Source organism: Paraburkholderia sp. BR10872 (genome assembly GCF_040965835.1).
Lineage (GTDB): Bacteria > Pseudomonadota > Gammaproteobacteria > Burkholderiales > Burkholderiaceae > Paraburkholderia > Paraburkholderia nodosa_A.
On sequence record NZ_JBFRCN010000045.1, the window covers coordinates 1 to 57,230 of the forward strand.

Annotated in this window: 47 protein-coding genes and 1 pseudogene (1 of these 48 running past the window's edge); 26 read left to right on the forward strand and 22 right to left on the reverse strand. The window is 64.9% G+C overall.

Annotated features, from left to right (window positions below):
- The 4 genes from AB4Y43_RS28890 to AB4Y43_RS28905 all read right to left on the reverse strand — a co-directional run.
- The coding region (locus AB4Y43_RS28890) for an Hsp70 family protein (RefSeq protein WP_368729363.1) at positions 1-763 on the reverse strand (763 nt) is incomplete at its 3' end.
- The gene (locus AB4Y43_RS28895; RefSeq protein WP_368602124.1) at positions 760-1,350 is read right to left on the reverse strand and encodes a DUF2760 domain-containing protein; all 591 of its coding nucleotides are present in this window, start codon (positions 1,348-1,350) and stop codon (positions 760-762) included. The genes AB4Y43_RS28895 and AB4Y43_RS28890, both read right to left, overlap by 4 nt.
- Before the next feature lie 388 nt (positions 1,351-1,738).
- The gene (locus AB4Y43_RS28900; protein ID WP_368602123.1) at positions 1,739-2,248 is read right to left on the reverse strand and encodes a DUF1269 domain-containing protein; all 510 of its coding nucleotides are present in this window, start codon (positions 2,246-2,248) and stop codon (positions 1,739-1,741) included.
- Between the two features lie 150 nt (positions 2,249-2,398).
- Positions 2,399-4,324 (reverse strand): potassium transporter Kup, encoded by a 1,926-nt coding sequence (locus AB4Y43_RS28905; RefSeq protein ID WP_069266766.1) that lies wholly within the window; start codon positions 4,322-4,324, stop codon positions 2,399-2,401.
- A gap of 259 nt (positions 4,325-4,583) precedes the next feature.
- On the opposite strand from AB4Y43_RS28905, the gene AB4Y43_RS28910 reads away from it, so the two are divergent.
- The 4 genes from AB4Y43_RS28910 to AB4Y43_RS28925 all read left to right on the forward strand — a co-directional run bounded on the left by AB4Y43_RS28910 (position 4,584) and on the right by AB4Y43_RS28925 (position 10,006).
- Positions 4,584-5,693, forward strand: a complete 1,110-nt coding sequence (locus AB4Y43_RS28910; RefSeq protein WP_368729364.1) for a purine nucleoside permease — start codon at positions 4,584-4,586, stop codon at positions 5,691-5,693.
- A gap of 376 nt (positions 5,694-6,069) precedes the next feature.
- Positions 6,070-7,374, forward strand: a complete 1,305-nt coding sequence (locus AB4Y43_RS28915) for an NAD(P)/FAD-dependent oxidoreductase (protein WP_368729365.1) — start codon at positions 6,070-6,072, stop codon at positions 7,372-7,374.
- A gap of 313 nt (positions 7,375-7,687) precedes the next feature.
- Positions 7,688-8,857 (forward strand): diguanylate cyclase, encoded by a 1,170-nt coding sequence (locus AB4Y43_RS28920; RefSeq protein WP_368729385.1) that lies wholly within the window; start codon positions 7,688-7,690, stop codon positions 8,855-8,857.
- A 117-nt stretch (positions 8,858-8,974) separates the two neighbouring features.
- A complete protein-coding gene (locus AB4Y43_RS28925) occupies positions 8,975-10,006 on the forward strand; it encodes an SGNH/GDSL hydrolase family protein (RefSeq protein ID WP_342947201.1) in 1,032 nt (343 codons plus the stop codon).
- A gap of 55 nt (positions 10,007-10,061) precedes the next feature.
- On the opposite strand, the pseudogene AB4Y43_RS28930 reads toward AB4Y43_RS28925, so the two are convergent.
- Positions 10,062-10,169, reverse strand: a pseudogene (locus AB4Y43_RS28930) (GntR family transcriptional regulator); the annotation flags it as partial.
- A 156-nt stretch (positions 10,170-10,325) separates the two neighbouring features.
- Between AB4Y43_RS28930 and AB4Y43_RS28935 the strand changes: the two are divergent.
- Complete coding sequence (locus AB4Y43_RS28935; protein WP_069266771.1) at positions 10,326-10,988, forward strand: gamma-glutamylcyclotransferase; 663 nt, start codon at positions 10,326-10,328, stop codon at positions 10,986-10,988.
- Here the strand turns inward: AB4Y43_RS28935 and AB4Y43_RS28940 are convergent.
- Positions 10,985-11,635: a LysE/ArgO family amino acid transporter gene (locus AB4Y43_RS28940; RefSeq protein WP_368729366.1), complete on the reverse strand. Its 651-nt coding sequence runs from the start codon at positions 11,633-11,635 to the stop codon at positions 10,985-10,987. The two genes, AB4Y43_RS28935 and AB4Y43_RS28940, sit on opposite strands and share 4 nt — an antisense overlap.
- Positions 11,636-11,750: 115 nt before the next feature.
- On the opposite strand from AB4Y43_RS28940, the gene AB4Y43_RS28945 reads away from it, so the two are divergent.
- Positions 11,751-12,218: an Lrp/AsnC family transcriptional regulator gene (locus tag AB4Y43_RS28945; protein WP_368729386.1), complete on the forward strand. Its 468-nt coding sequence runs from the start codon at positions 11,751-11,753 to the stop codon at positions 12,216-12,218.
- Between the two features lie 18 nt (positions 12,219-12,236).
- Here the strand turns inward: AB4Y43_RS28945 and AB4Y43_RS28950 are convergent, their stop codons facing one another.
- Complete coding sequence (locus AB4Y43_RS28950; RefSeq protein WP_368729367.1) at positions 12,237-13,538, reverse strand: aspartate aminotransferase family protein; 1,302 nt, start codon at positions 13,536-13,538, stop codon at positions 12,237-12,239.
- An 86-nt stretch (positions 13,539-13,624) separates the two neighbouring features.
- Here AB4Y43_RS28950 and AB4Y43_RS28955 point away from each other — a divergent pair, with 86 nt between their 5' ends.
- Both AB4Y43_RS28955 and AB4Y43_RS28960 read left to right on the forward strand, forming a co-directional pair.
- On the forward strand, positions 13,625-14,533 hold the full coding sequence (locus AB4Y43_RS28955) for a LysR family transcriptional regulator (protein ID WP_368729368.1): 909 nt from the start codon (positions 13,625-13,627) through the stop codon (positions 14,531-14,533).
- Positions 14,534-14,615: 82 nt separating this feature from the next.
- Positions 14,616-14,990 carry a hypothetical protein gene (locus tag AB4Y43_RS28960; protein WP_368729369.1) on the forward strand — a complete coding sequence of 125 codons (375 nt, stop codon included), beginning with the start codon at positions 14,616-14,618 and terminating at the stop codon, positions 14,988-14,990.
- Between the two features lie 10 nt (positions 14,991-15,000).
- Here AB4Y43_RS28960 and AB4Y43_RS28965 read toward each other — a convergent pair whose 3' ends face one another.
- From AB4Y43_RS28965 to AB4Y43_RS28975, 3 genes are all read right to left on the reverse strand, one after another.
- Complete coding sequence (locus AB4Y43_RS28965) at positions 15,001-15,345, reverse strand: hypothetical protein (protein ID WP_069266775.1); 345 nt, start codon at positions 15,343-15,345, stop codon at positions 15,001-15,003.
- A 161-nt stretch (positions 15,346-15,506) separates the two neighbouring features.
- Positions 15,507-16,766 (reverse strand): MFS transporter, encoded by a 1,260-nt coding sequence (locus AB4Y43_RS28970; protein WP_368729387.1) that lies wholly within the window; start codon positions 16,764-16,766, stop codon positions 15,507-15,509.
- 88 nt (positions 16,767-16,854) lie between these two features.
- Positions 16,855-17,901: an ABC transporter substrate-binding protein gene (locus tag AB4Y43_RS28975; protein WP_368729388.1), complete on the reverse strand. Its 1,047-nt coding sequence runs from the start codon at positions 17,899-17,901 to the stop codon at positions 16,855-16,857.
- A 159-nt stretch (positions 17,902-18,060) separates the two neighbouring features.
- Between AB4Y43_RS28975 and AB4Y43_RS28980 the strand changes: the two genes are divergently transcribed.
- Both AB4Y43_RS28980 and AB4Y43_RS28985 read left to right on the forward strand, forming a co-directional pair.
- A complete protein-coding gene (locus tag AB4Y43_RS28980) occupies positions 18,061-18,726 on the forward strand; it encodes a response regulator transcription factor (RefSeq protein ID WP_368729370.1) in 666 nt (221 codons plus the stop codon).
- A complete protein-coding gene (locus tag AB4Y43_RS28985; protein ID WP_368729371.1) occupies positions 18,713-20,140 on the forward strand; it encodes a sensor histidine kinase in 1,428 nt (475 codons plus the stop codon). Before AB4Y43_RS28980 ends, AB4Y43_RS28985 begins: the two co-directional genes overlap by 14 nt.
- A gap of 49 nt (positions 20,141-20,189) precedes the next feature.
- Here the strand turns inward: AB4Y43_RS28985 and AB4Y43_RS28990 are convergent, their stop codons facing one another.
- Positions 20,190-21,380: a sugar transporter gene (locus AB4Y43_RS28990; RefSeq protein ID WP_368602111.1), complete on the reverse strand. Its 1,191-nt coding sequence runs from the start codon at positions 21,378-21,380 to the stop codon at positions 20,190-20,192.
- Between the two features lie 396 nt (positions 21,381-21,776).
- Here AB4Y43_RS28990 and AB4Y43_RS28995 point away from each other — a divergent pair, with 396 nt between their 5' ends.
- Positions 21,777-22,601: an alpha/beta hydrolase gene (locus tag AB4Y43_RS28995; RefSeq protein ID WP_342947196.1), complete on the forward strand. Its 825-nt coding sequence runs from the start codon at positions 21,777-21,779 to the stop codon at positions 22,599-22,601.
- A gap of 24 nt (positions 22,602-22,625) precedes the next feature.
- Here the strand turns inward: AB4Y43_RS28995 and AB4Y43_RS29000 are convergent, their stop codons facing one another.
- Entirely contained in the window at positions 22,626-22,874 is a 249-nt protein-coding gene (locus tag AB4Y43_RS29000; RefSeq protein WP_368602110.1) for a hypothetical protein, read from the reverse strand.
- 61 nt (positions 22,875-22,935) lie between these two features.
- Complete coding sequence (locus AB4Y43_RS29005; protein ID WP_069266783.1) at positions 22,936-23,352, reverse strand: MarR family winged helix-turn-helix transcriptional regulator; 417 nt, start codon at positions 23,350-23,352, stop codon at positions 22,936-22,938.
- Between the two features lie 432 nt (positions 23,353-23,784).
- Between AB4Y43_RS29005 and AB4Y43_RS29010 the strand changes: the two genes are divergently transcribed.
- Entirely contained in the window at positions 23,785-26,028 is a 2,244-nt protein-coding gene (locus AB4Y43_RS29010) for an NADP-dependent isocitrate dehydrogenase (RefSeq protein ID WP_368729372.1), read from the forward strand.
- A 117-nt stretch (positions 26,029-26,145) separates the two neighbouring features.
- Here AB4Y43_RS29010 and AB4Y43_RS29015 read toward each other — a convergent pair whose 3' ends face one another.
- Entirely contained in the window at positions 26,146-27,201 is a 1,056-nt protein-coding gene (locus tag AB4Y43_RS29015; protein WP_368729373.1) for a VirK/YbjX family protein, read from the reverse strand.
- 487 nt (positions 27,202-27,688) lie between these two features.
- A complete protein-coding gene (ilvD, locus tag AB4Y43_RS29020; RefSeq protein WP_342950045.1) occupies positions 27,689-29,548 on the reverse strand; it encodes a dihydroxy-acid dehydratase in 1,860 nt (619 codons plus the stop codon).
- 284 nt (positions 29,549-29,832) lie between these two features.
- On the opposite strand from ilvD, the gene AB4Y43_RS29025 reads away from it, so the two are divergent.
- Positions 29,833-31,221 (forward strand): alkaline phosphatase family protein, encoded by a 1,389-nt coding sequence (locus AB4Y43_RS29025; RefSeq protein ID WP_368729374.1) that lies wholly within the window; start codon positions 29,833-29,835, stop codon positions 31,219-31,221.
- A 248-nt stretch (positions 31,222-31,469) separates the two neighbouring features.
- Here the strand turns inward: AB4Y43_RS29025 and AB4Y43_RS29030 are convergent, their stop codons facing one another.
- The 3 genes from AB4Y43_RS29030 to nirB all read right to left on the reverse strand — a co-directional run bounded on the left by AB4Y43_RS29030 (position 31,470) and on the right by nirB (position 38,725).
- Entirely contained in the window at positions 31,470-35,666 is a 4,197-nt protein-coding gene (locus tag AB4Y43_RS29030) for a molybdopterin-dependent oxidoreductase (protein ID WP_368729375.1), read from the reverse strand.
- A gap of 90 nt (positions 35,667-35,756) precedes the next feature.
- Entirely contained in the window at positions 35,757-36,104 is a 348-nt protein-coding gene (gene nirD / locus AB4Y43_RS29035) for a nitrite reductase small subunit NirD (RefSeq protein ID WP_069266789.1), read from the reverse strand.
- Positions 36,105-36,133: 29 nt separating this feature from the next.
- A complete protein-coding gene (gene nirB / locus AB4Y43_RS29040; RefSeq protein ID WP_368729389.1) occupies positions 36,134-38,725 on the reverse strand; it encodes a nitrite reductase large subunit NirB in 2,592 nt (863 codons plus the stop codon).
- Positions 38,726-39,337: 612 nt separating this feature from the next.
- Between nirB and cobA the strand changes: the two genes are divergently transcribed.
- Positions 39,338-40,132 carry a uroporphyrinogen-III C-methyltransferase gene (gene cobA, locus AB4Y43_RS29045; RefSeq protein ID WP_368729390.1) on the forward strand — a complete coding sequence of 265 codons (795 nt, stop codon included), beginning with the start codon at positions 39,338-39,340 and terminating at the stop codon, positions 40,130-40,132.
- A gap of 56 nt (positions 40,133-40,188) precedes the next feature.
- On the opposite strand, the gene AB4Y43_RS29050 is transcribed toward cobA, so the two are convergent.
- Together AB4Y43_RS29050 and AB4Y43_RS29055 are read right to left on the reverse strand one after the other, a co-directional pair.
- Positions 40,189-41,583 (reverse strand): MFS transporter, encoded by a 1,395-nt coding sequence (locus tag AB4Y43_RS29050; RefSeq protein ID WP_368729376.1) that lies wholly within the window; start codon positions 41,581-41,583, stop codon positions 40,189-40,191.
- A 23-nt stretch (positions 41,584-41,606) separates the two neighbouring features.
- Positions 41,607-42,341: a type IV pili methyl-accepting chemotaxis transducer N-terminal domain-containing protein gene (locus AB4Y43_RS29055; RefSeq protein WP_368729377.1), complete on the reverse strand. Its 735-nt coding sequence runs from the start codon at positions 42,339-42,341 to the stop codon at positions 41,607-41,609.
- 496 nt (positions 42,342-42,837) lie between these two features.
- On the opposite strand from AB4Y43_RS29055, the gene AB4Y43_RS29060 reads away from it, so the two are divergent.
- The 7 genes from AB4Y43_RS29060 to AB4Y43_RS29090 all read left to right on the forward strand — a co-directional run bounded on the left by AB4Y43_RS29060 (position 42,838) and on the right by AB4Y43_RS29090 (position 49,627).
- A complete protein-coding gene (locus tag AB4Y43_RS29060) occupies positions 42,838-43,206 on the forward strand; it encodes a hypothetical protein (RefSeq protein ID WP_368729378.1) in 369 nt (122 codons plus the stop codon).
- 339 nt (positions 43,207-43,545) lie between these two features.
- Positions 43,546-44,652: an AI-2E family transporter gene (locus AB4Y43_RS29065; RefSeq protein ID WP_342950051.1), complete on the forward strand. Its 1,107-nt coding sequence runs from the start codon at positions 43,546-43,548 to the stop codon at positions 44,650-44,652.
- A gap of 76 nt (positions 44,653-44,728) precedes the next feature.
- Positions 44,729-46,246 carry a TolC family protein gene (locus AB4Y43_RS29070; protein ID WP_342950133.1) on the forward strand — a complete coding sequence of 506 codons (1,518 nt, stop codon included), beginning with the start codon at positions 44,729-44,731 and terminating at the stop codon, positions 46,244-46,246.
- Entirely contained in the window at positions 46,243-47,361 is a 1,119-nt protein-coding gene (locus AB4Y43_RS29075; protein ID WP_368729379.1) for an HlyD family secretion protein, read from the forward strand. Before AB4Y43_RS29070 ends, AB4Y43_RS29075 begins: the two co-directional genes overlap by 4 nt.
- A 9-nt stretch (positions 47,362-47,370) precedes the next feature.
- Positions 47,371-48,417 (forward strand): DUF2955 domain-containing protein, encoded by a 1,047-nt coding sequence (locus tag AB4Y43_RS29080; RefSeq protein ID WP_342950053.1) that lies wholly within the window; start codon positions 47,371-47,373, stop codon positions 48,415-48,417.
- Positions 48,414-48,572 carry a hypothetical protein gene (locus AB4Y43_RS29085; protein WP_342950054.1) on the forward strand — a complete coding sequence of 53 codons (159 nt, stop codon included), beginning with the start codon at positions 48,414-48,416 and terminating at the stop codon, positions 48,570-48,572. The genes AB4Y43_RS29080 and AB4Y43_RS29085 overlap by 4 nt, the downstream gene beginning before the upstream one ends.
- Before the next feature lie 122 nt (positions 48,573-48,694).
- Positions 48,695-49,627, forward strand: coding sequence for a hypothetical protein (locus AB4Y43_RS29090; RefSeq protein ID WP_083245448.1), 933 nt, complete (start codon positions 48,695-48,697; stop codon positions 49,625-49,627).
- A 260-nt stretch (positions 49,628-49,887) separates the two neighbouring features.
- Here the strand turns inward: AB4Y43_RS29090 and AB4Y43_RS29095 are convergent, their stop codons facing one another.
- Positions 49,888-50,664, reverse strand: a complete 777-nt coding sequence (locus tag AB4Y43_RS29095) for an NAD(P)H-dependent oxidoreductase (protein WP_342950055.1) — start codon at positions 50,662-50,664, stop codon at positions 49,888-49,890.
- Between the two features lie 84 nt (positions 50,665-50,748).
- Between AB4Y43_RS29095 and AB4Y43_RS29100 the strand changes: the two genes are divergently transcribed.
- From AB4Y43_RS29100 to AB4Y43_RS29110, 3 genes are all read left to right on the forward strand, one after another.
- Positions 50,749-51,645 carry a LysR family transcriptional regulator gene (locus tag AB4Y43_RS29100; RefSeq protein WP_342950056.1) on the forward strand — a complete coding sequence of 299 codons (897 nt, stop codon included), beginning with the start codon at positions 50,749-50,751 and terminating at the stop codon, positions 51,643-51,645.
- A 613-nt stretch (positions 51,646-52,258) separates the two neighbouring features.
- Positions 52,259-52,876, forward strand: a complete 618-nt coding sequence (locus tag AB4Y43_RS29105) for a LysE family translocator (RefSeq protein ID WP_342950057.1) — start codon at positions 52,259-52,261, stop codon at positions 52,874-52,876.
- A gap of 256 nt (positions 52,877-53,132) precedes the next feature.
- Complete coding sequence (locus tag AB4Y43_RS29110; protein ID WP_342950134.1) at positions 53,133-53,990, forward strand: MBL fold metallo-hydrolase; 858 nt, start codon at positions 53,133-53,135, stop codon at positions 53,988-53,990.
- A 211-nt stretch (positions 53,991-54,201) separates the two neighbouring features.
- Here AB4Y43_RS29110 and AB4Y43_RS29115 read toward each other — a convergent pair whose 3' ends face one another.
- Positions 54,202-55,107 carry a LysR family transcriptional regulator gene (locus tag AB4Y43_RS29115; protein ID WP_368729380.1) on the reverse strand — a complete coding sequence of 302 codons (906 nt, stop codon included), beginning with the start codon at positions 55,105-55,107 and terminating at the stop codon, positions 54,202-54,204.
- Between the two features lie 92 nt (positions 55,108-55,199).
- Between AB4Y43_RS29115 and AB4Y43_RS29120 the strand changes: the two genes are divergently transcribed.
- Together AB4Y43_RS29120 and AB4Y43_RS29125 are read left to right on the forward strand one after the other, a co-directional pair.
- The gene (locus tag AB4Y43_RS29120) at positions 55,200-56,561 is read left to right on the forward strand and encodes a carboxymuconolactone decarboxylase family protein (protein WP_368729381.1); all 1,362 of its coding nucleotides are present in this window, start codon (positions 55,200-55,202) and stop codon (positions 56,559-56,561) included.
- Between the two features lie 288 nt (positions 56,562-56,849).
- Positions 56,850-57,230 carry the 5' portion of a hypothetical protein gene (locus tag AB4Y43_RS29125; RefSeq protein ID WP_368729382.1) on the forward strand. 12 nt of this gene lie beyond the right edge of the window, so only the first 381 of its 393 coding nucleotides appear in the window; its start codon is at positions 56,850-56,852; the stop codon falls past the right edge of the window.

Genomic DNA, 57,230 nt, shown 5'->3' on the forward strand with positions numbered 1-57,230 from the left:
GAATGTGCTCGCCCACGGCCACGCGGTGCAGTTCGAGATTGCCTTCGCGCTCGACCACGGCGATCAGCGAAAGGTCAGTCGTGCCGCCGCCCACGTCCACGACGAGGATGATGTCGCCGACCTTTACTTCCTTGCGCCATGCGCCGCCGCTTTTCTGGATCCAGCTATAGAGCGCCGCCTGGGGCTCTTCCAGCAGCGTCATGTTGGCGTAGCCCGCCGCTTGCGCCGCCTCGGCCGTCAGCTCGCGCGCGGCAGGGTCGAACGAGGCGGGAATCGTGACAGTGATCTCCTGCTCGCCGAACGGCGCCTCCGGATGTGCGTGATCCCAGGCCTCGCGCAGGTGCGTGAGATAGCGCACCGAGCTTTCGAGCGGCGACACGCGCGTGACTTCGGGCGGCGCGTCGTTGGGCAGAATGGCCGCGCGGCGATCCACGCCGGGGTGGCACAACCAGCTCTTCGCGCTCGAGACGAGGCGGATCGGCGTGCCCGCGCCACGGCTGCGCGCGAGCTCGCCAACGGCGTACTCGCGCGTAGTGGTCCACGGCAGCGTGAGGTCGCCCGGCGTCAGCTCGCCCGCATGCGGCAAGTAGAGAAACGAAGGCAGCAGGTCGGGCGATTCCAGCGTGCCCGGCGCCGTCAGCTGGGTCACGTTCAGCACGCCCTGCTGGGTCTTTTCGCCATCGCTGGCGCTGAGGTCGACGTAGGACAGCGCGCAATGCGTTGTGCCCAGGTCGACGCCAATCGAATAACGCGGATCGCTCACAGCTCCACCTCCGCCGGCGCGATGATGCGCGCGTCATGCGTCTTGACGAGTTGCGGCAGCTTGACCTCCTCGACGCGCCAGCCGCGATGCGTGAGGCTGCCGCTGAACGGCGCCTCCCCCACCACGTTACCGGTGAGCCGCACGGCGGCGGCGTCGAAGCCGGCCGGCAGCGTCACGCGCGAGCCTTCGGACTCGCTGCGCACCGGGCGGATCGAAAAGTGGTCGCGCAGCGTGGCGCGGCAGCCTTCGTGGACGATGCGGGCGGCGGCGCCGATATCCGCATCGGCATAACCGGCAATGTCTTCCTCGACGAAATCGACGAAGCGCGCGTTGCGCTGGAGCAGGCCGAGCAACTGGAGCGCGGCGTCGGGCGTAGCTTCCTTGATGACGGTGGGTGCAGGTGCGGGCGCGGGGGCCGGCTTCGCGACCGGAGCCGCGGCAGGCGCAGGCGCAGCGGCGGCGGCCGCGAACCCGCCTTCGCGCAGACGGCGCACGTTGGCGGCGAGCTCGCCGTCGCCAAGGATCGCGAAGAACGATCCCAGCGCGACCGAAAGGCGGCCGAAGAAAGACAGATTCGATTCGGGCATGTAGACGACTCCAATATCGCTTGAGGGCTCGCAGACAAGGCGAGCCGACCTGCCGGGCTCGCAACGAGGCCCGATCGATGCCTGGAAGGAGGCGGCCGGCAGGGGAAACTCGAGCCCGGCTCGGGCTCAAAACCCGTATTTTGCCTTGTCGCGGGCGTAAGCCGGTCAAAATGCGGATTTGGCGAGGGAATGGCGGGCCCGGCGGCGGGCGCCGGGCGGGCGGCGTCGCGCGGGCGGCGCGGCTCAATCTGGGCGGTCCGAGGTAGAGAGCTGCGGACCTAAAAAGGCGCGACAAGGCAGATGAAATGGGGCGCGATTGGACGACAAGCGGCGGGCAAGCGCCCAGGCCTACCCCGTTGCCGTGATTCGCACTCGAGCCCCGGCGCTTTCAGGGGAAGATGGGCGTCGTCGCTTCCGCGCCTTCCACATCGGCGCGCGGAACGTGCTGCGCGATGTTCGCCTCGATCTCCGCTTCGCGTGAGCCGGGCACATCGGCCATGACCAGCAGTTGGCCGTCCTCGATCGGCCCATTAAAACGCGCGAGCCGGGTATTCGGTTCGTCCACGCCGATCATGCCGGCCACCCACGCGCCGAATATCATGCCCGCGAGGGTCAGCGCGACGACGACCCCGCCCGTGATATCGAAATTCGCGGGCGGAAACATCAGCGCAACGAGACCGACGATGGCGCCGGTCGCCGCGCCGAACATCACGCCGCGCTCCAGCGCATGCACGACGTCGCTGCGCTGCAGCAGCGAGGCCTCGGGCAAGCGCTCGAGCCCCACACTATGATTGGCGAGCACATGGATATGACGCCACGTGATGCGCGCGCGCAGCAGATCGTCGACGATCGCCTGCGCCGTGGTGGTGTCGGGAGCGAGGAAATAGAGGCGTCTCATGATGGCCCTCCTTCGGTCATGCGGCGAGCCGCTTGCAACCGGCTCGCTGCCACATGACCACGATGCGATTCCGATCATCCTACGCCTGAGTTTCCGTCAGCGCGACAGCCTGCCACGCGTTTGCGCCACAGCCCAGGCGCGTCGAGCCGCCTAGATCTCGACGCGTGCACCGACCTCGATCACACGATTGGCTGGAAGCTTGAAGAACGCGGCGATATTCCCGACGTTGTGCAGCATCACCGCGAAAAGGCGCTCACGCCAGAGCGACATGCCATGGCCGCGCTTCGGCACCACCACGGCGCGGCTGAGGAACCACGACGTCTCGTCGAGATCGAACGTCAAATCCGCGGACTTGTAGGCGGCGAGCGTGCATGGCAGGTCCACCTCGTCCTTGAATCCGTAATTGATGACGACGCAGTAGCAACCCGGGCATAGCAGTTCGACCATCACGCGCTCGCTCTCGGCCACCCATGGCACGTCCTTCGTTTTCACGCTCAGGAATACTACGCGTTCGTGCAACACCCGGTTGTGCCGCAAGTTGTTGACGAGCGCGTGCGGTACCGCGTCGGCGTTCGGCGTGAGGAAGATCGCCGTGCCGCCTACGCGCACCGGCGAACTCTCGAGCAGCGTCGCGAGATAAGGCTTGAGGGGCTTCTTGCCGGCGCGCACGCGCGCCTCGGCCGCCATCATTTCCCAGCCCTTGCCCCAGGTCGCCATGACCGTGAACATCAGTGCGCCGATCACGAGCGGGAACCAGCCGCCGTCCACGATCTTGAGCAGGTTGGCCGAGAAGAACATGGCGTCGATCACGAAGAAGAACGCCGTGGCGAACACGCACAGCAGCCAGTTGTAGTGCCACGCGTAACGCACGACGAAGAACGTGAGGAATGTCGTGATAAGCATGGTGCCTGTCACGGCGATGCCGTAAGCGGAGCCGAGCGCCGTCGACGAACGGAAGCCCACCACCGCCGCGACCACGGCGACGAGCAGGATCCAGTTGATGCCGGGCACGTAGATCTGCCCGATTTCGCGCTCCGAGGTGTGCACGATATTCATGCGCGGCAGGAAGGAGAGTTGCATGGCCTGCATCGCCATGGAATACGTGCCCGAAATCACGGCCTGCGAAGCGATGACGGTGGCGACGGTCGCAAGCACGATCATCGGCACGATCGACCATTGCGGGAAAAGCCGGTAGAACGGGTTTTGCACGGCGCCTGGGTTGGCCAGCAGCAGCGCGCCCTGCCCGAGGTAATTGAGCGCGAGCGCGGGAAACACCAGGCCGAACCACGTGAGGCGAATAGGCTGCTTGCCGAAGTGGCCCATGTCGGCATAGAGCGCTTCGGCGCCCGTGAGCGAGAGCACGACCGCGCCTAGCGCGACGAAGGCGAGCCAGCGGTGATGCAGGCAAAACGCGATGCCCTCGCGCGGATCGAGCGCGAACAGCACGGCCGGCGCGGAGGCGATGTTGGCCACACCCGCCGCAGCGATCACGATGAACCACAGCACCATCACCGGACCGAACACGGCGCCGATGCCACCCGTGCCGTGCTTTTGCGTGACGAACAGCACGATGATCGCCGTAAGCGTCACCGGAATCACGTAGGTCTTGAGCCCGGGTTCGGCCACTTCGAGGCCTTCTACGGCGCTCAGCACCGAGATGGCCGGCGTGATCACGCTGTCACCGAAGAAGAGCGCCGCGCCCATCACGCCGATCACGAGCAGCGTGGCACGCAGATGCGGCCGTGACGCCACCGAGGAAGCCGCGAGTGCGAGCAGCGCCATGATGCCGCCCTCGCCGTGATTGTTCGCGCGCAGGATGAGCGCGACGTACTTGAGCGAAACGACGATCATGAGCGACCAGAAAATCAGCGAGACGATACCTACGATGTTGAAAGCATTGACGGCAAGGCCGTTGCCGGGATCGAACACGGTGGCGAGCGTGTAGAGCGGGCTCGTGCCGATGTCGCCGTAGACCACGCCGAGCGCGGCCAGCGCGAGCGCGGGAAGCGCCGGACGATGCGGGCCGGAGTCGCCAAGGTGCCCGTGCGCCGCGGATGCGGATGCGGATTGTCCCATGTCTCCCTCCTGATGCTGCCGCATGCGGGCCGGGGCCGCGCGGCCTTGTCGCTTCGTGTTGGCGAGGCTGCCTCGTCGGGCGCGTTAGTCGAAGTATAGGAACTTGGCGCGAAAATGCGCTTTGCGTGGCGCACAAGGGCAACAGCGCCCTGCGAGGCGCCGCGTCTTCGCAAAACTGTCATAGTCGAGCGTATTTTCCTGAACATTCGCCCGATCAATCGCGCCGCCTGTTACGCGTATAAAGAAAAGGAGTTGCGCAATGCGAACCCGCCTCACGTTCCTCTGCGCCGCGCTGGCGCTCGCTGCCTGTGCATCGCAGCCACGTCCAGGGCAACAGAACACCGGAACGCTTTCTGCGCAACCCGCGGCCTTCGCACAAGCGGGCGCCGCCGCACACGGACGCCCGGTGAAAGTCATGATCGTGACGATGTTCGCACCCGAAGCGAAGACATGGCTCGAGCGCCTCGGTCCCTGGGAGTCCGTGACAATCGCGGGCCTCTCGCCCGACTATCCCGCTGTGCAATGCAACGCCGACGATGTCTGCGTGATGACGACCGGCATGGGCCATGCGAATGCCGCCGCTTCGATGATGGCCCTCGCCTTCGCGCCGCAGTTCGACCTGCGCAAGACCTACTTTCTCGTCGCGGGCATTGCGGGTGTGAACCCCGGGCACGGCACGATCGGCTCGGCGGCCTGGTCGGACTGGCTCGTCGATTTCGGCCTGCAGTGGGAGATCGACGGCGACGGCCGCCCGCGCGGCTGGCGCACCGGCTATCTCGGCATCAATACGAAAGGCCCTGACGACAAGCCCGCGCTCGATTACCGCACCGAAGTGTTCCACTTGAATCCGAGGCTCACCTCGGCCGCCTGGGCGATCTCGCGCGACGTGACGCTCGCCGATAGCGCGCAGGCCCAGGCCGCGCGCGCGAAATATGCTTACGCTCCCGCGAACCGGCCGCCTACGGTGATCCGCTGCGATTCGGTCGCCGACGATACCTGGTGGTCAGGCAAGGCGCTCGGCGCGAGGGCGAGCGAATTCACGCGCCAGTTGACGGGTGGCCAAGGCGTGTACTGCATGACGCAGCAGGAGGACAACGCCACGTTCGAAGCACTGAGCCGCGCGGCGCATGCGCAACGCGTGGACCTCGATCGCGTGGCCGTGCTGCGCGCGGGCTCGGACTTCGATCGTCCGTATGCAGGAGAATCGAACGCGGCGAATCTGCTTAACTATGCGAGCCAGGGCGGCTTCGCCATCGCGTTGGAAAATCTCTATCGCGCGGGACATCCTCTCGTGCAGACCATCGTCGCGCACTGGAGCGCATGGCAGGATGGCATTCCTGCAAATACGTCCGCAGCGCCGCCGCGCTAGCCACAACCACGCGCTGCCCCGCTTTGCCTCGTTACACCGAAGCATCCTTGTGAGGAATACAGACGATCAATGCGTGCCGCTATCCGGCATGCATCGCCAATTCGCAAAGCAATTACAGCGCACGATCGTTCATACGCATTGCGCATCGGAATGCGGGATTTCCGCTACTGAAATCCTCCTTTGACCGGATAGCTTTATCGCGGCATCTATGCCAGATTAGGTTTCACTCCTTTCGAGCGCAGCGCAGGGGTCGCAAAGCGATGCGCCATGATTCCACGGGGGACAGCATGCACGGTTACCTCCCTCACCTTCATGCCGCCACGCACATCATGTTTGCGAGCGTACACGCGTGTGTGCCTTCGCGAGCGCGCGCGTCATGAATGCCGCCAGCATCGTCGTGCTTGGCGCGGGGCCAGCGGGCGCAGCCGTTGCGCGTGCGCTCGCGGGGCTCGATTATCGCGTGGAGGTGGTAAGCGACTGGCGCCGCTTCGACGCGGCCGAAGCCTTGTCGGCACGTGCAATCGAAGCGCTGCGCCGTGCGGGCCTGCATCGCGCAGCCAGTTGCGGCGAAGGACCGTGCGTGCGCACCACGCTCTGGAACGGCGCGTTGCAAACGCTCGACGCAGAATTTCTCGTGGACCGGCGCGTGTTCGATGCGGCCCTGCGCGAGGACCTGTGCAGCGCGGGCGTGGACATGATCGAGGCGAATGTGCGCTCTCTGCATTCCTCATCGGCGGGTCACGATCTCATGATCGAAACCGCCGACGGACCGCTCACGCTACGCGCGGACTTTCTGGTCGAAGCGCGCGGGCGCCTCGCGCCGCTGTTGCGCGACGCCACGCGCGGCCCGCAAACCGTGAGCCTGCTGAACGTATGGAAGGGCCGCGGGGGCGCATCAGCCACTGCGGTGGAAAGCCTGCCTGGCGGATGGGCATGGATGGCGCGTCTGGGCGACGGCCGCTGCTACTGGCAATTGACGCTGGACGTCACGAACCCCGAACTGCCGCAGCGCGATGAACTGCTCACGTTTTGCGAGCGCATGCGGCATTCGCCGCTTGCCAGCGACTTCTTCGCGGGCGACGCCGCGACCGACGCGCGCCTCTACGCGCGCAGCAGCACTGCCACGCTGTGCGGCCGTACTGGCGGGCACAACTGGCTGCGCGTGGGCGATGCAGCCATGGCCGTCGATCCGCTCGCGGGCAACGGCGTGTTCCAGTCGCTGACCTCCGCGTTGCAGGCGCCCGCGGTGATCCATACGCTACTCGCACGGCCCGAGCGTGCGCCGCTCGCGCTGCGCTTTCATCAGCAGCGCATCGAGCAGTTGTTCATGCGCTTCGCGCGCACCGGGCGCGATGTCTACGCGCTCGAACAGCGGTGGACTACGCAGCCATTCTGGCAAACGCGTGGGGCATGGCCTGACGACCGTCCCGCGCATGTGAGCGCGGATTTCAACGAGTTGAATGTGGGGCGTGCGCCCGTGATTGATGGCGGCATGATTGCCGAAGCGGATGTGGTCGCTAGTCCGGACCAGCCGCTTGGAATATGGCATCTTTGCGATGCTGCGCTGGCGCCGGTGGTTGAGGCGTTGCGGCGGGAGCCCGCTGAGCAGGTGCTCAAGTCGCTCGATGCCGATCAGGCAAGGATGATTCGGCATTGGCTTGCCATGCAGGATTATCCTTAGCCTTGTTGGTTTTTTCGCCTTTTTCTGTTTTGGCCTTTCCTTGTTTTCACGTCGGTATGCCGCGAACACAAGAAAAGGCCAAAGCACTCACAGCACAACAAAAAACTCGATCGCACTCCTGCGCAAGTCACACGCGCGCTCGACCCGTTCGGGCTCGATACAGAACGCATCGAGGCGGGGCGCGACGCGTGAAGCCGCTGGGGCACGCCAGGGGCACGTAACGGACAATCAGGGACCGGGCATCGCACTATTAAGTTTCGGCGTAAAATGCGCGTTCGCCGCGATGTACCGGTGTAGAAGCCTCACGCCAGCGATGCACGTCGATCTACTTACCATCTACTTCCTCCTGATCGGGACCCTGCTAGCCAGTTCCCTGATGACGCTCTGGGAGCATCGTACGCATCCCGCGCGCAGCAAGGCATTGCGGGTCCTGGCCGGGGGCTACGCGACCCTCGCAGCCGGCTGCGCCGCGGTGCTCGTGCGCGCCAATTTGCCAGGGGTTTGGGGCGCCGCTCTGAGCAACCTCGTCATGATGGCCGGCTATCTGCTGGTCCTGCATGGCGTCGCGACGCTGAACGGGCGGCACTACCGGGCGGCCTCGTTCGCCCTGCTCGCGTTGATCGCACTGACATGGGCCACATGGGGCGCACGGCATCCGCAGGCCATGTGGTACTACGCGAGCGCGTTTCCCATTGCACTGGTGAGCGCCATGACCTCGCGCGAGCTGCTGCGCGGCGACGGCATGAAAGGGGGCCAATCGCGCCACGTCGCGACGTTCGTCACCGGAGTCCACGCACTCTTTTACCTGTTCAGGACGTTTGTCCTGCCGTTGCTGGGCAGCCGCTATGGGGACGGCTTCGTCGCGCTCGTCAGCAAGATCACGATGTATGAAGGCGTGCTCTATTCGATCATTCTGCCCATGGCCCTGATCAAGCTGGTACGCGAAGAAACGCATGGGCAGTTGTTGCGCGAGTCTCAAACGGACTACCTGACCCGCCTTGGCAACCGCCGCTGCTTCTTCGAAGAAGGCGAGCGCGTGATGAACGAGATCGGGACGCGTCAGCCCGGGGCGCGTCAGCCGGTTTCGCTGCTTGCCTTCGATCTCGACCACTTCAAGACCATCAACGATCGCTACGGCCACAAGACTGGCGACGAAGTCCTCAAGACGTTCGCGGACATTGCCCGCAGCGCCGTGGGACCCGAGGCGATCCTCGCGCGCATAGGCGGTGAAGAGTTCGCCGCCCTGCTGCCAGGCCATGACCGCGTGCGCGCCAAAGCGGTGGGCGAAGCGATCGCCAGGCGTTTCGCTCAAACACCCATGAACAAGGTCGATGGCATCGCCATACGCGCCACGGTGAGCATCGGCCTGGCGCAACATGGTCAGGAAGCGTCCACGCTCTCCGAGCTGCTGGCTGCCGCCGACGCCGCGCTCTACAGCGCGAAGGCGCTGGGCGGCAACCGGGTCGAAATGCTGGTTCTGTAACGCCTAACACGCCTTCCAGTCAGCTATTTGTAGGCTGCGCGCATTGTTTTTGCTAGCCCTCTTAGGCCCGCCCTATCCGGTCGCGGGTGCAATCGCGTCAAGCGGTAAGGGGGCACAATGGCAACGATCGATACACGGATCCGGGTGGCAATTTCCGCCGGACTGATTTACCTGCTCGCGGCTTGCGGCGGCGGAGGAGGCGGAGGAGGCGGTGGCGGCTCGAACCCCGGCACGAGCACGCCGGCTGGCGGCGTCAAGCTGCAAGTCGTCTCGTTCGGCGACAGTCTTTCCGACGTCGGGACCTACGCGCCGCTTGCGAGCGCCGCAGGCGGCGGGCGGTTCACGACCAACCCCGGTCAGGTCTGGTCCCAGGACGTCGCGCAATATTATGGGGACACCCTGAACGCCGCATACACGGTCGGCCTCGATCACAAGCTGAGCGCGCAAGGCGGCTTCGGCTACGCAGAGGGCGGCTCGACGGTCGCCACGCCCGCGAACCAGTACGACTTCCTCTCGGACGTGATCGGCAACATCGAAATGCCGGTCAATCAGCAGGTGTCGAGCTATATCTCCGCTCACGGCACCTTCAACTCCGGTCAGCTCGTGCTGGTCTGGGCAGGCGCGAACGACGTGCTGCGCGCCGGCAACCCGCCGACAGCCAATACCGTCGTGCAGACTGCCGCCACGACGCTCGCACAAGTCGTCGGGCAGATCGTGCAGGCCGGCGCCACACATGTCGTGGTGATCAACGTGCCGAACGTCGGCCTCTCGCCCAAGGGCATCACCTCGGCCGACGGCGGCGCGAACCTGACCCAGCTATCGCAGCTCTTCAACTCGACATTGAACGGCGCGTTGCAGACGGATGGCCTGCAAGGCAAGGTCATCGAAATCGATTCCTACACCTGGATCACGCAGCTCGTCGCGAACTTCCAGACGAACGGGTTTACCGTGTCCAACACGGCCCAGGCGTGCGACCCTTCGAAAACGCCGGACAACACCTCGCTGCTCTGCTCGCCCGTCACCTACGTCTCGGCCCATGCGGACCAAACCTATATGTTCGCCGACGACCTTCACCCGACCACGCACACGCATTCGCTGTTCGCGCAGTACGTCGAGCAGCAGATCGCGGCGAGCGGTCTGGGGCATTGAGCGCTGGATTCAAGCGACCGCGCCGGGCATGAGCGCGGCCGCTTGCGTAGTCCCGTAGCAGCACGCCTTCGGGGCGGCGGCTCAATACCGTATCGAGCAGGCGCTCTTCGTTCGACGCGCTATAGTCGCTCAACGCGAGCAGCACTTCATAACCCGCACGCGCCTGGCGGCGCGATCCTGGGGGAAGTGCGGAGGGGACAAGAGCGCCCCGCCCCGATTGTCGCCCTCAGTTGAACGCAGCATCGCGCTCCAGCCACTTTATCCCCACCCGCGCCGACCGCATACTTGGTCACGTAGCCTCCACCGACCCGTCAACGCCATGCTAAACAGGGACGCCATTCGCTCCGGCGCGTTTCTCGAGAGTTTCAGCCATCTCCCGCCGGAAATTCTCTGGACGCAAGCCCAGATCGCCCAGTCGCTCGCCGAAACGATGGCGAAGCGCCCCGCCGGCGAAGAGGTCTGGGTGTTCGGCTACGGTTCGCTCATGTGGAATCCGCTCTCGCACTTCGACCGGCGCGCGCACGCCACGCTGCACGGCTGGCGCAGGAGCTTTTGCATCCGCCTGTTCGGCGGGCGCGGCACGCCGCAGTGCCCCGGCCGCATGCTCGCGCTGGAGCGCGGCGGCCATACGCAAGGCGTGGTGCTGCGGCTCGATGCGGCCACGCTCGACGAAGAGTTGCACATCCTCTGGACCCGCGAGATGCTGACGGGCGCCTACACGCCCGCCTGGACCTCGGTAACGCTCACGACGGGCGAGACGCGGCACGCCCTCGCCTTCGTGGCGAACACCTGCCCGCGACAATACGAGGCTGATTCGAGCCCCGCGACTGCCGCGCGTGCGATAGCCCAAGCGCATGGGCCGCTCGGCAGCAACGCGGAATATGTGTTCCGGCTCAGGCAGGCGCTCGCGGACTGCGCAATGACGGACGCCTACATCGAGGAAGTGGCGCAAGCCCTCGAACGTTTCGAAACGACGTCTTAAGCGAGCCGCGCGAGACCGGTCACCATCTGAACCACGCCAAACGCGGCAATCGCCACGGCGGAAAAAAGGGAGATGCCCCGCGTGAACGCGAGCGGCAGCTTCGTACGCAACGCGGACGTCACGCCGCTCAGGAACAGCCACCACACGGCCGAGCCCGCGAACACGCCCGTCACCATAGTCGCCATCAGCGCCATCGAAAACCCTCCCGGCGCCCCCTGCTCGCCTGGCATGGGCGGTAATGGCCCGAGCGAGGCAAACGCGGCAATGAACGAAAAAATGGTCAGAGGGTTCGAGAGCGTCAGTGCAAACGTCGTGAGGAAATCCCGCGCGAGAGGGCTGCGCTGCGTCTCCTGTACGGCGGCCGGCGCGGTCGACGACGCGCGTGCGATGGTCCACGCCATCCACACCAGAAATGCCCCGCCCGCCGCCTTCAAGACCACCGTCAGCATCGGCAGCGCCGTGACGATACCGGCCACGCCGAGCGCGCCGAGCAAGCCATAAAACGCATCGGCGCACGCAGCGCCAATGCCGGTTGCGAAGCCGGAGTAAAAACCGCGGCTCAGGCTGCGCTGGATGCACAGCATGCCGATGGCCCCGACCGGTGCGGCGATGCAAAACCCCATCGCCACGGCTTTGACGAACAACATGTCTCCTCTCTCCGCAATGCGTGTTCTATAGGGGACTATCGTAGACCGCGAAGAGTATCCGCAGAAGCCGGGATTTAAGGGAAAATCGGCCTTTCACCTTAAACATTTCGCCATGATGGACGATCTGGACTGGAAAGTACTGGCGCTGCTGCAGGAAAACGGCCGCATGACCTACACCGAGCTTGCGCGCCAGGTGCATCTCTCGGTGCCTGCGGTCACGGAGCGCGTGAGACGTCTCGAAGAGGCCGGCGTGATCGAAGGCTACACGGCGCGCGTGAATCCGGCCGTCGCCGGCTATCCGATCTCGGCCCTGATCGGCATCACGGTGCCCCAATCCGCGAAAGCGAAGTTTCTCAAGCTGCTCGGCACGATTGCCGAGGTGCTCGAATGCCATCACGTGACCGGTGCGGACTCCTATGTCATTCGCCTCGTCGCGACGAGCGTGGCCGACCTGGAGCGCCTGATCCAGCGCATCAATCTCTACGGCGAGACGCGCACGTCCATCGTCATGTCCACGCCGCTCGTCGCACGTGCGCTCGCGAAGCCTCAAGTGAGCACGGCCGGGTCGCGCGGCAAGGCCTAGCCGCGACGACCCTGGTCCTCAGAGGGAGCGCTCGATCGCCTGCCCCAGCAACTCCACGCCGAGATCGATCTCCTGCTCGCTCACGGTCAGCGGCGGTGCAATGCGAAACACGCCGCCCATGCCCGGCAACTGCACGATGTTCATGCTGAGCCCGAGCTTCATGCACTCGCGCGTGATTTTCGCGCCAAGGCCGTCGGCGGGCTCCTTCGTGCGGCGGTCCTTGACGATCTCGAGGCCGAGCAGCAGCCCGCGCCCCCGAATGTCGCCGATGCATTCGAAGCGCTCCATCAGATCCAGCAGCCCGCGCCTCAAACGCCCGCCCATGATATTTGCGCGCGCAACGAGTCCGTCGCGCGCCACGACGTCCAGCACCCGCAGGCCGACCGCAGCAGGAAGCGGATCGGACACATGCGTCGTGTAGAACAGGAAGCCCCGTTCGTGCGCGGCTTCCTCGATCTGCGCGGACGTGACCACGGCCGCGAGCGGCAATCCGGCGCCGAGTGTTTTCGATAGCGTGAGAATGTCGGGCGTCACGCCGTCGTGCTCGCACGCGAACATCGTGCCGGTGCGCCCGACGCCCGTTTGCGCCTCGTCCAGAATCAGCAGCATGCCGCGCTCTTCGCATTTGCGCTTGAGTGCGGCCATATAGCCGGGCGGCAGTTCGATGATGCCGCCCGAACTCAGGATCGGCTCCGCGATGAAGGCCGCGAGATTGCCGCTCGACTGGCGGTCGATGAGATCGAACGCGTAGTCGAGTTCCGCGAGGCAATCGTATTGCCCGTTGCGCTCGAAGCGCGGCCGGTACGTGAACGGCGCGGGAATCGCATAGGAGCCCACCGCTGCGGGGCCGACGCCCTTGCGCCCTGCGCTATAGGTGGCCGAAGCCGCGCCGCCCGTCATGCCGTGCCACGACTGCGCAAAGCCCACGATTTCGAATTTGCCCGTGACGAGCTTCGCCATGCGGATGGCGGCCTCGTTCGACTCCGCGCCGGTGCTCAGCAGCAGCGCCCGGTCGAGCCCGTCGGGCGTGACGTCGGCGAGACGCGTGGCCAGTTCGACCACGGGCCGCGAGAGCATGCCGCTGAACAGGTGGTCCAGCTTGCCCGCGTATTCGTTGACGACCGAGACGATTTCCGGGTGGCTGTGACCGAGCACCGCGCTCATCTGTCCCGAAGTGAAGTCGAGAATCGGCCGGTCGTCCGCGTCGTAGACGAAGCTGCCCTGGGCGCGCTCGATGATCATCGGCTCGAACGTGCCGCCATAGCGGATCAGATGCTGTCTCGCGTTGCGCCAAAACTGTTCGTCGTCGTTCCTGGACACGGGCTTCTCCTCGTCGGGTAGCGGGTTTTGCGGGTTTTCCTTGCAGTCTAGGCGGCGCTCTGGTTTTATAGAATCGAATAGTTCTTATGCAAGCTAGAAGAGAGGCTAATATCGTGAGCCGACCGCTGGAAATCGATCTGCTGCGTTCGTTCGCGGTTATCGCCGAGGTGCGCTCGATAAGCCGCGCGGCCGAACGCGTGGGCCGCACCCAGTCGGCGCTGAGTCAGCAGATCAAGCGGCTCGAGGAGATCGTCGATCAGCCGTTGTTTCAGCGCACCGGCCGCGGCGTTGCGCTGACGAGCCCCGGCGAGCGCCTGCTGGTGCACGCCCAGCGCATTCTGCGCCTGCACGACGAGGCCATGGCCGACCTGTGCGGCACGGGCTTGTCGGGCACCCTGCGCTTCGGCTGCCCGGACGACTATGCGGCCGTATTTCTGCCCTCCTTGCTGCGCCGGTTTTCGGGCCAGCATCCGAATGCGCTCGTGGAAGTCGTATGCGTTCCCACGCCGCGCCTTCTCGAACAGCTCGACAAGCGTGCGGTCGATCTCGCCCTGGTATCGCTGCCTTTGACCGCCATCGGGTCCGCCAACGCAAGCGGCCCGCACGACGAGATCATTCGCCGCGAGCAGCTGGTCTGGATCGGCTCGCCCGGACTCGATTCCGCCCATGTCGATCCGCTGCCGCTCGCGCTCTCCGATCCGGACACCCTCGATCACATCGCAGCCTGTGAAGCGTTGGAGAGGATGGGCCGCGCCTACCGCGTCGCGTATGCGAGCAGCAGCCTCGCCGGTCTCACCGCGCTCGTGCGTTCGGGCCAGGCCTTCGCCGTCATGACACAAACGGCCGTTCCGGCGGATCTGGCGATTCTCAATGGCGATCCCGCGCTGCCGCCCTTGCCGGCCGTGGGCATTACGATCAAGTTCGGACGCAAGCGGCCGTCGCTCCTCACGGCGGCGTTCGCCGAGCACATTCGGCTCACGCTGCCGCTGTTGTGAGCGCACCGCCGCGAGGCACCGCCGCCCCACGCCGCCCCTTCGTTATGCGAACATCGCAGCTTCGCTCGCGGACGCCATCCCCATGTGGAAAATCCGGAAAACACTCGCCACGCTGCTGGGCATCGCACTCGCCGCGGGGAGCGCCGCCGCACAACCGGCGCAGAAGCCGCCGGGGCCGGTCATGATGGTCCATTTCGACTACTACCCGAAAGACCGCCCGCAGATTCATGCGCTCGAACAACGGCTGGCCGGCGCCATCAAGCGCGCCGATGCCGGCGAACTCGGCGAAACCGAAATTCACATCGACGGCAACGACGGCTATCTCTACATGTATGGGCCCGACCCGGACCGGCTGTATCGCGTCACGAGCCCGATTCTGAAGTCATCCAGATTGACCGCGCACTCCGAAGTCACGAAGTGGTACGGGGCTCGCAGGGAAACGTTCGTGATTCGCTGAGGCGCGGGCCTCAAAGCTTGGGATGACATTCGAAGCGGATGACGGAGGCCTGCTGCTGCAGCGCCTCGATGCCTTCGGTGTGCTCCATGCCGAGACTCGTCTGCATGCCGCGGCTCTCGCAGTAGTCGTTCGCTTCGCTCACCGCGCGCTTGTGGGCGCGGGCCCACGCGAGTCGGCCGCCCGTTGCGGACGCCGAAACGACGAACGTGCCCGACTTGTCCGCCGTGGTGACGTCGCTGGCCGACGCGCAACCCGCCAGCACCGTGCACGCGGCGACCAGCGATACGGCGACCCTGGGCCAGGACCGGCTTGCCACGTCCGCAAGTCTGGCCGTCCCCTTGAAAATCTGCTGCATGAATCCCTCTCATGATCGAGCGTCGCAATACGCTCACATATGACAGTGGATTTTAGGGTCGCCCTATCGAAAGTCTATGCTCATAGATTGAATTCACTGTTACCGCGAGAAATACAATCGCGATCCCTTTCCGGCCCGATGAACGCGACGAGCGGCCCGGGTCAAGCCGGCACGCCCTCGATGGCGCGCCCTGAACGTCCCCACGCCACCACGACGCCCAGACCGAGCACGGCGAGGCACACGATCGGCACGATCATCGGCCCGAACGCGGTACCGGTGAGCTTGCCCGCGAGCGGCATGAGGTTCTGGCCGAAGAAGCCGCCGAGATTGCCGATCGAGTTGATCGCCGCCACGCTCGCCGCAGCCCGCGCGCCGGTGAAGTAGCGCGGCGGCATCGACCAGAAGCACGGATACAGCAGCGGAATGCACGCGCCGCCGAACACGAGCGCGATGAAGCGCAGCGGTGTGGAAGGCAGCAGGAGACTCAGCAGGAAACCCAGCGTGCCTAGCGCCGCGACGATCGCCATCGCGCGCAGAATGCTTTTCGCGCGGCGCAGCTTCGACGGCAGCCACAGCAGCAGCAGCACTGCCAGCGCCCACGGCAGCATGCTCAACAGCCCGTTCACGCTGCTCGACACGCCAAACGACTTCACGAGCGTGGGCAGCCAGTAGGTCACGCCGTAGAGCGACGTCGACATCAGCATATAGGTCGCAGCGAACAGCATCACGCGCGGATCGAGCAGCGCCTTCCAGGGCTGCGAGTGTTCGGCGTGCTCGGGCTTCTCCCGCTCGTGCGCGGCCGCCACGATCTGCTTTTCGCGATCGTGCAGAAAGCGCGCTTCCTGGTACGACGCCGGCAGCAGCCTGAACACGGCGATGCCGACCAGCACGGCGGGCAGGCCCGTGGCGATGAACACCCACTGCCAGCCGGCGAGGCCCCATACGCCATTGAGACTCAGCAGCCAGCCGCCCACGAGCGAGCCCAGCATATTGGCGAGCGCGCTGCCCAGCGTGAAGATGCCGAGCACACGCGCACGATAGCTTTGCGGAAACCACAGCGTGAGGTAGTAGATCACGCCGGGATAGAAGCCGGCTTCGGCGACGCCCAGCGCGAGGCGCAGGCCGCAGAACACCTGCATCGAGGTGGTGAAGCCCATCAGCACCGTGATCACGCCCCAGGTGAGCATGATGCGCGCGAGCCACACGCGCGCGCCGAAGCGGTGCAGCGCGAGCGTGCTGGGCACTTCGAACAGCAGATAGCCGATAAAGAACAGCGACGACGCAAGGCCGAACGCCGTTTCGGTCATGTTGAGGCTGTGCACCATCTGAAGCTTAGCGAAGCCGACGTTTTGGCGGTCGATGAACGAAATCAGAAACATCACGACGAGGATCGGCATGAGGCGGCGCGCGATCTTCGACATGACATCCCGCTCTCCGACGGATGGTTGATCGACGGTTGAGTCTGTATTCACTCTGTTCTCCTACGTTTATTTGTGTCTATGCGTATGTCTAGGACGGACGGAAATCCCCGAGCATCGCCACGAACATGTCGTTCCATGTGCGCGGCTTCGCCTTGATCGTGCCCACCATGTACAGAAAATCGACGTACTCCATCAACTGCTCGGGCCAGACCGAAAAGCGCGACTCCGGCGCGCAGAGCGTCTGCACCACGTGCTCGCGCGACGCGCCGAAGCCCGACGAATCGACATAGATCTGCGCCGCGGCCGCCTTGTCCTGCGCAATCATCCGGTTCGCCTCGTCGAGCGCGTGAAGGAACGCCTTTGCCAGCGCAGGCTCGGTATCGACGAGGCGCTTGGGCGCGAACACCACGTCGAGCGTGAGCGGCCCGAGCACGTCGACCGAATTGACCACGCGGTGGATGCCAGGCTGCTGCAATTCGAGCGTCGAAAATGGCGGCGACGCGAAATGCGCGGTGATGCCGCCCTCGCGCCGGATCAGCGACTGCATGGCCTGCGGATGCGGCAAGCCGACGGTGATCGAATCGAGCTGCGCGAAGTGCTGCGGCCCCAGCAGCTTGCTCGCCACCATTTGCAGCACCACGGCCGAAAGCGAGGTGCGAATACCGGGCACCGCAATGCGGTCGGCGGCCGTGAAGTCGCGCAGCGTCGCAATTTGCGGCCGGTTCGTGTTGAGCGAGAGCGCCGTGGCCGAAAGGCCGCTGATGCCGATCACCTCGACGTTCGGTATGCCGCGCGCCCGCGCCCACAGTTCGATGAAGCCGGGCGCGCCCACGGCGGCGAAGTCGAGCGTGCCGGCCATCATGGCGTCGTCGACCGAATTGCCGCCGTCGAGCCTCACCCACTCCACGCTCACGTCCGCGAGCCCCTGGCGGCCCGCATGGCGCTCGAACAGGCGCGCCTTTTCCATCACGAGCAGCGGCAGATACAGCAGGCCATAGCCCTTGGAAATGCGCACCGTGCGCGGTGTGGCCCGGACCCAGGCAGGCGCGAGCCCCGCGGCAACGGCAGCCGCGCCAAGCCCGGCCGCAACGATCGCGCGCCGACGCGGTGAAGGCCGCGGCGACTTCACGCGCATCTTGCCGTCTCCGTTGGTTCGTGTCGTAATCACGTCGCGCTATCTTCCATGGTTCGCGAGATTACCGGGCGAGTCTGAGAAAATGCTGAGAAACACACAGAGTAGACCTCGGGGAAAACCCGCAATCGCACCCATGAAGATTTCGGCAGGAACGGCATCATGCGCATTCTGGTGGTAGAGGACGACGCGGAAATCGGCGCGGCGGTCCGCAGCCGCCTCACGCGCCTCGGTCACGCGGTGGACCTCGAAGCGAACGGCGCGACGGCGAACAGCCTGCTCGGCGTGGAGCGTTTCGATCTGGTCGTGCTCGACGTGATGCTTCCCGCCATGGACGGCTTCGAGATTCTGCGCCATCTGCGTGCGTCGGGCTCGACCACGCCGGTGCTGCTGCTCACCGCACGCTCGGCCATCGACGACCGCGTGAGCGGCCTCGGCCTCGGCGCCGACGACTACCTCGTCAAACCGTTCGACTACCGCGAACTCGAAGCGCGCGTGCAGGCGCTCCTGCGCCGCAACAGCGGGCACGCGAACGATGTGGTGAAGCTGGGCGGGCTCGCCATCGACCGCAGCAGCCGGCTTGTCGAACTCGACGGCAAACCGCTTTCGCTTTCGCGCCAGGAGTTCGCGCTGCTCGAAATCCTCGCCAGCCGTCCGCAACGCATCTTCCCGAAAGAAGAACTGCTGAATCAGTTGTTCAGCTACGGCAATGAGCCGAGCGCGAACGCCGTCGAACAATACGTCACGCGCGTGCGCAAGAAGCTGCAGGGCAGTTCGGTCGAAATCCGCACGGCGCGCGGCATGGGATATCAAATTGCCGCGCTTTGACTGGTTCCCGAAAACGCTGCTCGGGCGCACGCTGCTCTTCATCGCGCTCGTCGTGGCGTCGGGCGCTGCGGCGCTCGCGGGCATCGCGCGCTATTACGCGGGCGTCGCATCCGAGCGCGCCTACGATCAACTGCTTGCAGGCGCAACCATCCAGGTCGCCGAAAACCTCTACGTGCAGGGCGGCGTGCTCGCGCTCAATCCGCCGGTGGCCGCGCTCTCCACGCTCTCGCGCTATGACGTCGTCTACTACAAAGTGGTCGACGCGCGCGGCCTCGTCGTCGCGGGCTATGGCGATCTTCCCGGTCCGGCCGATACGAAGAGCGCGATGAACGCGCACCAGGGTCCGACATTCGCGAACGCCCGCTACCAGGGAGAGCGCGTGCGCACGGCGACCATCGGGCGCTACATGCCGGACGCGCGGCCGCCCGGCTGGGCCCTCGTCACGGTCGCGCAGACCACCCATGCCCGCCAGCAACTCACGAACGACATGAGCCTCAAGGTCTGGACGCTCATTTTGCTGATGAGCGTGCTCGCCATCGGCGCGAGCGGCCTTGCGATCCGGCGCGGCTTGCGTCCGCTTGCGCAGATCGAGCAGATCATCGCCGCGCGCGACCCGGCCGACCTGCGGCCCGTAGCGCACGACACGCCGAGCGAAATCAACGCGCTGATCGGCGCCATCAACGGGCTAATCGGCCGCCTCGCGGAACGCATGACGGCCATGCAGCGCTTTATCGCCGACGCCGCGCACCAGATGCGCACGCCGATCGCGCGGCTCGACGCGCAGATCGAATTGCTCAGCACCGAGTCCGATCCCGCGCGCCATGCCGCGCGGCTCGAAGCGTTGCGCGCTACCTGCTCGGACGTGGGCCGGCTCACCGGCCAGTTGCTCAATCACGCGATGGTGATTCATCGCACGGAAGTGGTCCCGTTGCAGCGCCTGGACCTCGCGAAGCTTGCCAGAGAAGTGTTGGGCCGCACCATTCCGCTCGCCGACGAACGCGACGTGAAAGTGGCATTCGAAAGCAGCGCGCCGCAGGTCTGGATCGCGGGCGACCCCGTGAGCCTGCAGGAAGCGCTGTCGAACGTGCTGCACAACGCGCTGCTGCACGGCAACGCGGACGATATCGTCGTCACCGTGAGCACCTCGCCGGAGGCCGTCACGCTAACCGTGACCGACAACGGTCAAGGCATCGCACGCGAACACTGGGACGCCGCGTTGCGTCCGTTCGAGCGCATCGGCCAGGAAGGCGCGGAGCGCACGACGGGCTCGGGCCTCGGGCTCGCCATCGTGCAGGCGGTGATGAAGGCGCACGGCGGCCGCGTGAACTTTGCGTTTCCCGCCGGCGGCGGCTTTGCCGTGGAGCTGACGTTTCCTCCCGTAGAAGGCGAGACGCCGGCTGTGACGCCGCTGTGACCGCCTCGCGAAAGCGTTGGCGCGCGAGTTCGTCGCCGCACGCGGTGTATCAGTGCGCGGATGGATGCGCCCGCGCATACATGCGCAATGCGAACCAGCATACTCCAGCCCCAAGACCACCCACCACGCCGCCGAAACTGCCGAGCCACGACACGCCGAAGCCATTGGCAATATGGTTGCCGAGCAGCGCGCCCGCGCCGATTCCCACGTTATAGAGGCCGGAATAGATCGAGACCGCGAGGTCCGCGGCCTCGGGCGCGAGCTTGAGCACCCATGCCTGCATGGCAAGGCCGAAGGAAACGATCGCGCCGCCCCACACCAGCGTGTGAACGGACAACGTGATGATGCTCAGCACGGCGGGAAACTGCACGAGCAGGCACGCACACACGGCGATCACAGCCACCTGGAGGAACTGAGCCGGATCGCGCGGATAAAGCCGGTTAAAGAAAATGGCCGCGGGAATACCGGCACTGCCGAACAGAATCAGGATATAGGTGATGCGTTGACTGCTTTCGTGGCCCACGGAGTGAATGAAGGGCTCGATATACGTGTACGACGTGAAGTGCGCGGTCACGACGAGTATCGTGAGCAGATAGAGCGAGGCCAGCATCGGCTTTCTGAACAGCACGGGCACGCTGCTGAACGAGCCCGTTTGCTGGCTCGGCAGCAAGGGCAGCATCACGCGCAGCATGAGTAGCGCTAACGCCGCCGCGCCCGCAATGACGAAGAAGGTTTGCCGCCAGCCGAGCGTCTCGCCGATCACGCGCCCAAGCGGAATGCCCGCCACCATGGCGATCGAGGTTCCCATGCCGAGCATGGCGAGCGCCCTGCTCTTGTTGCCGGGCGGCGCGAGCCTCACCACCAGCGAGACGGAAATCGACCAGAAGATGGCGTGTGCAAAGGCAATGCCGATTCGGCCCACCATCAGCACCGTGAAGTTCCACGCTACGCCGGTCACGATGTGGCTGACGACGAAGAGCGCGAATACCCAGGTCAGCAGCTTGCGGCGTTCGACGTTGCGTGTCAGCAGCATCAAGGGCAGCGACGCCACGGCCACCGTCCACGCGTAGATCGTCAGCATGAGGCCGACGTCGGTCGGCTTCATGTGCAGGCTGTCCCCAATGGCGCTGAGCAACGCAACCGGCACGAATTCGGTCGTGTTGAAAATGAAGGCCGAAAGCGCCAGGACGAGCACGCCCCACCAGGATTGGCCGGAAGCGACCGGTTCAGGCGTCGACATACGAGTCAGGCGAGAGTCGATAAAGGGCGATTATCGCGTATCGCCGTTCGACGCAGTTTCAAACGGTGCAGCGCGTCGGTTCGGTGGACGACGGAAGAAGACTAGACCAGACTGGCCAACCCGCCAGGAAGCCCGATTGCCGCGCCAACGACACGCATGTGAAAGTTGCCGGCACGAGCGAGGCGCGCGCAACTTCACGTCATCGCGCATAGGTTCTCTCTATACTGGCCCACGTGTCCTCCCTGCCTCGTTGCGTGACGCGCAGGCACCGGCACGTTCCACCCGCATTGCCCATCCCTGGACGCCGCCACGAACCGCCGCGCGAAGCGCGACCGCGCGCCAATGCGTCGGCGTCTGCCTGCTTTGTGATGCTGTAAAAGAAACTGGAGAGTTTCCATGAGCACCTTCACCACCCGCGATGGCACGTCGATCTATTACAAGGATTGGGGCAGCGGCAAGCCCGTCGTGTTCTCCCACGGCTGGCCGCTTACCGCCGACGCCTGGGACGCTCAAATGCTCTTTCTGGTGCAAAACGGCTTTCGCACGATCGCGCATGACCGCCGCGGCCACGGCCGCTCCGATCAGCCCGCCAAGGGCAACGACATGGACACCTGGGCCGACGATCTGGCCGACCTGCTCGACAAGCTCGATGTGCAGGACGCCACGCTCGTTGGCCATTCCACGGGCGGCGGCGAAGTCGCGCGCTACATCGGCCGCCACGGCACGAAGCGCGTCTCGGGCGCGGTGCTGATCGGCGCGGTGCCGCCCATCATGATCAAGAGCGAGAAGAATCCGGGCGGTCTGCCCAAGGATGTGTTCGACGGCATCCGCAAGGGCGTGATCGACGACCGCTCACAGTTCTTCAAGGACCTGGCCGTGCCGTTCTACGGCTACAACCGCAGCGGCGCGAAGGTCTCGCAGGGCGTGATCGACTCGTTCTGGCAGCAGGGCATGTGGGGCGGCATCCTCGCGCTGCATGACTGCGTGCATGAGTTCTCCGAGGTCGACTACACGGAAGATCTCAAGAAGATCGATGTGCCCACGCTGATCCTGCACGGCGACGACGACCAGATCGTGCCGATAGACGACGCGGGCAAGCTCTCCGCGAAGATCGTCAAGGACGCGACGCTCAAGATTTACCCGGGCGGCCCGCACGGCATGTGTACGACGATGGCCGGGCAGGTCAACGCCGACCTGCTCGCGTTCCTGAACCGCAAGTAACGTCGCGGCGCGCGGCGTGCCCGTTCAACGCGAGCACGCCGTGATTGCCTCGACGTATTGCGCCTGCCACGCCGGGTCTTGCGCGAACGCCGCGAGATCCGCGTGCAGATCGTTGGCGTAGGCCGTTATGCACGCGCGGTTGTTCGCCTCCACGGCGCGCGGCATCGCGAGAATCGCGGCCACCACGCCACCCACTGCCAGCGCGGCGATCGTCACGCCGATTGCCCAACGCCAGGCTTCTTCCCCTGTCCCTTTTAGCGCCGCTTCGCTCATCGCTCTTCTCCTTATTGATTAGCAAGACAATCATTCGAGGTTTAAAAAAGGCGCGAACGCATTACGCAAGTCCCTTGCGTATCTTGCGCATGCCGGCGACCGTGGACTCGAAGAGGTCCGGGCCGACTTGCGCACGCAGGCGCCGCGCCACGTCGGCGCTCGCGCCGTTGATCGGGCCGTCGAGCGCCGTGCCGCCCGCCGTGGGAAAGAGTCCCCATTCGCGGCCATCGGCCTCGCCCTGGCGGCGCTCGAGCAAGTCCTTCTCGCACAGGTTGTCGACGAGGCGAGTCGCAGTGGGCCGCGCGATGCCGAGCGTTTGTGCGACATCGCTCGCGAGGCACCCGGGCTTCGCCAGCACGACGCGCAGCACGAAGCCTTGCGCGGGCGTGAGGCCGAACGGCGCATAAGCGGCACTCCACTCGCGCTCGACCAACCGCGCGAGCGCCGACGAATTGAAGTAAAGGCAGTGATCGAACATGGCAGCAATGAAACCACGAATTGATTAGCAAGGCAACCGTTTTCAGAGACTTCGGCGAGGCCCGCAGGACAAAATTCTTATATAAGACTCCCCGATTCACTTCTCTTTTCACAAGGGTCTTTACCAGCTTGACAGTCAATCAAGGGTACGATCCACAAAACCGGAGAGCCATCTCCGAATCGTCGGTCTCACCCGCAAAGCCTTATAGAACGGGGCGCCGGCGCGGAAACGTTTTCGGCGCAGGGCCGGCCGATCAAGGCAAACGCGCCGACTTTCTGGTCAATTAACATTGCGCAAGCGCTTTCCACGATATGAAATATAGGCACGCCAGGTCCCCAGCCCGCTGCAAATTGAGGCAAAATCCAGGTGTTTCGCCGACTGCGCGCAGCCGGTGGTGTTATCACCCCGTTTTTGAACCCCGCCAAGAAGCCGATGAGTACCCAGCAACCCACCATCATCTATACCCTGACCGATGAAGCGCCGCTGCTCGCCACCAGCGCGTTTCTGCCGATCATCCGCACCTTCGCTGCGCCGGCCGGCGTGAACGTCGAGACCAGCGATATCTCCGTTGCGGGCCGTATCCTCGGCGAGTTCCCGGAATTCCTCACGGAAGAACAGCGCGTGCCGGACAATCTGGCCGAACTGGGCCGTCTCACGCAGTTGCCGGAAACGAACATCATCAAGCTGCCGAACATCAGCGCATCGGTGCCGCAGCTCGTCGCCGCGATCAAGGAACTCCAGGGCAAGGGCTACAAGGTCCCCGACTTCCCCGAAGATCCGAAGACCGACGAAGAAAAGGCTATCCAGAAGCGCTATTCGAAGTGCCTCGGCTCGGCTGTGAACCCGGTGCTGCGCGAAGGCAACTCGGACCGCCGCGCACCGCTCGCGGTCAAGAACTACGCGAAGAAGCACCCGCACAGCATGGGCGAGTGGAGCATGGCTTCGCGCACCCACGTCGCGCACATGAAGCACGGCGACTTCTACCACGGCGAAAAGTCGATCACGAACGACAAGGACCGCGAAGTCCGCATGGAGCTCGTGACGAAGGCCGGCGAAACCATCGTGCTCAAGCCGAAGGTCAAGCTGCAAGCCGGCGAAATCGTCGACAGCATGTTCATGAGCAAGAAGCACCTGCTGGCCTTCTACGAAGACCAGATGGAAGACGCGCGCAAGACCGGCGTCATGCTCTCGCTGCACGTGAAGGCGACCATGATGAAGGTTTCGCACCCCATCGTGTTCGGCCACGCCGTGCGCGTGTTCTACAAGGACGCGTTCGCCAAGCACGCCAAGCTCTTCGAAGAACTCGGCGTGAACGTGAACAACGGCCTCGTCGATCTCTACACGAAGATCGAAAAGCTGCCGGAATCGCAGCGCGAAGAAGTCATCCGCGACATGCACGCATGCCACGAGCACCGTCCGGCGCTCGCCATGGTCGACTCGGCCAAGGGCATCTCGAACCTGCACGCACCGAACGACGTGATCGTCGACGCTTCGATGCCCGCGATGATCCGCGCAGGCGGCAAGATGTGGGGCGCCGACGGCCGCCCGGCCGACACGAAGTGTCTGATTCCGGAAAGCACGTTCGCGCGCATCTACCAGGAAATCATCAACTTCTGCAAGACCAACGGCGCATTCGACCCGCGCACGATGGGCACGGTGCCGAACGTCGGCCTGATGGCGCAGAAGGCTGAAGAGTACGGTTCGCACGACAAGACGTTCGAAATCCCGCAGGACGGCACGGCGCGCATCGTCGACAACGCCACGGGCGAAGTGCTCGAAGCGCTCACGCAGCCCGTCGAGCAAGGCGACATCTGGCGTATGTGCCTCGTGAAGGACGAGCCGATCCGCGACTGGGTCAAGCTTGCCGTCACGCGCGCAAAGAACTCGAACACGCCGGCCGTGTTCTGGCTCGACCCGTACCGTCCGCACGAAAACGAAGTGATCAAGAAGGTCGAAACGTACCTGAAGGATTACGATCTGACCGGCCTCGACATCCAGATCATGTCGCAAGTCCGCGCGATGCGTTACACGCTCGAGCGCGTGATCCGCGGCCTGGACACGATCTCGGTCACGGGCAACATCCTGCGCGACTACCTCACCGACCTGTTCCCGATCATGGAACTGGGCACCTCGGCGAAGATGCTCTCGATCGTTCCGCTGATGGCGGGCGGCGGCATGTACGAAACGGGCGCCGGCGGCTCGGCTCCGAAGCACGTGCAGCAGCTGGTTCAGGAAGACCACCTGCGCTGGGACTCGCTCGGCGAATTCCTCGCGCTGGCCGTTTCGCTGGAAGACCTCGGCATCAAGACGAACAACGCGCGCGCCAAGCTGCTCGCGAAGACGCTCGACGCCGCCACCGGCAAGCTGCTCGACAACAACAAGGGCCCGTCGCCGAAGACCGGCGAGCTGGACAACCGCGGCAGCCAGTTCTATCTCTCGATGTACTGGGCGCAAGAGCTGGCCGCACAGAAGGATGACGCGGAACTCGCGGCACACTTCGCGCCGCTGGCGAAGGCATTGGCCGAGAACGAGCGGAAGATCGTGGGCGAGCTGGCCGCGGTTCAGGGCAAGCCGGTCGATATCGGCGGCTACTACAAGCCTGACTTCGCGAAGCTCGCTGAAGTCATGCGCCCGAGCGCGACGTTCAACGCCGTACTCGCAGCCGCTGCGAAGTAAGGGATGGACCCCGCCCCCCGTGCATTGCGCGGGGGACGTGCCACCAAACGAATCGAGCCTCCCACACTACTGTGGGAGGCTCGATTTTATTTGCCCGGTTGATTGTGACGGCCGATATCAGGCGGCGAGTTTCTGCTCGACTGGCCGATCGTCCCGTGTCGGATCGCTCTCTTCGAGAGCAGGGCCCGGCTCCAGGTCGCAACGATCGGTTGCCAGAGCCACAGCAAGATCCAGCAGTTGCTTGTTCGAATCTGGATGACCCAGATGCGGCGGCATGACCTCTTCAATCAGGCCAGCATCCATCGCCCGAGGGATCTGCGCGAGTAAATCTGCAATCAGCGTCTGTCGCCTGCGGAATGCAGCACGCCGGTTCGACGGAACCTCGCTGACGTCGCGGTGATGCAGGCGAAGCGGCAGTACATACCGCCCATTGCGTTCGACGCCACCCAATTCCTGCCAGAAGCCATCATAGTCCGCGTGTATCTGAGCCCGCCTGGAGTCGGTAACGTGCGTCTTCTTCGTCACGCCAGTCAGCACGTCCACCCCTGCCATCCTGGACAATTCGCAGACAGCCTCCATGACAGCAGCCTTGGGCCGCAATCCATGGCATTCGCGCGTGGCCTCGCGCACCCGCTCCCTGGCCGCGCCGGAAGGTCCTTGCAGGCCGCCGATAAGCGCCCCGATTTTCCCCGCTTCGGCGTGCCACTCGAAACTGATTGTCGCCCACGCAAGATCGACGCGATCGACCACGTCGCGCCAGGCGACGCTCAGCAACCCTTCGCGCCAACAACGTACCGGCTCGCTCACGACGATGGCGTACCTTCCGCTCGACGCCAAGGTCACGTCTTCCGAATTCAGGTAGAGGCTGCGCACCAGATCGTCGCCGAAGCGTTCCCGTACGACCCGAAAATGTCCGCACAGTAGCTCGGCACGCGCGCAAGCACGCATGTCCGCCTGGACGAAGCGGCGAAAGGGGCGTTCAAGATAGCGGCGATTACGGACGACAATCTCGGCAAGCAGGGAGTTTGCCGCCAGCGCACTCAACCAGACGCGAGCTGCAAACGGATGAAGCAGTGCGTACATGAGCACGCGCCCCTTCCGGAACAGGGCATCGGGACGTCTCCCAGGAATAGCCCTGGACAAGAGTTGGAAAAACTCGGGAATCGGTGTCATTGACCGCGATCCGTTTTCGTGAATGGCTCAAACGCGGAGGCAACCGATGCAGCCGTGACGGCGATGCGATTTGCGCCCGATGATGATCCGAATGCTGGAGGGTGGAATGTGCTGCGCAGATACATCGCAGTCCTTAAAAAAATTGCCTCACTCACCGATCTTCGATACACGGGACGTCACGGAACAGTAACAGTCATTCGACGACCGGTCCGAACGCTCTTGCGAGGATTCGGCCAGCCGTCGAGGTCATGAAACATATCACAGTATTACGAAGCGTTACAGAATTTTTCAAACGAGGGCACGATCGGTAAGTTTTCCGTAAACGTTATGAAAACTTCAGACAAACGTACGGTCCAGTCCCGGGCTTGACCGAACCTCGGCGCCCTGGCCCTTTCCCGCGAATCCGTGATGCGCCAGCCAAAAAAAACCGCTCCGGGGAGCGGCTTTACTGATCTGCCGATCGACGGGCGCGAAGCCCGTTGCAATCTCAATCATCCAGCAGCGAAAGATCGCGCACGGCGCCCTTGTCTGCCGACATCACGAGCTTGGCGTAGGCCTTCAGCGCCGCCGACACCTTGCGCGGACGCGCCTTCGCCGGCTTCCAGCCCTTGGCGTTCTGCTCTTCGCGGCGGCGCGCGAGTTCGTCGTCCGAGACCAGCACGTTGATCGTGCGGTTCGGAATGTCGATGCGGATCTTGTCGCCGTCGCGCACGAGGCCGATCGCGCCGCCTGCCGCCGCTTCCGGCGAGCAATGGCCGATCGAGAGGCCCGAAGTGCCGCCCGAGAAGCGGCCGTCGGTCAGCAGTGCGCACGCCTTGCCGAGGCCCTTCGACTTGATGTAGCTCGTCGGGTAGAGCATTTCCTGCATGCCGGGGCCGCCCTTCGGCCCTTCATAGCGCACGATCACCACGTCGCCGGCCTTGACCTTGTCGGCGAGGATGTTTTCCACCGCTTCGTCCTGCGATTCGGTCACGTGAGCCGTGCCTTCGAACACGAGGATGCTGTCGTCCACGCCCGCGGTCTTCACCACGCAGCCGTCGAGCGCGATGTTGCCGGTCAGCACGGCGAGGCCGCCTTCCTTCGAGAACGCGTGCTCGTACGAGCGGATGCAGCCTTCGGCGCGGTCCGAGTCGAGGCTCGGCCAGCGCGTGTTCTGGCTGAATGCGACCTGCGACGGAACGCCGGCCGGGCCAGCCATGTAGAACGTCTTGACCGCCTCGTCCTGGGTGCGCGTGATATCCCATTGCGCGAGCGCGTCGCCGAGCGTCGGCGTGTGCACGGTCGGCACGTCGGTGTGCAGCTTGCCGGCGCGCTCGAGTTCGCCCAGGATCGCCATGATGCCGCCGGCGCGGTGCACGTCTTCGATGTGGTACTTATTCGTGTTCGGCGCGACCTTGCACAGCTGCGGCACGACGCGCGAAAGGCGGTCGATGTCGGCCATGCCGAAATCGATGCCCGCTTCCTGCGCAATGGCCAGCAAGTGGAGGATGGTGTTGGTCGAGCCGCCCATGGCGATGTCGAGCGTCATGGCGTTTTCGAACGCCTTGAAGCCCACCGAGCGCGGCAGCACGCGCTCGTCTTCCTGCTCGTAGTACTGGCGCGCGAGTTCGACGATGCGGCGGCCGGCGCGCTTGAAGAGCTGTTCGCGGTCCGCGTGCGTGGCGACCACGGTGCCGTTGCCCGGCAGCGAGAGGCCCAGCGCCTCGGTCAGGCAGTTCATCGAGTTGGCCGTGAACATGCCCGAGCACGAACCGCAGGTCGGGCAGGCGGAGCGCTCGACTTCGGCCACTTCGGCGTCGGAGTATTTGGTGTCGGCCGCGATCACCATGGCGTCGATCAGGTCGAGCTTCTTGACTTCGATGGCCTTCGTGACCGGGTTCGCGAGGCGCGTCTTGCCCGCTTCCATCGGACCGCCCGAGACGAAGATCACGGGGATGTTCAGGCGCATGGCGGCCATGAGCATGCCGGGGGTGATCTTGTCGCAGTTCGAGATGCAGACCATGGCGTCGGCGCAGTGCGCGTTGACCATGTATTCGACCGAATCCGCGATGATGTCGCGGCTCGGCAGCGAATACAGCATGCCGTCGTGGCCCATGGCGATACCGTCATCGACGGCGATCGTGTTGAATTCCTTGGCCACGCCGCCCGCGGCTTCGATTTCGCGCGCAACGAGCTGGCCGAGGTCTTTCAGGTGCACGTGGCCGGGAACGAACTGGGTGAACGAGTTGACGACCGCGATGATCGGCTTGGCGAAGTCCTCGTCTTTCATGCCGGTGGCGCGCCAGAGGGAGCGCGCACCTGCCATGTTGCGGCCGGCGGTGGAGGTTTTGGAACGGTATGCGGGCATTGTGGCTGTAGAAGAAAAATCGCAGAAAGAAAGCGGGCCACGGGATTGAGGGCCCCACGCACGCCCTTGCGAACAACCTCTTGAGCTGCGCTCTGGGCAGAACTGGTCATTATCCCACAGGGATGGGCGCCCCGCTGGATCGGCCGGCGGCGGTCGCGGGGTGCAGCCGGTACGCCCGAAGGCACCCCCGAGGCGTCGGCCGTTTTCTCAGGGTTGCCGAACCTTGCCGAATCCACCCGCCTGCACCACTATTCTTCGTCAAACCCGCGTGACGGAGAGAGCCCATGTCCCTGCAGAACATCAAGCACGTCGTTGTCGTGATGTTCGAGAACCGATCGTTCGACACAATGCTTGGCGGCTTGTACACGAACGGCAGCAGCCCCACCCATTTCCTGCCCGCGGCCAGCGCGGAACGGCCATTCGATGGGCTCACGATGGGCCTGAGCAACCCGACGAAGGCCGGCGGCACCATCGCCGCCACCATGCCGGCCTCGACGGCCACGCTGCCCGACCCCGATCCGCAGGAAACGTTCGCGAACGTGCGCGTGCAACTGCTCGGCAACGCGGCAGGCGCGACGCCCATGTCGGGCTTCGTGCAAGACTACGAAACGACCGCGACGACGGACGCGAGCCAGGTCATGCAGTGCCACAGCCCGGATCAGCTGAAGGTGCTCTCGACGCTCGCGCGCGAATACGCCGTCTGCGACGCCTGGTTCGCTCCCGTGCCGAGCCAGACCTGGCCGAACCGCGCCTTCGCCCACGCGGGCACGTCGAACGGCCACGTCGACAACGGTGCGCCGCCCGACCCGTTCGACTGGCAAGTGCGCACCATCTTCAACGTGCTGGGCGACATGGGCACGAGCTGGGCCGTGTATAGCGCCGCCCTCGTCGCGCCGTCGCTCACGCTCACCATGTTCCCAACGTTATGGGATGCGAAATATAAGGCCAACTTCCAGCGCTTCAGCAACTTCGTCTCCGACTGCGAGAACAACACGCTGCCGCAGTATTCGTTCATCGAGCCGCGCTTTCTGCTCGACCCCAACGACCAGCACCCGCCACACGACGTCTATGCGGGCGAGAGCTTTCTCTACGACATCTGGCACGCGTTGAGCACGTCGCCCGCATGGCCCGAAACGCTGCTGGTGATCACCTACGACGAGCACGGGGGCACCTACGACCACGTGCTGCCGCCCGCCAACGCCGTAGCGCCCGATGCCGCGAGCAATCCCGGCGACCAGAACTTCGCCTTCGACAGCTTCGGCGTACGCGTGCCGGCGGTCGTGGTGTCGCCGTATATCGCACCGGGCACCGTGTTCCGCTCACCGGGCGCCACGCCCTACGACCACACGTCGATTCTCGCCACACTGCGCGACTGGCTCGGCGTCGCGCCCGCCGACATGCTCGCGAGCCAGCGCGTGGCCGCCGCGCCCACGCTCGCTCCGCTGCTCACGCTGGACACGCCGCGCACCGACCTGCCGGCCATCGCCGCGCCGCCCGCTTCCGGATTCATCGCCACCAATCTCGCCCGCCCGCTCAACGACCTGCAAAAGAGTCTCGTGAGCGGCACGGCGCGGCGTTCGGGGCTCGATCCGGCAGCCACGCTCGGGACGATGTCGACGCGCCAGCACGCCGTGGACTTCTTCCACAACCTGCTCTCGTCCGACCAACCCTGAGCAGACGAGAAAACCAAAAGCCGCCTCAGGCTTCGCCCAGGCCTTCCTGTGAAATCGACGCGAACAGCACGTCCGAAAACGCGTTGGTGGCAAGCGTGCTCGATGCCCGCAGCCGCTTGAGCAGCGCAACGGTGCGCTGGGAGCAACGCCGGCGTGACCGGCAGCGTGACGAGCCCGCGATGCTCGCGCAGCACCGCCGAAGGCAGCAGCGTGGCGAGCGTGCAGCGCCGGTCCGAAGCCGCGCCCCTTCAATAGACGTCGCGCAGGTAACGCTTGTCCCGCCCGAGTGCACTAACGTAGTCGTGCGCGGCCTCGGCGCTCATGCCGCCTTGGCCCGCCACCACCTCCCTGAGCGCCGTATCCACGTCCTTCGCCATGCGGCTTGCATCGCCGCACACGTAAAGGTGCGCCCCTTCCTGCAGCCATGCCCATAGCTGCGCGCCCTGCTCGCGCATGCGGTCCTGCACATAGACCTTCTCGCTCTGGTCGCGCGAAAACGCGAGGTCGAGCCGGTCGAGGTGGCCGTCCTTGCGCATTTGCTCGAGTTCGTCGCGGTAGTAGAAGTCGGTGGCTGCGTGCTGCTCGCCGAAGAAGAGCCAGTTGCGGCCCGTGTCGCCGCGCGCCTGCCGCTCGTGCAGGAAGGCGCGGAAGGGAGCGACGCCCGTGCCGGGGCCGACCATGATCATCGGCGCGTCGCCGTTGCGCGGCGGCCGGAAATGCGTGCTCTTCTGCACGAACACCGGGACGCTGCCCTCCGGGGCGCGGTCCGCGAGGAAGGTCGAGGCCACGCCCTTGCGCTCGCGGCGGCCGTTGTTGTAGCGCACGGCCGAAACGGTCAGATGCACTTCGCCCGCATGGGCTTTCGGGCTCGACGAAATCGAATAGAGCCGCGGCTGCAGGCGCTTGAGCATGCCGAGCAGTTCGGGCGCGCTCATGTCGACGGGATATTCGTGGAGCACGTCGGCGAGCTGCTGGCCCCACAGCCAGTTGCGCAGATCGCCCTTGCGTGAATCGTCGAGCATCTCGGCGAGGCCCCGCGAGCGCGTGCGCGCCGCAATGAACGCGAGCGCATCGGGGCTCGGGCGCGCGATCTCGTAGTACTTGCCGAGCGCCTCGCCGAGGCGCATCTCGCCGTGGCCGCTCACGGCGACCGGCGTGTCGGCGGCGAGGCGCGTGAGGTCCAGCAACTCGTCGACGAGCGCGGGACAGTTGGTGGGCCACACGCCGAGCGCGTCGCCCGCTTCGTAGTCGAGGCCCGCCTCGCCCGTTGCGAGCGAGAAGTAGCGCGTGTCCTTCGTCGCGCCCTTCATGTTCAGGCGCACGTTCTTCAGCAGCTTCGAGGCGGCCGGGCGTGCCTTCGTCGCCGCACAGCCTGGCAGCACCTCGGGAATCGAACCGTCGGCGGGCACCGCGTGCAGCGCCGCGTCCTCCTGCTTGATGCGCACGACAATGCGCTCGAGCCAGGCGTCGGCGGCGCTCTGGTATTCGCTGTCGCAATCCACGCGCTCCATGAGACGCGTGGCGCCCAGCGCTTCGAGGCGCGCGTCGAGCTTGCGCCCGTGGCCGCAGAACGCGTCGTAGTTGCGGTCGCCGAAGGCGAGCACGGAAAAGCGCAGCGAGCCGAGGCGCGGCGCGTTGTCCGCCGCGAGCGCACTCCAGAAGGCCGCACCGTTGTCGGGCGCGTCGCCGTCGCCGAACGTGCTCGTCATCAGGAGGACGTATTGCACCTTGGCGAGGCTCCCGAGCGGGTAATCGGCCATGCAGGCCGTGCGAATCTCGAAGCCCGACTCCATCAGTTGCGTCGCGTATTGCTCGACGAGCGATTCGACGTTGCCCGTCTGCGAGGCCCACAGCAGCACGACCTTGGGGCGCGTATGGGCGATGCGCACGCCATGCGGCTTTTCTTCCGGTGCACCCGGCACGGCGAGCGCAGCCGTGCGCGCGACAGGCTCGCCGCGGCTGAAGAGGCCCGCCAGCAGTCCGTCCAGCCACACGCGTGTGTCGGCGGGAAACGGCGCGTGCGCGGGCAGCATGGGCACGCCAACGGGCTCGGCCGCCCGCAACGCGCGCAGGCCGCCGACAAAGCCCGCGAGATACTGGCGTTGCGCGTCGTCCAGCTGCGGCGCAGCGACGTCGTCGAGACCGAGTAGCGTCGAAAAGGCATCGATACGGGACATGTCGAGTTCCTGAGACGGGTTGGCGGTTTTCGGCGCGCTGGCGTCGAACGCGCCCGACGCAACGGCGGCATCGGTGCCATCCGGTACGCGCGCGGTCTCGCGCGGCGCGGATGGCGGGCCGACGCGCGAGAGCGCGACCGCGCAGAATTTCAATTCGGGCTGCTGGGAAATCGGGTCGATCGCGTCGCTCGTGACCGCGTTCACGCAAAGCTCCTCGCCATACACGTCGTTCCAGTGCATCGGCGCGAAGCAGTTGCCGGGACGCACACGCTCGGTCACCACGGCGGGCAACACCACGCGGCCGCGGCGCGAGCGCACTTCCACGCGGTCCTTCGCGGCAATGCCGAGCGCGGCGGCATCCTCGGGATGAATCTCGACGAACGGGCCCGGGTTGAGCTTGTTGAGCATCGGCACCTTGCCGGTCTTCGTCATGGTGTGCCACTGGTGCTGCAGGCGACCCGTGTTGAATACGACCGGGAACGTGCCATCGGGCAGTTCGGCAGGCGCAACATGCGGACGCGCGAAGAACACGCCCTTGCCGTGCGGCGTGGCGAATGCGATGCGAGGGCGCGTGCCGTCGACGTTTTCCCTGAGCGTTTGGCTCACGCCGTCGTTCACATAGCGCAGCGGGTTGCGATCGCTCGCGGCATCCGGCGCGATGGGCCATTGCAGCGGCGTTTCGCGCAATTTCGCGTGGCTCGCGCCGCGCAGGTCGTAGCCCGTCTTCGGGTTCGCGAAGCGCGTGATTTCGTCGAACACCTCGGCAGCGCTCGCGTAGCTGAACGCCTGCGCAAATCCCATCGCGCAGGCCACGCGCGCGATGATCTGCCAGTCGGGCAGCGCCTCGCCCGGCGGCTCGACGGCCTGCTGCATGAGCGTCATGTTGCGCTCGGAGTTGATCATCACGCCCTCGGCCTCGGCCCAGAGCGCGCCGGGCAGCAGCACGTCGGCGTACTGATTCGTTTCGGTGTCGAGAAAAGCGTCCTGGGCGATCACCAGTTCGGCGGCCCTCAGGCCCGCCACCACCGTTTGGCGGTTCGCAACGCTCGCCACCGGGTTCGTGCAGATGATCCAGCACGCCTTGATCTCGCCCGCGGCCATGCGCGAAAACATGTCGACGGTGCCGCCACCCACTTTCACGGGCAGCGTGCCGGGCGCCACGCCCCACGCCGCTTCGACGAACGCGCGGTCTTCTTGCGCGAGCACCGTGCGCTGACCGGGCAAGCCGGGTCCCATGTAGCCCATCTCGCGCCCGCCCATGGCGTTGGGCTGCCCCGTAAGCGAGAACGGACCGCTGCCGGGGCGGCATATTTTGCCCGTCGCGAGATGCAGGTTGCAGATCGCGTTCGTGCTCCACGTGCCGTGCGTGCTCTGGTTCAGGCCCATGGTCCAGCAGCTCATCCACTCGGGCGCCTCGCCGATCATCTGTGCAGCGCGGCGAATGTCGTCGACGGCCAGACCCGTGATTTCGGCGACCTTTTCCGGCGTGTAGTCGTCGAGGAACGCGGGCATCGCGTCCCATCCTTCGGTGTGCTGTGCAATGAAGTCCGCATCGGTGTGGCCGTTCCTGTGCAGCAGGTGCAGCAGGCCATTGAGCAGCGCGAGATCGGTGCCCGGCGCGATCTGCAGGAACAGTGACGCCTTCTCGGCGGTCGCCGTGCGGCGCGGGTCCACGACGATGAGCTTCGCGCCCGCCTTCACGCGCTCCATCATGCGCAGGAACAGGATCGGATGACAGTCCGCCATGTTCGCGCCGATCACGAAGAAGAGGTCGGCGCGGTCGAAGTCCTGATAGGAACCCGGCGGCCCGTCTGCGCCGAGCGAGAGCTTGTAGCCGCTGCCCGCGCTCGCCATGCACAGGCGCGAGTTCGACTCGATGTTGTTGGTGCGCACGAAGCCTTTGGCGAGCTTGTTCACGAGGTACTGCGCTTCGATCGACATCTGCCCGGAAACGTAGAACGAGAGCGCGTCGGGGCCGTGCACGTCGAGCGTCGAACGCAGTCGGCGCGCCGTATCGGCGATCGCCTGCGCGAGCGGCAGCGGCACCGGGTCCTCGTCGCGGGCGTGGCGCACGAAGGCACGCTCGAGGCGCCCCGACTTGCGCAGCGCCACGTGCGCCGACGAACCCTTCGTGCAGAGGCGGCCGAAGTTGGTCGGATGCTCGGCGTCGCCGGAAATCTTCGCGACCTGGCCGTCCTCGACGTGCAGGACCATCCCGCAGCCTACGCCGCAGTACGGGCAAACGCTCTTTACGCTCTCGCTGCTCATCCGGTCGATCTATATCAGCTGAAACAGATTCGGGGCGCGCGGCGCATCCTGCACGCCGCGAGTTTGTCACTTCAGTCGGCACCTGGCCAGTCAGGCGGCAATCCACACCTGGCCGTTTTCCACGCGCGCGGGGAACGCATTGACCGAATGCTGCGGCGCTTCGATGCACTCGCCAGTGGACAGATCGAAGTGATGCTTGTAGATGGGCGAGGCCACCACGACGCGCTCGCCAAAGCTGCCCACGAGCCCGCGCGAGAGCACGGCCGCGTGCGAGTTCGGATCGTAGTTGCCGATGGCGTACACGCGCGCGTCGCCGTCGTCGACATGAAACACGGCGACCTGTTCGCCTTTAACGAGCGCACACACGCCGGTGTTCGGCACGATGTCGTCGAGCGTGCAGACGGGAACCCAGTTGCCTTGACTATGTTCGTTGCTCATTTCGTACTCCTCGGTTCGATGAAAGGGAATCAGACGGTTTCGACGACGACGGGAATGCCGGACAGCGCCTCATGTCGCTTGTATTGCGGCGCCGCTTGCGGGAGCTGCGTGCGCTCCTCGGGCGTAGCCGGACGAATCTGGCCGCGCTCTTCGATGAAGGTGACGTGCTGATCACCCGCATCGCTATTGACGAAGTGGCGGAAGCGGCGACGCGTTTCAGGATCGGTCACGGCCTTCTTCCATTCGCATTCGTAGGTGTCCACCACGAGCTGCATTTCCGCTTCGAGTTCGGCGCCAAGGCCCAGCTTGTCGTGCACGACCACGTCGATCAGATAGTCGAGGCCGCCTTCGAGGTTGTCGCGCCACACGCTCGTACGCTGCAGGCGGTCGGCCGTGCGCACGTAGAACATGAGGAAACGATCGACGTAGCGCACCAGGGTAGCCTGATCGAGATCGGCGGCGAGCAGTTCCGCATGGCGCGGCTTCATGCCGCCGTTGCCGCACACGTAGAGGTTCCAGCCCTTCTCGGTGGCGATGATGCCGACGTCCTTGCCTTGCGCCTCCGCGCATTCGCGCGTGCAGCCCGAGACGCCGAACTTGATCTTGTGCGGCGCGCGTAGACCCTTGTAGCGGTTCTCGAGTTCGATCGCGAAGCCCACCGAGTCGCCCACGCCGTAGCGGCACCACGTCGAGCCCACGCACGACTTCACGGTGCGCAGGGCCTTGCCGTATGCGTGCCCCGATTCGAAGCCGGCGGCGATCAGTTCTTCCCAGACGAAAGGCAACTGCTCGACGCGCGCACCAAAGAGGTCCACGCGCTGGCCGCCCGTGATCTTCGTGTACAGGCCGTACTTCTTCGCCACCTGACCCACGGCGATGAGGCCCTCCGGCGTGACCTCGCCGCCCGGCATGCGCGGCACCACCGAATACGTGCCGTCGCGCTGAATGTTGGCGAGGTAGTAATCGTTCGAATCCTGCAGGCTCGCGTGCTCCTTCTTCAGCACGAATTCGTTCCAGCAGGACGCCAGAATCCCGGCCACGGCCGGTTTGCAGATATCGCAGCCCAGCCCTTTGCCATGCTTCGCGAGCAGTTCGCCGAAGGTCTTGATGCCTTCCACGCGCACGAGGTGATACAGCTCCTGGCGCGAATAGTGGAAGTGCTCGCAAAGGTGATTATTGACGGCGAGCCCCTGGCGCTTCATCTCCGACTTCATGATCTGCGTCACGAGCGGCACGCAGCCGCCGCACGACGTGCCGGCGTTGCACGCCCCCTTCACCGCGGCGATGGTCGTCGCGCCTTCCTGCACGGCCGCGCAGATTTGCGCCTTCGACACGTTGTTGCACGAGCAGATCTGTGCGGCGTCGGGCAGCGCTTCCACGCCGATCGCGGGCTTGGCCTTGCCGTCGGCCTGCGGCAGGATCATGAATTCGGGCGACTCGGGCAACTCGATGCCGTTGAGCATCATCTGCAGCAGCGTGCCGTATTCGCTCGCGTCGCCCACCATCACCGCGCCGAGCAGCTTCTTGCCGCAATCGGACACGACGATCTTCTTGTAGACCTGGCGGCGCTCGTCGGCGTAGCGGTAGGAACGGCTGCCGGGCGTCTTGCCGTGCGCGTCGCCGATGCTCGCCACGTCCACGCCCATCAGCTTGAGCTTGGTGCTCATGTCGGCGCCCGCGAAGCTCGACGCCTCGCCCGTCAGCGCCCTGGCGGCGATGCGCGCCATGTCGTAACCGGGGGCGACGAGGCCGAAGATCTGCCCCTGCCAGAGGGCACATTCGCCGATGGCGTAGATGTTCGCGTCGCTCGTACGGCACTGGTCGTCGATCACGATGCCGCCGCGCGCGCCGATTTCGAGGCCGCAGGCGCGGGCGATTTCGTCGCGCGGGCGAATGCCGGCCGAAAACACGATCATGTCGGCATCGAGGTGCGTGCCGTCGGCGAACTGCATGCGGTTGGCGGCCGTTGCGCCGTCCACCGTTTTACCGTCGACGATCGCCAGCGTGTTCTTCTGCGTGTGCACGCTCACGCCGAGTTCTTCGATCTTGCCGCGCAGCATGCGGCCGCCGTCGTCATCGACCTGCACCGCCATCAGGCGCGGCGCGAATTCCACCACGTGCGTCTCGAGGCCCAGGTCGCGCAGGGCCTTTGCGCATTCGAGACCGAGCAGACCGCCGCCCACCACTACACCCGACTTCGCGCTCGCGCCGCGCGTCTGCATCGCTTCGAGATCGTCAATGGTTCGGTAGACGAAGCAATCGGCGCGATCGTTGCCCGCAATGGGCGGCACGAACGCCGAGGAGCCGGTGGCCAGCACGAGCTTGTCATACGAAAGCGTCTCGCCGTTGGACACCTCGATGGTGTGCGCTTTGCGATCAATCGACACCGCCTTCGCGTTCAGCACGAGACGCACATTCTCGCGATCGAAGAAGCCGGGCGCTACGAGCGAGAGATCGTCCGCCGACTTGCCTGCGAAGAATTCGGAGAGGTGCACGCGGTCGTACGCGGGGCGCGGTTCCTCACAGAGCACGGTCACGCGCGCGTTGGGCGCGCCGTACGCAAGGATGCACTCGAGAAATTTGTGGCCCACCATGCCGTGGCCGACGACGACGATCTCCATCGCGGCCGAGCTGTTCACTTCGTTCGTTGCTTGCACCATGCTGAGCCCCTGCCAATAAAAAAGGCGTCCCGCGATTCCAGCTTGCGCGAAGCCAGATTCGGGGGACGCCGTTGTCCTGAATACGAAACCCTTGTGCGCCGCGCTACTGCTTGCGGCCGAATCCTCATTGATTCGCGTGGCACTTGCTGCGAAGCAATACGCAAGCACTGTGCCAATCTGCGCGCATTCCGCGCAAACGCCCCGTCCGGCGGAGTTCGGCGGCTGGTGAGCGGGGCGTCCGCCACAACGCCCGCGCGCGCATCGTGATGCAGGCCAGCACAAGATTGGTGCCCTGCAGCACATTGACTGTGCGCCCTGGGCGTGCAGGTTGCGGCGTCGTCGATTGTGGCCGGCGCCCACGGAAGGGCGGCGCGAGCGCGCGTAAATTGGTCTGGAACTTGCGTGCGCCTGAGCGCCCGGCAACGTTGCCGGGCATGCAACCTGAGGCCGCGCTTCGCGCCTCGACTCGAACACACCGGACAATGGCGTCCCCTCGTCGCAAGCGGCGAGCGGACGCCATTTGTCTTATGGCGCTGCCCATGCGGTGCGCCAATACAAAGGAAGACGACGATGATGACGGGCAACGAAGGCAAGGTCACGCTGGTGAGCGCAGGTCCGGGCGATCTCGACCTGCTCACCCTGAAGGCGGCGAAGGTGCTCGCGAGCGCCGACGTCGTGCTGCTCGACGATCTCGTGAATCCGGAAATCGTCACGCTCGCGCCGCAGGCCCGCGTGATCCGCGTGGGCAAGCGCGGCGGCTGCCGGTCCACGCCACAGGCCTTCATCGAGCGGCTGATGCAGCGCTACGCGCGCCGCGGCTTGCACGTAGTGCGGGCGAAAGGCGGCGACGCGCTGCTGTTCGGACGCGCAGGGGAAGAACTCGCGGCGCTGCGCCGGGCGGGCGTGAGGGTGGAAATCGTGAACGGGGTGTCCTCGGCGTTCGCGGCAGCGGCGGGACTCGGCGTGTCGCTCACGCATCGCGATCATTGCCAGGGCGTGATCTTCGTGACTGCGCACCTGCGCGACCACAGCGAACCGGACTGGCACGCGCTCGCCGCGACGGGCATGACGCTCGCCATCTATATGGGCATGAGCCGCATCGAGTCCCTGTGCGCAACGCTCGTGGGCGCGCTGCCCACAACAACGCCCGCCGCCGTCGTGCAGTGGGCGGGCAGCGCGAACGAGCGGCGCGTCACGGGCACGCTCGGCACGATCGCAGCGCATGCTCGTGCAGCAGGCCTCGGCAGCCCCGCCATCATCCTCGTCGGCCACGCGATTGGCGAGGCGGCTTCGTTCGCCATTTCGCCTGCGTCGTTCGGCGTGCATTCGCACGAATCGAGTATCGAAGAGCTGCGTCGACGCGCGTAAACGCGTTGGCGGCCCGTCGCTCACGCGCGGGCCGCATCCTGCTAACGACCCAGTTCTCAGTTGCTTGCGCTCGCCTGGGCGCCCTGCACGACGGCCTGGGCCATCGCCGGCTCCTGGGGCAGCGCCCATTCGAGCCAGCGTGCGCGATGCAGCACCACGAGTCCGAATGCGGCCGCCGCGATCAGGCCGAACGTCGCGAAGCCCATCTGGTAGCTGCCGGTGCTCTCCTTGGCGATGCCCATGATGACCGGCAGATAGAAGCCGCCGATTCCCCCCGCCGCGCCGATGATGCCCGACATCAGCCCGGTGCGGCCCTGCCAGCGGCGCGGGACGAGCTGGAACGTCGCGCCGTTGCCGAGACCGAAGCACACGTAGGTGAAGGCGAGCAGCGCAATGCCCGCGGCGAACGGCGGCATCCACAGCGCGAATGCGAAGTCGCACACCGAGATCGCGGCAAGCAGCACCACGAGTGCGCGCACGCCCGAAATGCGATCCGCGATCAGGCCGCCGAGCGGGCGCACCATCGCACCGGTCAGCGCGAGCAGCGACATCATCACGCCGGCTTCGAGCTTGGGCACCTGGTAGAGCGAAATCAGCAGCGTCGAGACATAGGACGACATGCCGACGAAGCCGCCGAACGTGATGCTGTACACGAGCATCACGACCCACGTGTCGCCTTCGGTCAGTACCGCGCGATAGTGGCGCGGCAACACGGCGATGGCGAGCAGCGCGCCGAGCACCGGCAGCAGCAGAACACCGGTCTTGCCCGCGCCGAACAAGCCTGCATGCACGGCAAGCACGAGCGCGATCAACCCGGCGAGCGTGATGCCGAACGAGCGCAACGCCTGCGGCGCGCTGCCGGACTTCTGGCCGAGATCGCGAGCCCAGAAGGTCACTGCCGTCGCGGCGAGCGCGAGCAGCGGGAGCGCCGCGCCCGTGGCGCGCGCCCATCCATAGTGGCTCGCGAGGCCCGGGAAGAGGAAGCCGTCGAGCACGGCACCAATATTGCCGGCCGCGGCGAGGCCGAGCACGAGGCCCTGCACCTTCGGCGGATAGTTGCTGCCCGCCATGGGCAGCGCCACGGCGAAGCTCGCGCCGCCCACGCCGAGCAGCACGCCAAGCACGAGCAGCAAGGTATAGGACGGCGTGCCCGGCATCATCAGCAGCACGGCGGCGGGGATGGCGGAAAGCGCGATGCCCATCAGCGCGACACGGCGGCCGTCGTAGGCCTGATAGAGATTGCCGAGCGTCACGCGCAGAATCGCCGCGCCGAGCACCGGCACGGCCACGAGCAGGCCCAGTTCGCCCGGCGTCATCGCAATGTCCTTCTGGATGAACGGCGCGAGCGGGCCGAACATCACCCACACCGTGAAGCCGGTGTCGAAGTACAGGAAGCACGCGACGAGCGCGCGCCAGTTACCGCTCTTGAGCGAACTTACCAGGTCTTTCACGAGGTTCTCCCCAATAGTGGATCTCAACCCGCCAGGCGGGCATGCATCCGTTGATTTCGCAATCCAGAATGTCTTTCGGGCGCGCTATTGTGCGTTTCGGGCTTGCCGACCACGCCCTGCACGAGCCTGTCCATTTCGCCTATTACGTGCGCGAGTTCCGCCGTGATCACCGCGAATTCGCGGCCGAACTGGCCGGCACGAGCGGCAGCCACCCGTGCATTGAGCGCGACGATGTTCGCGCGCAGTGAAATGGCAGCGAGTTCGTCGACAATGCCGGCCTGGCGCTTCGCCGCGGCGGCTTCCACGCTACGCAGTTCGTCCTGGTACGCCTGGGTCAGCGCTTGCAACAGTTCGAGCAGCGGCGTGGCGGCAGCGGTGAGTTCCGTCACGGCTGCCTCGCACCCGCTATCGGCCGCTGCGAATTGGACTGAGCGCTCGAGGCACGCGCACGCGTGGGCAGCGAGTTGCATGAGCGCGCGAATACGCTCGTCGGCCTTGCGCGCGCCGAAGTAGAGTTCGCGCAACGCCGTCGAGAACACGCCGGGAAAATGATCGTCACCGTCTACTAGCCGCGTGTGCGAAACCGCGAACGTGTCGAGGCAGTCGCGCGCGACGACGAGCGCGGCCGTGTCGCCGCGCAAGCCGAGCAGCGCATGCAGGACCACGCGCTGCGAGAGCATGCGCTGGCGCCCGGCCAGATTGATCAGTTCGCCGACGATTTCCGCAGAGATGTCAGGTATCGGTTCCCGCATGGTCATCTTTAGTTGTCCAAATCGCATCGCCAGGTTTTTGTCAGAACCACGGCGTTTGTGCGACGCGCATAAAAAAAGCGTCCCGAAGCGCACCCGCCACGCACGCTGTGCCGTGGAGTGCCGCTTCGGGACGCCGTTGCCCCGCACGATCGAATGATCCCGCGCACCGCGGGACGATGATGCATTCATTGGAGCCGTCATTGGCTCCGGTAGCGACAAAGCAATAGGTATGCCACCCGCCCCACATGCAAACCGCGCGCCCCGCATAGCGCCCGGCTGGCGCGGGTTTCACGGCCCACGCAGGGCGCGTAGCTCGCGAAACGGCGACCGACTGCGCACCACCAATCGTGTGCTTCAGGTGACTGCTGCTGGTGCACTGCAACGAAGCCCCGCACCATCGCCGGGCACTATCTTGCCCTCCGGCGCTACCGCACTACTCTGTAAACATGGATGGGTGGGCCGCGCCAGCGCTCATGCGCAACGCCGGCCTGGGAGGTGCATCATGAAGGCAACCGCAATCGCCCTCACGCTCGCATGGGGCGTCGTCAGCCTTGGAGGGCTCGTTATCCCGTCTGCGGCGAGCGCCGCGAATCAAGCGACGATTGCTATCGTCTCCGGCACTTACGGCAGCAACTGCGGCGCGCCACACGGCAATGTCACGCGCGATCTCGCCGCGCACTGTGACGGTTTGCGAACCTGCAGCTATCCGGTGTCGATGGTCGCCGCGCAGTCCGACGGCTGTCGCAATGACTATCTCGCCGAGTGGCGCTGTGGCGGTCATGAATTCCACAACGCCGCACTGGCTCCCGGTGCGGGCGACGGCGATCGACTCATTCTCAGTTGCGAGCCTTCGAGTGGTCCGGGGCATTGAGGCCTGCAAACAAGAATCAGAATCAGAAACGCAACCCGCGCATGACGCCATTCAGCGCACTGCTAACCACTTTTTTCGCCGGTCCAAAGCGGGCCGCGCGTTCATTGTCCCTTTTCAGTGCGTGTAATAGACTCAATTCGACGACGCGCTCCGCACAACTCACAGGCGACTGCAAACATCGTAGAGTCGTGCTCCCTGTCACGGGGTCATGCCAGGAAGGAGCGCAACGTCGGCGGACAGTTTCTCGTACTACCTGGAATTCCGGCGGGCCTCGCCGGAACGCGATAGGAGCCTGGGCGCGTCTGGATTGCACGCCCGGTCAGCGAGGAGACACAAACGATGCTGCTGCCCACTAGATCAACGCCGAAGGCGCAGTCCCGGGATTTGCTCGATGTCCTGATTCGCGCCGCGCTCATTGCCGTCCTGGCGATGTTCTGCTTTCGCATCTTCGCCCCGTTCCTCGACCTCATGGTGTGGTCCGTGATTCTCGCGGTCACGCTATATCCGCTGCAAACGAAGCTGCAGCGCAGCTTCCCTCACAAGGATGGACTCATCGCCACGCTCATCATTCTCCTGGCGTTCGCCGTGATCCTCGCACCCACCTGGCTGCTCGGTGTCGCCGTCGCCGATTCGATCGAACATGCCATGAGCGTCGCGAAGGGCGGCACGTTTCATATCCCGCCTCCCGCCGACTCGATCGCTCACTGGCCAATCGTCGGTCAGCGCGTATACGACTTCTGGATGCAGGCGTCGACCGACATCGCCGGTCTCGTGCAGCGGTTCGCGCCGCAACTGAAGGCGGCTGGCCTTGCGCTGCTCGGCACGATCACCGGGCTTGGCGCCGCGCTGCTGATTTTCTTCGTAGCCCTGATCGTTGCGGGCATTCTCATGGCCCACGGCGAGTCAGGCTATCGCAGTACGGTGCAGATCGCGTCGCGCGTTTCCGGCCCGGAAAACGGCCCGCAAATCGCCGACCTTTGCACTGCCACGATTCGCGCCGTCGCCCAGGGCGTGGTGGGCATCGCGTTCATCCAGATGGTGTTGATCGGCGTCGGCTTTATCGTGATGGGCATTCCCGGCGCAGGCCTGCTCGCGCTGGCCGTGCTGCTGATCGGCATCATGCAGCTGCCCGCCACCCTCATTACCGTGCCCGTCATTATCTTCGTGATCATGACGCAGGGCGTGAGCACGGCGACCATCGTCTTCGCCGTTTACGAGTTCGTCGCCGGTCTCGCCGACAATGTACTCAAGCCGCTGCTGCTTGGCCGCGGCGTGGCCGTGCCGATGCCCGTGGTGCTCATCGGCGCGATTGGCGGCATGGTCACGGGCGGCGTAGTCGGCCTTTTCATCGGCCCGGTGATGCTCGCCGTCGGCTATCAACTGTTCTGGCGCTGGGTGAAAGACCAGCCGCAAGCCGAGCACGCACGAGAAGAACAGCAGGCTTGAGCCGCGAGGCCGCCCTGTGATCCTCTGCGAGCGCCCTTACTGGCTCCCGCTCGGCGCCTGCTGCCTGAGCACGCTAATGGGCGCGTGCATGCGCGTGGGCCCCGATTTTCAGCCGCAACGCGAAAGCTGGAGCGAACACTGGAGCAGCGCGTCGATCGAGCAGGTCACGTCGATCGCGGCACAAGCCAACGCGCAACCCGACGCGCGGCAATGGTGGCGTGTATTCGGAGACGAAAATCTCGAACAGCTGATTGCCGCGGCCGACGCGAACAACGGCGACCTGAAGATCGCCGCCTTGCGCGTGATCGAGGCGCGCGCCCAACTCGGCATCGCGCTCGCAGGGCGTTACCCGCAGGTGCAGCAGGCCAACGCCGACGTGCTGGCCTCGGCGCGCAAACGCCACGACGGTTTCGACCCGCGTTCGGGTGCGTACTTTCAGTACGGTCTTGGCTTCAGCATCGGCTGGGAGCTGGACTTCTGGGGGCGCTTCAGCCGCGCGATCGAATCGGCCGATGCCTCGTTCTTCGCCGCCCGGGACAACCGCGAGGACGCGCTCGTGCTCGTTCACGCGCAGGTCGCGGACACCTATTTCACGCTGCGCACGACCGAAGCGCGCCTGCGCATTGCGCGCGAAAACGCGCAACTGCAAAAGCGCAGCTACGAGATCACGCAAAAGCTCTTCAAGAGCGGCGAAACCGACGAGCTCGATCTCGAGCAGGCGAAAACCCAGTATCTCGGCACGCTGAGCAGCGTTCCCGTGTTCGAAAGCCAGATCGCGGTGGCGCGTCACGCGCTTAGCGTGCTCCTCGGGCGCCCCCCCGGCCCGCTGCCGGAGCTCGACGTGCAGCCGGCCAAGGCAGGCTTCGTCCCGCTCGTCGACCGTGCGGTGCTGCAGGACGTGCCCGCGAAGCTGTTGCTGCGCCGGCCGGACGTACGCGCCGCGGAGCAGCAGATGGCCGCGCAGTCGGCGTTGATCGGCGTGGCGAAGGCCGACCTGTATCCGTCCATTTCGCTCGTTGGCTCACTCGCCTGGAGCGCCAGTTCGCTTGCGGGCGCGCCGAGCACGCTTGGCGTGGCGGGCGGGCCGAGCATTACATGGAACCTGTTCGATCACGGCCTCATCACGAACAACGTGCGCGTGCAGGACGCCCGTCTGCAGCAATTGATCGTCGCGTATCAGGACACCGTGCGCGACGCGGCGCGCGAAGCCGACGACGCCGCAACGGCGCTGAACGCGGCGCTGCAACGCGACACGATCCTGCACGACGCGCAAGGCGCGGCGCAGCGCTCGCTCACGCTCGCCAATACGATCTATCGCGAAGGGTACTCGGACTTCCAGCGCGTGCTCGACGCGCAGCGCGCACTCTCCGCGCAGCAAGACGCGTTCGTCGTCAATCGCGGCAACGCCGTGAGCAGCCTGATTGCGCTGTACAAGGCCGTGGACGGCGGCTGGGATCTCGATCAGCCGCTCATCGATCCCGCGACCCGCGCCCAGATGCAGCGACGCACGGACTGGGGCGACCTGCTCGACGAACCGGCGTCGCCCGCTGCCGCGCAGGGTGCCGGCAACCGACAGGGCGGTCCGACACGATGAGCAGCGCGTCCGAACCTTCGAACCCGCGCGAGACGCAGCCGGCTTCCGACCCCTCCGGCAAGGCGCTCAAGTGGATTGTCATCCTGATTGTCGTCAGCCTGATCTGGTATCTGCTTGCCGATCGCTTCACGCCTTATACGCAGCAGGCGCGCATCGCTGCCTACGTCGTGCCCGTTGCGGCTGAAGTGTCGGGACGCGTGACGCGCGTGCTCGTGCACAACAACCAGGAGGTCAACGCAGGCGACGTGCTGTTCGAAATCGACAGCGAGCAATACCGTATTGCCGCCGACCGCGCGCGCGCCGACCTCGAATCGACGCGGCGGCAAATCGGCGCGAGCACGGCAGGCGTCGAGTCGGCGCAAGCCTCATTGCGCGCGGCCCTCGCCAACGAGGTCAAGGCGCGCCAGGACAGCGACCGGCTCGAACGGCTGTACCGCGAAGACGAGGGCACGGTCTCGCTGCGGCGGCTCGAAGTGGCGCGCGCGACGCACGAGCAGGCGCAAAGCCAGGTCGAAGCGGCCCGGGCCGAAGTCGAACGCGCACGCGAACAGCAAGGCGGCAACGAAGCGGAGAACGCCCAGTTGCGCAGCGCGGCGGGCGCGCTCGAAAAGGCCGAACTCGATCTCGCCAACACGCGTATTCGCGCGCGCCCGGCCGGCGTCATCACCGACCTGCGCACGGAAGTCGGCCAGTTCGCGGCCGCGGGCAATCCGGTCATGACGCTGATTGCCATTCACGATGTCTGGGTCAGCGCGGACATGACGGAGAACAATCTGGGCCGGCTCCATACGGGCACGCCCGTCGCCATCGCGCTGGACGCGCTGCCGGGCGAAGTGTTCGCCGGACGCATCCGCAGCATCGGCTATGGCGTGAGCGTGGGACAGAGCACACCGCCCGGCACCTTGCCGACCGTGCAGAATAGCCGCGATTGGCTGCGGCCCGCGCAACGCTTTCCCGTAATCGTCGAGTTCGACAGCGACGAGCGCGCACGGCTGCGTAACGTTCGCGTGGGCGGGCAGGCGGAAGTGATGGCGTTTCCGAGCGCCGGCAACCCGCTCAATCCGCTCGGCCGCGTGTTCCTGCGCGCGATGAGCTGGCTCTCCTACGTCTACTGAGGGGCACCCATGCAAACGAGCCCATGGCTTCCCGGCCGCCGCGCGCTACGCGTGGCCTCCGGCACGGCGCTCACGCTTGTCATCAGCTTCGCGCTCGACTTTCCGATTCCGGTGATCGCGCCGGTGCTCGCCGTCTTTCTGCTGGCGACGCAGAACCGGCCGCTTTCGCTCAAGGCGGCGCTCGCTCTCGCCGTAGTCGTTGCGCTCACGACGGGCAGCGGCCTGCTGCTCGTCCCCGTTCTGCGCTATTACGCGTTCGGGGGCGTGTTGCTCGTCGGCCTCTGTCTCTTCCTGGCGTTCCGCGCCGGCCTGCGTGGCGGCAACAATCTCGTGGCGACATTCCTCGCGGCAGGCCTCACGATGATCAGCGCGGCAGGCGTGGCCGACCAGCAACTCGCGGCCACGGTGGTCGGCGCGCTCGTAAAGGGACTGCTGCTCGCGGTGCTCGTCTCGGTCCTGAGTCATGCGCTCTTTCCCGAGCCCGGCGCCGCGGGTGCGGGCGCCAAACCCGCCGCGCGCGTCATGCCGCCGGACGCAGCGTCGCGCATCGCCTTGCAGGCCGCGCTCGTGGTCATGCCCGCCTGGCTGCTGGCGATGAACGACCCCGCGAGCTACATGCCGATCATCATGAAGTCCGTGAGCCTCGGCAGGCAAACCTGCACCACGTCGGCACGCGGCGCAGCGCGCGAACTGCTCGGCTCCACGGCGCTCGGCGGACTGCTCGCCGTCGCGTTCTGGTTTGCGCTCAGGCTCTTCGTGAATATCTGGATGTTCTATCTCTGGATGCTGCTGTTCGGTCTGCTCGTGGCGCGCAAGCTATATCGCATCCGCCCTACGCGTTACTCGCCCGGCTTCTGGCTGAACAGTCTCGTCACCATGATCATTCTGCTGGGTCAGTCGGTCGAGGACAGCGTGGCGGGCAAGGACGTGTACCGCGCATTTGCCGTGCGCATGGCGCTCTTTCTCGCCGTCACCGCTTACGCGTGTCTGATGCTGCAGATAGTCGAGCGTTTCGCACGGCGCGGCGCAACCGCACTCAAGAGGAATACGCCATGAACGATGCGTCAACGAGCGCGGACCATGCCCCGAACGCACGCGATATTCTGCTGGAACCGGGGCGGCGCCTGCTTCTGGGCGGCCTGCTACTGCGCGGACTGGTCGGCGTGAAGGCGGCCTCACGCCATGCGCAATCGGGTGTGAGAAGGCTTTAAGCGAATTCGAGCAGGTGTAATCAGACCCAATCGGGCATCGGGACCCGGCAGGATCGAACATGACGAACACCACCGTCCATTGGCTGCAACTGCGCATCGCGCTAGTGAAGACTGGCGTGGCGATGCTCGCCGCAGTGCTGCCGTGGCATGCGCACGCGCAGAACGTACCGGGCCAGCTGTCGAACCAGACCGTGATAGGCGGCAACATCAAGCAGCATGCGGACGCCGTGCTGTCCATCATGACCTACACCACGGTGCCGGACGTCACCACCAGCTCGCTTTCGATCAACAACGGCACCACCGGCAACCCGGGCTTCGGGCAAACACAGCTAGGCGGTGGTTTCACGCTGAGCCGGTCGTTTCCGTTGTACATGGAAGGCACGATCGCCTATAGCCGCTACGACCCGACGTTCATCGCGACCGACGGAACCGAGACACGCGCTGTGCCCACCAGGTGGAATACCTTCAGCGGCACGGTGGGGCTTGGCTGGGACTTCCGCATCACCAACGAACTCGTGTTTCGCCCGATCATAAACGGCACGATTGGCCGTGTTTCCAGCGATCTGCGAATCGGACAAACGCTGTTCAACCATGTCACGGACAGCAATCTCCAGTTCCTCAATAACGGCTATCTGGACGCGTATGGCTACGGCGGCTCGCTCATGCTCGACTATGAGCACTACCGAGAAAACTACGAAATCGATGCAGAACTACGCGCGACCGATATCTACCTGCGCAGCTTCGGCGGGAGTTCTGAAGCCGTTCAGGGTTCTGCGATGGCACAGCAAGTGAGCCTCTGGACGCGCTGGCGCGCGCCGACGGGTTGGCACGCGCTCGACAAGCCGGTGCGCTACGTGCTGGAGTTCGCCTACTCGCATTACTTCGGTGACAGCGCCGGGGTGCTCGGCTTCAACGAACTCACTTCGCTGGGCGTGGGCCTGGAACTCGACAGCAGCGCGTATCCCGTCATCATTACCCGAACGCGGGCGATGGTCCGCTATGTGTTTGGCCACAACGTGCGCGGCGTGTCGTTCGGGCTGGCGGTCAGCTTTTAGGAATTCGAACGATGGATGCGTGAGGTAAATTACGATGAGTCCGAGAGGTGAGCGTCAACCACGTTCAACGGCAGGTTCCGCATCGAGGCGTCTCGCGCTCGCGGGCGTTTGGGCCTGTCTGCCGCCACTGGCGGGATGCCCTACTACGCGGCGCCACCGGGCACCGTGGTCATGACGCCCGCCAGCTACGACCGGCGCATGGGGCGCCAGGGGATCGTTTTCCGATTGAACGCGGGGCCCGCGAACGCCGCCCCACCCGCTTACGCAACGTGCGCGGCAAACCCCGTGCGTTCCGGCGCAACGTCCTCACGCAGCGTGAGTGCCGGAATGTCATACGCACCGCCATTTTGCTTGCGGAACGCGATCGGTTCGGTCTGCGCCAGCGCATCCAGGCGAGCGCCGAGCGCGTCGCGTATTTGCGCATAGCGCTCCTCGTCCATGCGCCCCGTGCGATACACGAGAAACGGCGGCAGCACGTCGTAGCCCGGGTAATAGAGCACGCCATGATGGATCGGAAACAGAATGTCGTCGATCGGGCCGTTCACGCCCCGAGGCCCGTAGTGCGACGCCCAGCCGCCCATCGTCACGACGAGCATCGCGCGCTTGCCGGCCAGCGTCCCTTCGCCGTAGCGGTCGCCCCAGCGCACGTCGGAGTGCTCGCCCACGCCATAGGCGAAGCCGTACGCGAAAACACGCTCCACCCAGCCCTTGAGGATGGCAGGCATGGAGAACCACCAGAGCGGAAATTGCAGGATGAGCGTATCGGCCCACAAGAGTTTGGTCTGCTCCTGCGCGATGTCCCCGGTCTGGAGGCCGTTCTCGAAAGCGTGCTTCGAATCGAGCGACGGATCAAACGGCGTGTCGCTCCGGCGTTCGACGCTGTCCTGAGCGTCGAGCGCCGCTTTCCAGTTCATGGCATAGAGGTCGGACACCTGAACGGCGTGCCCCGCCGCCTCGAGACGCCGCACGGTGAAATCTCTGAGCGCGCCGTTGAGCGACTTCGGCTCGGGATGCGCATAGACGAGCAGGATATTCATGGGGCGGGCTCCGTGATGTGGTACGAACCCAGCTTAGTTGCCCGGCTGCTATAGTGAAAATGAATAACGAGAATACCAGCCATTATGTCCGCTAATTTACGCAGCCTCGACCTCAACCTGCTCGTCACGCTCGACGTGCTGCTCGCCGAGCACAACGTCACGCGCGCGGCGCGGCGCCTGAACTTCTCGCAACCGTCGGTTAGCGTGCATCTCGCGCGGCTGCGCGAGATATTGGGCGATCCACTGCTGCTGCCAGGCCCACGCGGCATGCAGCCTACGGCACGCGCGCTCGCCTTGCGCGAACCCCTGCGCGAGGCACTCGAGTCGCTCGAGCGCGCCATTGCGCCCGAGAGCCCGTTCGATCCCGCCAGCGCCCACGATACCTGGTGCGTGGCCGCGAGCGACTATGGCGAGTCCACCATCGCGTTGCCAGCGCTGCGCGGCTTGCGCGAGGCCGCGCCGCATACGCGCCTTGCCGTGGTGGAACTCGCGCCGGCGCGCGTCGCGAAGCAGGCGGCGCAGGGCGAAATCGATCTGGCCTTCCATACCACCAGCGACGCACCCGAGAACCTGCGCCGACGCGCGCTCTTCACCGAGCGCTACGTGCTCGCGGGCCGCGCGGACCATCCGCGCCTCAAGCGCCGTCCGGGCGTCAAGCAGTTCTGCGCACTGGAGCACGTCATCGTCTCGCCCGATGGCGGCGGATTTCGCGGCATCACCGACGAAACGCTTTCACAAGCCGGACTCACGCGGCGCGTCGTGCTCTCCGTTCCGCACTTCCTCTTTGTCATTTCCGTACTCGAACGCAGCGACCTGGTAGCGATGCTGCCGTGGCGGCTCGTGCGCGAAAGCACGGCACTGCGCGTGGTCGAACCGCCTGTCGAGGTACCCGGCTACGAAATGTGCATGCTCTGGCACGAGCGCTCGCATCGCGACCCCGCGCATCGCTGGCTGCGCGAGCAAATCGCCCTCGCTGTTTAACTGCGTGAGACGGACAGACGCCGAAGAGAACAACACGATGTCACCCAGTCGCGCACGCCGGCGCCTGAAAAGCCGGTGCGCGATATCGCTAGCAAACCTGTCGCGTAGGCGCTCGCGTCAGCCAGCATGTCAATGGCATCGGCGAGTCATCCGCTGGAGCCAGGGGACATTGTCACGACTGCAAGATAAGGAAGCCCTAAGAATCATTCCCTAAGCTCGCCACAGGGAATTCATAAGTCGAAGCGCATTCTGCGCCGTCCCATAGGGCTACACACTTCCCTGGTCGGGCAAGGGTGAACTCGCAGGAACTGATGAATGAGCCATGTAGATGCGAGCAGACCGGCAACGCTGACGCGCATTGCGCGCGCATCCGCACCGGCTAGTCGTGAAAGGAAATGGAAAGGCAGGATTCACGTATGTCGGTTCAGGTCGTATGGGCACGGGCTGGACGGCGAACCGCACTTTCAATGCGTTGAATGCGGCGTGTTTATGGTGCGTGGCGTCCTGTATGGCCCAGATTGACTCCCCTTGATGTTCCGCAGCCCATGCGGCCAACAGCGGGCAGTCGTGAATTGCTTCAGAATACTGGCTGGCCAATTCACTGAGGCTACAAATGGTTAATTCGTCTGCTATTGCGACAGTCTTTTCCGTCTATGCGGCAGCTGTCGTCATACCTGGGCCGAACTTCGTCGCAATCACTCAGAAGGCGGTAGCCGGCAGACGCTCCGACGCGCTCGCGCTTGTCGCCGGGATCGTGACGGTGAATCTGTTCTGGGCGACTTGCGCCATTCTTGGTATCGGCATGGTGTTCGCTATTTTCCCGTGGCTCGCTGTCGGTATCAGGCTTGCTGGCGCGGCCTATCTGATCTGGTTCGGGGTGCGGCTCATTGTGTCGGCACGGGCAACCCCCTCCGAAACACGTCACCCAACGAAGGTGCCCCTGTTTCGTGCCGCGTTCCTGCAAGGTATCGCGACAAATATCGCGAACCCGAAGTCCATCGCCTTTTATGCGGCGGTGTTTTCCTCAGCGGTGCCCACGCACGTCCCCATGCCGACGTTTTTCGCGATGCTTGCTACCGTCGGTACAACAGCGACGTGCTGGTACGGAGCAGTCGCGCTCGTCCTATCGCACGCGGCGATTGCGACGGCGTATCGACGCGCGAAGTCATGGATCGACCTCACATGTGGTGGGCTCATGATTGCGCTGGGAATCCGGCAGGCATTTCGGTAAGCGAAGAGATGAAGTCGTTGGTCCGCAAGGGCGGGTGTTTCTTTTCTGAGAGCGAGCAGCAAGCAAGACAGCAGGGTCGCCCTCTGGCACCTTCGCAGGCGGCCCCAATACCGTGCAATAACGGTTAGTCAAGAGGTGAAGCGCTACAAAGGTCGCGGCTCCGACTTCCTCCCGTTGCTCCGGTCGTGTCCTTGTGGTTGAAAGGTCTATGATGGGACTGTGAGCTTGCCATGCGTTGTCAGGACCCGAGCATCGAATGAAGCCACCACGTAATACCGACTCCGCCCCAGGGGAGTGGTACATCGACACAGCGTGCATCAATTGCGGTGCATCGCGTCATGTCGCGCCTGGGCTGATCGTCGAGCGAAACGACAAAAGTATCTTCGTTCGCCAGCCCGGCACGCCGGAAGAGCAGCTTGCTGCCTGGCGGGCGGCGTTCGTATGCCCAACGGCATCGGTACGCAGCGAAACGAAGCAGCTTCGTCCGAACGCGGTGATCTTTCCGCAGCAAATCACATCGGGCGTGTGGCGCTGTGGATTCAACTCACGCTCATCGTTTGGTGCACATTCGTATTTTGCCTCGCGCGCTGACGGCAATCTGCTGATCGACTCACCGCGCTACACGGCCGAGCTCGTCAAATGGTTCGACGACGCCGGTGGCATCGCACACATTCTTTTGTCGCATCGCGACGACGTCGCAGACGCGGACAAATACGCGCGCCGATTCGGCGCGCGCGTCTGGATTCACCGGGAGGACAGCTCGGCTGCCCCCTATGCAACCGATCTACTCGACGACGTGTCGGCGCCGACCATTGCGGCCGGCGTACAGGCAGTCCCCGTGCCCGGTCACACGCGGGGTAGCGTCGTGTATCTCCTCGACGATCGCATTCTCTGCTCCGGTGATTCGCTTGCCTGGAGCCCACGCGAGCAGGACCTCGTCGCATTCAGGGACGCGTGCTGGTACTCATGGGCCGAGCTCACCGAATCGCTCGGCAAGCTCGCCATGTATCGTTTCGAATGGCTGCTTCCTGGTCACGGCTGGCTCGCACACTTGCCGGCCAAGGAAATGAATGCTCGCCTGGTCGCATTAGTTGCACGCATGCGAAACGGTTGAATCCGCCGCCAGTTCCGGACACTCGATCGCCAGGTGCACTTCACCGCGAAGCAGACGTTCGCGAGAGCTCTCTCTACTCGCTAGAAGCGCTCGGCGCACCAGCACACGACGTCTTCCTTATCCGGCACACGGTTTTCCCAGGTCCACTGGGCGCCGCCCCAGCGCCAGAAGCGACACAGGACGAACGGCACGGCCGTGGCTATTCCATGCCCTAAGGGAGCAACGCCATTTTGCGCCGCACGATGCGTAACAACGCATCCAACTCTGATGCGTGTTGCGCATTCCCGTAGGCGAGGCCGAATCCGATCCAGAATTCCCCTTCCTTGAGCGGCCTGAAAGTCGCACCGGCGCGCCGCACCTTCGTCATCGACTTCGGTATGAAGCCGATGCCCCGTCCGCTTGCCACTTCGGCCAGCAGGAGGTGGTGATCCGCGGGTTCCGTCAGTCTGCGGCTCGGCGCATGTCCGAGCTTCGCGAACACTTCCTCGTAGTGATCGAAGAATCCGGGATTTGTTCGGCGCTGCGGCCAGAACAGGGGTTGGTCATTCAACTGCGCGATCGACAGAACTTTGTGCCGCGCGAGCGGATGCCGCACGGGGATTACCGCGACCAGCGGCTCTTTGTGCAGCGGTTCAACCACAAGCTCCCCTGTTGCGCTGGGCAGTCCGATCAAGGCGACATCGAGCGCGCCACGCTGCAGGCGCCGGATAAGCTCGACGGAAATGGCGGCAACGAAAGCCAGCGACCCGCCAGGAACCGCTTTCTTGAAGGCAGGCTCGAGGGAAGGAAAGACCTCCGGGTCGAAGACCTTGGTATAACCGACCCTGAACTGCCGGGGCGTTCCCTTCGAATGCCGTCGTGCGGTTTCGATCGCCTCTGCGGCTTGAAGCAGCGTCTTCCTTGCCCCCTTCAGGAATGCGCTGCCCGCCGTCGTAAGATCCGCGCCCGCCGAATCGCGATTGAGCAACGTCACCCCGAGTTCGCTCTCGAGCTGTTTGATCTGGCGGCTTAGAGGCGGTTGTGACATGTGCAGTCGTTCGGCCGCGGCGCGGAAGGTGCCTTCCTCCGCCACTGCAACGAAGCACTCCAACTGGCGTAGATCGATTCGTATCCTCATGCAGAAAAGGTATCACGAATTTGGTCTTGGCCCATTGCATCTTCCTGCCCGTATGCTTCGTTCCACCGACTTCGAGAAGGAGCAAATCAGACATGGATACGTACAAGCGCAGGGACTTTCTGCAGAGGATCGCCGCAGCCGGAACGCTGGCAGCGGCCGAAGGCGAAACACCGATGAATGGATCTACGGCTCAGACAGGCATGACGGCCTTGTTGGATGCTTCCGCTGGCGAAACCAGTGCAGAACGTCATTCCCGGGGTATCGAGGTGCTGAAGAGGATCGGTGGCGCGGGCTATGGTATCCCGGTCCACCGTCTGGCGCAGGTTGCCCCGGATTTGGCACGATTCACGGTTGAATTTGCCTATGGAGACATCCTGTCGCGGCCGGGGCTGGATCTGCGCCTTCGCCAGATCGCCACCGTTGCCGCGCTGATGGCCCATGGCAGCGTGCAGCCGCAGCTGAAATATCACATGACCGGCTTCCTCAATACCGGCGGAGAGCCGGCAGAACTGGTCGAAATGCTGTTCCAGGCGATTGCCATCCTGGGGTTTCCGGTCTCGATCAACGCCGTGGGCATCGTTCGCGAGATCTTTCTGGAGCGCGGTCTGGCTTTCGATCCGATAGCCCCAGTGTCCGACGACGGCACTGCGCGATATCAGCGGGGTCTCGAGGTGCTCGACGACTTGATGGCTAATCCTGATGAGTACATGGAAAAGCTGGAAGGCACTTCACCCGAGCTCTCCCGCTGGGCGGTCGAGTTCGTGTTCGGTGAGATCTTCGTTCGCGAGGGACTCGATCCAAAGGCAAGACAGATCGCGATCATCTCGATGCTTGCGGCAGCTGGCAATCGCAGCGATCTGCTCCACCTTCATATCGAAGCCGGGCTCAAGTCGGGCCTGTCCCGCACCGAGATCACCGAAGCCCTGATGCAACTGGCCGTCTATGCCGGGTTCCCGAGCGCTTTAAATGCCTTTGGGGTTGCGAACGCCGTCTTCACGAAGCCGGAGCAGAAAGAGAAAGAACGAGCAGGCGGCCGGGTACGCGCGAATGCCATCGTCTCCGAAACTCGCAAGGCTCGCAGCGAACGCGGATTGGCGACACTTGCCACGACTTCTGCCCAGGCGGGCGAGGCCGTGGTCAACAGCTTCAACGACCTGGCCCCGGATATCGGCCGCGCGATCGTCGAGCACTCCTACGGCGACATCTTCAGCCTTACCGGGCTCGACGCGAAGACGCGCGAGCTTGCCGCATGCTCGGCGCTCGCCGCGGTGGGAAGCAAAGCGACGGAGACGCCGCTGCGGGTCCATGCGAATGCGGCGCTGACGGCGGGAGCGACGCAGGCGGAAATCGTCGAAACGCTGCTAAACGTCATTCCCTATCGCGGATATCCCGCAGTCGCGGAAAGCATGCGTATCGTCGGCGAGGAATTCAGAAAACGCAGCGATCACGCCTGAAAAGCGGCGGGAGAACGGCAACGAATGCCACGCGCTTTGGATACGCGGCCGGCCCGAAGGCAGCACGACCGGTATCGGGAACAGAGCTAGCGGGCGTACGAGCCGCGTGGTTGTAGAAGACTGAAGTAGACGCTCTAATTGCCTGAATTTCGGCTTTGCTCCGATTCGATGTCCGGTTCTGGGAGCGGTCTACGTCGGCTCAGGGTCGGTCATCGGGCCGCTGCGCAAGCGACGTCAAGGTCCTACCGTAAAATGGCGCCCATGAACATGGAACCAGCGGATCCCCCAATGCTCAGTGAAACCGAACTGCGTGAGCAGTATGCGAACCTCCAGCAGCGCGCGCTGAACCTCGGCTCACATGCGCAGTCACGCATTGACCAGCTCACCGCGGCAATGCAGTTGCCACCGACGCAACATACCGATGCGTATTTGCACGCGCTGCAGGGCGCGACAGATGACGCGAGGGTGGCCGTCCTGAGTTATCGCCGTGGGTTGCCCTTCGTCGAAACGGCCAACTCGCTGATCGAAAGCCTCGCGAAGCCTTCCCCGTCTGCCGACGAGGAGGAGGAATGGCGCGAACAGTTGCTGTTCAGGCTCGCCGAGGTGCTGGAGATGGGCGCCGACTTGATCGCTGAAGGCGAAGCGCACCTCGAGCGCAGCGCGCGCGCT

Excerpts from the sequence above, each read along its gene's own strand:
- AB4Y43_RS28895 (WP_368602124.1), bottom strand. The coding sequence starts at position 1,350 with ATGCCCGAATCGAATCTGTCTTTCTTCGGCCGCCTTTCGGTCGCGCTG.
- AB4Y43_RS28900 (WP_368602123.1), bottom strand. The coding sequence starts at position 2,248 with ATGAGACGCCTCTATTTCCTCGCTCCCGACACCACCACGGCGCAGGCG.
- AB4Y43_RS28905 (WP_069266766.1), bottom strand. The coding sequence starts at position 4,324 with ATGGGACAATCCGCATCCGCATCCGCGGCGCACGGGCACCTTGGCGAC.
- AB4Y43_RS28910 (WP_368729364.1), top strand. The coding sequence starts at position 4,584 with ATGCGAACCCGCCTCACGTTCCTCTGCGCCGCGCTGGCGCTCGCTGCC.
- AB4Y43_RS28915 (WP_368729365.1), top strand. The coding sequence starts at position 6,070 with ATGAATGCCGCCAGCATCGTCGTGCTTGGCGCGGGGCCAGCGGGCGCA.
- AB4Y43_RS28920 (WP_368729385.1), top strand. The coding sequence starts at position 7,688 with ATGCACGTCGATCTACTTACCATCTACTTCCTCCTGATCGGGACCCTG.
- AB4Y43_RS28925 (WP_342947201.1), top strand. The coding sequence starts at position 8,975 with ATGGCAACGATCGATACACGGATCCGGGTGGCAATTTCCGCCGGACTG.
- AB4Y43_RS28935 (WP_069266771.1), top strand. The coding sequence starts at position 10,326 with ATGCTAAACAGGGACGCCATTCGCTCCGGCGCGTTTCTCGAGAGTTTC.
- AB4Y43_RS28940 (WP_368729366.1), bottom strand. The coding sequence starts at position 11,635 with ATGTTGTTCGTCAAAGCCGTGGCGATGGGGTTTTGCATCGCCGCACCG.
- AB4Y43_RS28945 (WP_368729386.1), top strand. The coding sequence starts at position 11,751 with ATGGACGATCTGGACTGGAAAGTACTGGCGCTGCTGCAGGAAAACGGC.
- AB4Y43_RS28955 (WP_368729368.1), top strand. The coding sequence starts at position 13,625 with ATGCAAGCTAGAAGAGAGGCTAATATCGTGAGCCGACCGCTGGAAATC.
- AB4Y43_RS28960 (WP_368729369.1), top strand. The coding sequence starts at position 14,616 with ATGTGGAAAATCCGGAAAACACTCGCCACGCTGCTGGGCATCGCACTC.
- AB4Y43_RS28965 (WP_069266775.1), bottom strand. The coding sequence starts at position 15,345 with ATGCAGCAGATTTTCAAGGGGACGGCCAGACTTGCGGACGTGGCAAGC.
- AB4Y43_RS28970 (WP_368729387.1), bottom strand. The coding sequence starts at position 16,766 with ATGTCGAAGATCGCGCGCCGCCTCATGCCGATCCTCGTCGTGATGTTT.
- AB4Y43_RS28975 (WP_368729388.1), bottom strand. The coding sequence starts at position 17,901 with ATGCGCGTGAAGTCGCCGCGGCCTTCACCGCGTCGGCGCGCGATCGTT.
- AB4Y43_RS28980 (WP_368729370.1), top strand. The coding sequence starts at position 18,061 with ATGCGCATTCTGGTGGTAGAGGACGACGCGGAAATCGGCGCGGCGGTC.
- AB4Y43_RS28990 (WP_368602111.1), bottom strand. The coding sequence starts at position 21,380 with ATGTCGACGCCTGAACCGGTCGCTTCCGGCCAATCCTGGTGGGGCGTG.
- AB4Y43_RS28995 (WP_342947196.1), top strand. The coding sequence starts at position 21,777 with ATGAGCACCTTCACCACCCGCGATGGCACGTCGATCTATTACAAGGAT.
- AB4Y43_RS29000 (WP_368602110.1), bottom strand. The coding sequence starts at position 22,874 with ATGAGCGAAGCGGCGCTAAAAGGGACAGGGGAAGAAGCCTGGCGTTGG.
- AB4Y43_RS29005 (WP_069266783.1), bottom strand. The coding sequence starts at position 23,352 with ATGTTCGATCACTGCCTTTACTTCAATTCGTCGGCGCTCGCGCGGTTG.
- AB4Y43_RS29010 (WP_368729372.1), top strand. The coding sequence starts at position 23,785 with ATGAGTACCCAGCAACCCACCATCATCTATACCCTGACCGATGAAGCG.
- AB4Y43_RS29015 (WP_368729373.1), bottom strand. The coding sequence starts at position 27,201 with ATGACACCGATTCCCGAGTTTTTCCAACTCTTGTCCAGGGCTATTCCT.
- ilvD (WP_342950045.1), bottom strand. The coding sequence starts at position 29,548 with ATGCCCGCATACCGTTCCAAAACCTCCACCGCCGGCCGCAACATGGCA.
- AB4Y43_RS29025 (WP_368729374.1), top strand. The coding sequence starts at position 29,833 with ATGTCCCTGCAGAACATCAAGCACGTCGTTGTCGTGATGTTCGAGAAC.
- AB4Y43_RS29030 (WP_368729375.1), bottom strand. The coding sequence starts at position 35,666 with ATGAGCAGCGAGAGCGTAAAGAGCGTTTGCCCGTACTGCGGCGTAGGC.
- nirD (WP_069266789.1), bottom strand. The coding sequence starts at position 36,104 with ATGAGCAACGAACATAGTCAAGGCAACTGGGTTCCCGTCTGCACGCTC.
- nirB (WP_368729389.1), bottom strand. The coding sequence starts at position 38,725 with ATGGAGATCGTCGTCGTCGGCCACGGCATGGTGGGCCACAAATTTCTC.
- cobA (WP_368729390.1), top strand. The coding sequence starts at position 39,338 with ATGACGGGCAACGAAGGCAAGGTCACGCTGGTGAGCGCAGGTCCGGGC.
- AB4Y43_RS29055 (WP_368729377.1), bottom strand. The coding sequence starts at position 42,341 with ATGACCATGCGGGAACCGATACCTGACATCTCTGCGGAAATCGTCGGC.
- AB4Y43_RS29060 (WP_368729378.1), top strand. The coding sequence starts at position 42,838 with ATGAAGGCAACCGCAATCGCCCTCACGCTCGCATGGGGCGTCGTCAGC.
- AB4Y43_RS29065 (WP_342950051.1), top strand. The coding sequence starts at position 43,546 with ATGCTGCTGCCCACTAGATCAACGCCGAAGGCGCAGTCCCGGGATTTG.
- AB4Y43_RS29070 (WP_342950133.1), top strand. The coding sequence starts at position 44,729 with ATGGGCGCGTGCATGCGCGTGGGCCCCGATTTTCAGCCGCAACGCGAA.
- AB4Y43_RS29075 (WP_368729379.1), top strand. The coding sequence starts at position 46,243 with ATGAGCAGCGCGTCCGAACCTTCGAACCCGCGCGAGACGCAGCCGGCT.
- AB4Y43_RS29080 (WP_342950053.1), top strand. The coding sequence starts at position 47,371 with ATGCAAACGAGCCCATGGCTTCCCGGCCGCCGCGCGCTACGCGTGGCC.
- AB4Y43_RS29085 (WP_342950054.1), top strand. The coding sequence starts at position 48,414 with ATGAACGATGCGTCAACGAGCGCGGACCATGCCCCGAACGCACGCGAT.
- AB4Y43_RS29090 (WP_083245448.1), top strand. The coding sequence starts at position 48,695 with ATGCTCGCCGCAGTGCTGCCGTGGCATGCGCACGCGCAGAACGTACCG.
- AB4Y43_RS29095 (WP_342950055.1), bottom strand. The coding sequence starts at position 50,664 with ATGAATATCCTGCTCGTCTATGCGCATCCCGAGCCGAAGTCGCTCAAC.
- AB4Y43_RS29100 (WP_342950056.1), top strand. The coding sequence starts at position 50,749 with ATGTCCGCTAATTTACGCAGCCTCGACCTCAACCTGCTCGTCACGCTC.
- AB4Y43_RS29105 (WP_342950057.1), top strand. The coding sequence starts at position 52,259 with ATGGTTAATTCGTCTGCTATTGCGACAGTCTTTTCCGTCTATGCGGCA.
- AB4Y43_RS29110 (WP_342950134.1), top strand. The coding sequence starts at position 53,133 with ATGAAGCCACCACGTAATACCGACTCCGCCCCAGGGGAGTGGTACATC.
- AB4Y43_RS29115 (WP_368729380.1), bottom strand. The coding sequence starts at position 55,107 with ATGAGGATACGAATCGATCTACGCCAGTTGGAGTGCTTCGTTGCAGTG.
- AB4Y43_RS29120 (WP_368729381.1), top strand. The coding sequence starts at position 55,200 with ATGGATACGTACAAGCGCAGGGACTTTCTGCAGAGGATCGCCGCAGCC.